At 71.2% G+C, this 55,763-nt stretch carries 50 protein-coding genes, 1 tRNA gene and 1 pseudogene (1 of these 52 running past the window's edge); 14 read left to right on the top strand and 38 right to left on the bottom strand.

Annotation, left to right across the window (positions count from 1 at the left end; all coding sequences use genetic code 11):
- From MKK64_RS10945 to recQ, 7 genes are all read right to left on the bottom strand, one after another.
- A protein-coding gene (locus MKK64_RS10945; protein ID WP_243934610.1) for an NAD(P)/FAD-dependent oxidoreductase crosses the window boundary here: on the bottom strand, positions 1-588 show its 5' portion. It extends 312 nt beyond the left edge of the window; only the first 588 of its 900 coding nucleotides appear in the window; its start codon is at positions 586-588; its stop codon lies off the left edge, out of view.
- A gap of 137 nt (positions 589-725) precedes the next feature.
- A complete protein-coding gene (gene grxD / locus MKK64_RS10940; RefSeq protein ID WP_243934608.1) occupies positions 726-1,064 on the bottom strand; it encodes a Grx4 family monothiol glutaredoxin in 339 nt (112 codons plus the stop codon).
- A gap of 30 nt (positions 1,065-1,094) precedes the next feature.
- The gene (locus tag MKK64_RS10935) at positions 1,095-1,595 is read right to left on the bottom strand and encodes a DUF29 family protein (RefSeq protein WP_243934606.1); all 501 of its coding nucleotides are present in this window, start codon (positions 1,593-1,595) and stop codon (positions 1,095-1,097) included.
- Between the two features lie 23 nt (positions 1,596-1,618).
- Positions 1,619-1,855, bottom strand: coding sequence for a BolA/IbaG family iron-sulfur metabolism protein (locus MKK64_RS10930; protein ID WP_147727612.1), 237 nt, complete (start codon positions 1,853-1,855; stop codon positions 1,619-1,621).
- 25 nt (positions 1,856-1,880) lie between these two features.
- A complete protein-coding gene (purL, locus tag MKK64_RS10925; RefSeq protein WP_243934604.1) occupies positions 1,881-4,100 on the bottom strand; it encodes a phosphoribosylformylglycinamidine synthase subunit PurL in 2,220 nt (739 codons plus the stop codon).
- A 154-nt stretch (positions 4,101-4,254) separates the two neighbouring features.
- Positions 4,255-5,448 carry a hydrolase gene (locus tag MKK64_RS10920; protein ID WP_243934602.1) on the bottom strand — a complete coding sequence of 398 codons (1,194 nt, stop codon included), beginning with the start codon at positions 5,446-5,448 and terminating at the stop codon, positions 4,255-4,257.
- A gap of 639 nt (positions 5,449-6,087) precedes the next feature.
- Positions 6,088-7,938: a DNA helicase RecQ gene (gene recQ / locus MKK64_RS10915; RefSeq protein WP_243934600.1), complete on the bottom strand. Its 1,851-nt coding sequence runs from the start codon at positions 7,936-7,938 to the stop codon at positions 6,088-6,090.
- Between the two features lie 78 nt (positions 7,939-8,016).
- Between recQ and MKK64_RS10910 the strand changes: the two genes are divergently transcribed.
- A complete protein-coding gene (locus MKK64_RS10910) occupies positions 8,017-8,253 on the top strand; it encodes a type II toxin-antitoxin system VapB family antitoxin (RefSeq protein ID WP_147729277.1) in 237 nt (78 codons plus the stop codon).
- Positions 8,253-8,657, top strand: coding sequence for a type II toxin-antitoxin system VapC family toxin (locus MKK64_RS10905; RefSeq protein ID WP_243934593.1), 405 nt, complete (start codon positions 8,253-8,255; stop codon positions 8,655-8,657). Before MKK64_RS10910 ends, MKK64_RS10905 begins: the two co-directional genes overlap by 1 nt.
- A 3-nt stretch (positions 8,658-8,660) precedes the next feature.
- Here the strand turns inward: MKK64_RS10905 and MKK64_RS28250 are convergent, their stop codons facing one another.
- The 6 genes and pseudogenes from MKK64_RS28250 to rpsT all read right to left on the bottom strand — a co-directional run bounded on the left by MKK64_RS28250 (position 8,661) and on the right by rpsT (position 14,510).
- Complete coding sequence (locus MKK64_RS28250) at positions 8,661-8,966, bottom strand: LysE family translocator (protein ID WP_279603504.1); 306 nt, start codon at positions 8,964-8,966, stop codon at positions 8,661-8,663.
- An 88-nt stretch (positions 8,967-9,054) separates the two neighbouring features.
- Positions 9,055-9,285: pseudogene (locus MKK64_RS28245) on the bottom strand (LysE family translocator); the annotation flags it as partial.
- Between the two features lie 20 nt (positions 9,286-9,305).
- Positions 9,306-10,418: a DNA replication/repair protein RecF gene (gene recF, locus MKK64_RS10895; protein ID WP_243934661.1), complete on the bottom strand. Its 1,113-nt coding sequence runs from the start codon at positions 10,416-10,418 to the stop codon at positions 9,306-9,308.
- Between the two features lie 74 nt (positions 10,419-10,492).
- A complete protein-coding gene (gene dnaN / locus MKK64_RS10890) occupies positions 10,493-11,611 on the bottom strand; it encodes a DNA polymerase III subunit beta (RefSeq protein ID WP_147844487.1) in 1,119 nt (372 codons plus the stop codon).
- 201 nt (positions 11,612-11,812) lie between these two features.
- Positions 11,813-13,300 (bottom strand): chromosomal replication initiator protein DnaA, encoded by a 1,488-nt coding sequence (gene dnaA, locus MKK64_RS10885; protein ID WP_147862941.1) that lies wholly within the window; start codon positions 13,298-13,300, stop codon positions 11,813-11,815.
- 937 nt (positions 13,301-14,237) lie between these two features.
- Complete coding sequence (gene rpsT / locus MKK64_RS10880) at positions 14,238-14,510, bottom strand: 30S ribosomal protein S20 (protein WP_147728871.1); 273 nt, start codon at positions 14,508-14,510, stop codon at positions 14,238-14,240.
- Positions 14,511-14,802: 292 nt separating this feature from the next.
- On the opposite strand from rpsT, the gene speB reads away from it, so the two are divergent.
- Complete coding sequence (speB, locus tag MKK64_RS10875; RefSeq protein WP_243934659.1) at positions 14,803-15,771, top strand: agmatinase; 969 nt, start codon at positions 14,803-14,805, stop codon at positions 15,769-15,771.
- Here the strand turns inward: speB and MKK64_RS10870 are convergent.
- From MKK64_RS10870 to MKK64_RS10860, 3 genes are all read right to left on the bottom strand, one after another.
- Positions 15,750-16,790: an aldose epimerase family protein gene (locus MKK64_RS10870; RefSeq protein ID WP_243934591.1), complete on the bottom strand. Its 1,041-nt coding sequence runs from the start codon at positions 16,788-16,790 to the stop codon at positions 15,750-15,752. The genes speB and MKK64_RS10870 overlap by 22 nt on opposite strands.
- Positions 16,791-16,841: 51 nt before the next feature.
- Positions 16,842-18,611, bottom strand: coding sequence for an ABC transporter ATP-binding protein (locus MKK64_RS10865; RefSeq protein WP_243934589.1), 1,770 nt, complete (start codon positions 18,609-18,611; stop codon positions 16,842-16,844).
- A gap of 107 nt (positions 18,612-18,718) precedes the next feature.
- A complete protein-coding gene (locus MKK64_RS10860; RefSeq protein ID WP_243934581.1) occupies positions 18,719-19,249 on the bottom strand; it encodes a Spy/CpxP family protein refolding chaperone in 531 nt (176 codons plus the stop codon).
- 196 nt (positions 19,250-19,445) lie between these two features.
- Between MKK64_RS10860 and MKK64_RS10855 the strand changes: the two genes are divergently transcribed.
- Positions 19,446-20,390, top strand: coding sequence for a metal ABC transporter substrate-binding protein (locus MKK64_RS10855; RefSeq protein ID WP_243934572.1), 945 nt, complete (start codon positions 19,446-19,448; stop codon positions 20,388-20,390).
- 3 nt (positions 20,391-20,393) lie between these two features.
- Here MKK64_RS10855 and MKK64_RS10850 read toward each other — a convergent pair whose 3' ends face one another.
- Both MKK64_RS10850 and MKK64_RS10845 read right to left on the bottom strand, forming a co-directional pair.
- A complete protein-coding gene (locus MKK64_RS10850; RefSeq protein WP_147726402.1) occupies positions 20,394-20,621 on the bottom strand; it encodes a hypothetical protein in 228 nt (75 codons plus the stop codon).
- A 295-nt stretch (positions 20,622-20,916) separates the two neighbouring features.
- On the bottom strand, positions 20,917-21,180 hold the full coding sequence (locus tag MKK64_RS10845; protein ID WP_147726410.1) for an amino acid transporter protein: 264 nt from the start codon (positions 21,178-21,180) through the stop codon (positions 20,917-20,919).
- Between the two features lie 168 nt (positions 21,181-21,348).
- On the opposite strand from MKK64_RS10845, the gene MKK64_RS10840 reads away from it, so the two are divergent.
- Both MKK64_RS10840 and purH read left to right on the top strand, forming a co-directional pair.
- The gene (locus MKK64_RS10840) at positions 21,349-23,094 is read left to right on the top strand and encodes a heparinase II/III family protein (protein WP_243934564.1); all 1,746 of its coding nucleotides are present in this window, start codon (positions 21,349-21,351) and stop codon (positions 23,092-23,094) included.
- 72 nt (positions 23,095-23,166) lie between these two features.
- Entirely contained in the window at positions 23,167-24,765 is a 1,599-nt protein-coding gene (purH, locus tag MKK64_RS10835; protein ID WP_243934537.1) for a bifunctional phosphoribosylaminoimidazolecarboxamide formyltransferase/IMP cyclohydrolase, read from the top strand.
- 96 nt (positions 24,766-24,861) lie between these two features.
- On the opposite strand, the gene MKK64_RS10830 is transcribed toward purH, so the two are convergent.
- From MKK64_RS10830 to MKK64_RS10810, 5 genes are all read right to left on the bottom strand, one after another.
- Entirely contained in the window at positions 24,862-26,568 is a 1,707-nt protein-coding gene (locus MKK64_RS10830; RefSeq protein WP_409567928.1) for an MFS transporter, read from the bottom strand.
- Between the two features lie 290 nt (positions 26,569-26,858).
- A complete protein-coding gene (locus tag MKK64_RS10825) occupies positions 26,859-28,538 on the bottom strand; it encodes a cation acetate symporter (protein WP_147726406.1) in 1,680 nt (559 codons plus the stop codon).
- A complete protein-coding gene (locus tag MKK64_RS10820; protein WP_147726407.1) occupies positions 28,535-28,909 on the bottom strand; it encodes a DUF485 domain-containing protein in 375 nt (124 codons plus the stop codon). The genes MKK64_RS10825 and MKK64_RS10820 overlap by 4 nt, the downstream gene beginning before the upstream one ends.
- A 145-nt stretch (positions 28,910-29,054) precedes the next feature.
- Entirely contained in the window at positions 29,055-31,004 is a 1,950-nt protein-coding gene (gene acs, locus MKK64_RS10815) for an acetate--CoA ligase (RefSeq protein WP_243934528.1), read from the bottom strand.
- 335 nt (positions 31,005-31,339) lie between these two features.
- The gene (locus MKK64_RS10810) at positions 31,340-34,102 is read right to left on the bottom strand and encodes a PAS domain-containing protein (RefSeq protein WP_243934526.1); all 2,763 of its coding nucleotides are present in this window, start codon (positions 34,100-34,102) and stop codon (positions 31,340-31,342) included.
- Between the two features lie 227 nt (positions 34,103-34,329).
- Here MKK64_RS10810 and MKK64_RS10805 point away from each other — a divergent pair, with 227 nt between their 5' ends.
- The gene (locus MKK64_RS10805) at positions 34,330-34,818 is read left to right on the top strand and encodes a phasin (protein WP_147726829.1); all 489 of its coding nucleotides are present in this window, start codon (positions 34,330-34,332) and stop codon (positions 34,816-34,818) included.
- A gap of 163 nt (positions 34,819-34,981) precedes the next feature.
- Entirely contained in the window at positions 34,982-35,314 is a 333-nt protein-coding gene (locus tag MKK64_RS10800; RefSeq protein WP_243934524.1) for a hypothetical protein, read from the top strand.
- Between the two features lie 212 nt (positions 35,315-35,526).
- On the opposite strand, the gene MKK64_RS10795 is transcribed toward MKK64_RS10800, so the two are convergent.
- From MKK64_RS10795 to MKK64_RS10775, 5 genes are all read right to left on the bottom strand, one after another.
- Positions 35,527-36,198, bottom strand: a complete 672-nt coding sequence (locus MKK64_RS10795; RefSeq protein ID WP_243934522.1) for a L,D-transpeptidase — start codon at positions 36,196-36,198, stop codon at positions 35,527-35,529.
- A 139-nt stretch (positions 36,199-36,337) separates the two neighbouring features.
- A complete protein-coding gene (locus MKK64_RS10790) occupies positions 36,338-37,156 on the bottom strand; it encodes a transglutaminase-like domain-containing protein (RefSeq protein ID WP_147726835.1) in 819 nt (272 codons plus the stop codon).
- A gap of 68 nt (positions 37,157-37,224) precedes the next feature.
- The gene (locus MKK64_RS10785; RefSeq protein WP_243934520.1) at positions 37,225-38,124 is read right to left on the bottom strand and encodes a transglutaminase family protein; all 900 of its coding nucleotides are present in this window, start codon (positions 38,122-38,124) and stop codon (positions 37,225-37,227) included.
- A gap of 161 nt (positions 38,125-38,285) precedes the next feature.
- Positions 38,286-38,819 carry a response regulator gene (locus tag MKK64_RS10780; RefSeq protein WP_147726851.1) on the bottom strand — a complete coding sequence of 178 codons (534 nt, stop codon included), beginning with the start codon at positions 38,817-38,819 and terminating at the stop codon, positions 38,286-38,288.
- Positions 38,820-39,065: 246 nt separating this feature from the next.
- Entirely contained in the window at positions 39,066-40,262 is a 1,197-nt protein-coding gene (locus MKK64_RS10775) for a transglycosylase SLT domain-containing protein (RefSeq protein WP_147843539.1), read from the bottom strand.
- Between the two features lie 278 nt (positions 40,263-40,540).
- Here MKK64_RS10775 and alaS point away from each other — a divergent pair, with 278 nt between their 5' ends.
- Complete coding sequence (gene alaS, locus MKK64_RS10770) at positions 40,541-43,219, top strand: alanine--tRNA ligase (RefSeq protein WP_243934518.1); 2,679 nt, start codon at positions 40,541-40,543, stop codon at positions 43,217-43,219.
- Positions 43,220-43,223: 4 nt separating this feature from the next.
- Here alaS and MKK64_RS10765 read toward each other — a convergent pair whose 3' ends face one another.
- The 3 genes from MKK64_RS10765 to aroQ form a co-directional block, all read right to left on the bottom strand.
- Positions 43,224-43,655, bottom strand: coding sequence for a DUF2147 domain-containing protein (locus MKK64_RS10765; RefSeq protein WP_147726843.1), 432 nt, complete (start codon positions 43,653-43,655; stop codon positions 43,224-43,226).
- A gap of 88 nt (positions 43,656-43,743) precedes the next feature.
- Entirely contained in the window at positions 43,744-44,298 is a 555-nt protein-coding gene (locus tag MKK64_RS10760; protein WP_147844050.1) for a hypothetical protein, read from the bottom strand.
- Positions 44,299-44,438: 140 nt separating this feature from the next.
- Positions 44,439-44,894 carry a type II 3-dehydroquinate dehydratase gene (gene aroQ, locus MKK64_RS10755; RefSeq protein WP_147844049.1) on the bottom strand — a complete coding sequence of 152 codons (456 nt, stop codon included), beginning with the start codon at positions 44,892-44,894 and terminating at the stop codon, positions 44,439-44,441.
- Between the two features lie 177 nt (positions 44,895-45,071).
- On the opposite strand from aroQ, the gene MKK64_RS10750 reads away from it, so the two are divergent.
- Entirely contained in the window at positions 45,072-45,917 is an 846-nt protein-coding gene (locus MKK64_RS10750; RefSeq protein ID WP_147844048.1) for a 3-keto-5-aminohexanoate cleavage protein, read from the top strand.
- 1 nt (position 45,918) lies between these two features.
- A complete protein-coding gene (pcaD, locus tag MKK64_RS10745) occupies positions 45,919-46,692 on the top strand; it encodes a 3-oxoadipate enol-lactonase (RefSeq protein ID WP_243934510.1) in 774 nt (257 codons plus the stop codon).
- Positions 46,693-46,710: 18 nt separating this feature from the next.
- Here pcaD and MKK64_RS10740 read toward each other — a convergent pair whose 3' ends face one another.
- On the bottom strand, positions 46,711-46,929 hold the full coding sequence (locus MKK64_RS10740; protein WP_243934508.1) for a hypothetical protein: 219 nt from the start codon (positions 46,927-46,929) through the stop codon (positions 46,711-46,713).
- Between the two features lie 372 nt (positions 46,930-47,301).
- A tRNA-Ala gene (locus MKK64_RS10735) sits at positions 47,302-47,377 on the bottom strand.
- Positions 47,378-47,719: 342 nt separating this feature from the next.
- Here MKK64_RS10735 and aroA point away from each other — a divergent pair.
- Together aroA and cmk are read left to right on the top strand one after the other, a co-directional pair.
- Entirely contained in the window at positions 47,720-49,069 is a 1,350-nt protein-coding gene (gene aroA, locus MKK64_RS10730) for a 3-phosphoshikimate 1-carboxyvinyltransferase (protein WP_243934506.1), read from the top strand.
- Between the two features lie 5 nt (positions 49,070-49,074).
- On the top strand, positions 49,075-49,722 hold the full coding sequence (gene cmk, locus MKK64_RS10725) for a (d)CMP kinase (RefSeq protein ID WP_243934499.1): 648 nt from the start codon (positions 49,075-49,077) through the stop codon (positions 49,720-49,722).
- Between the two features lie 40 nt (positions 49,723-49,762).
- On the opposite strand, the gene moaD is transcribed toward cmk, so the two are convergent.
- From moaD to MKK64_RS10705, 4 genes are all read right to left on the bottom strand, one after another.
- Complete coding sequence (gene moaD, locus MKK64_RS10720) at positions 49,763-50,014, bottom strand: molybdopterin converting factor subunit 1 (protein WP_243934490.1); 252 nt, start codon at positions 50,012-50,014, stop codon at positions 49,763-49,765.
- 84 nt (positions 50,015-50,098) lie between these two features.
- A complete protein-coding gene (pgsA, locus tag MKK64_RS10715; protein ID WP_147844136.1) occupies positions 50,099-50,698 on the bottom strand; it encodes a CDP-diacylglycerol--glycerol-3-phosphate 3-phosphatidyltransferase in 600 nt (199 codons plus the stop codon).
- Positions 50,699-50,770: 72 nt separating this feature from the next.
- Complete coding sequence (gene uvrC / locus MKK64_RS10710; protein ID WP_243934488.1) at positions 50,771-52,840, bottom strand: excinuclease ABC subunit UvrC; 2,070 nt, start codon at positions 52,838-52,840, stop codon at positions 50,771-50,773.
- A 75-nt stretch (positions 52,841-52,915) separates the two neighbouring features.
- Positions 52,916-53,644 carry a chemotaxis protein gene (locus MKK64_RS10705; protein ID WP_147844133.1) on the bottom strand — a complete coding sequence of 243 codons (729 nt, stop codon included), beginning with the start codon at positions 53,642-53,644 and terminating at the stop codon, positions 52,916-52,918.
- A 246-nt stretch (positions 53,645-53,890) separates the two neighbouring features.
- Between MKK64_RS10705 and MKK64_RS10700 the strand changes: the two genes are divergently transcribed.
- Positions 53,891-54,652, top strand: a complete 762-nt coding sequence (locus MKK64_RS10700) for a L,D-transpeptidase (RefSeq protein WP_243934481.1) — start codon at positions 53,891-53,893, stop codon at positions 54,650-54,652.
- Positions 54,653-54,757: 105 nt separating this feature from the next.
- Here the strand turns inward: MKK64_RS10700 and MKK64_RS10695 are convergent, their stop codons facing one another.
- Positions 54,758-55,504 (bottom strand): DUF2076 domain-containing protein, encoded by a 747-nt coding sequence (locus MKK64_RS10695; RefSeq protein ID WP_147728242.1) that lies wholly within the window; start codon positions 55,502-55,504, stop codon positions 54,758-54,760.
- Positions 55,505-55,763 lie beyond the last annotated feature (259 nt).

Raw genomic sequence — 55,763 nt, 5'->3', positions numbered from 1 at the left:
CGGCGCCTCGACCAGCCGCACGCCGTTTCGGGTGAGGCGCGCCCGATCGTCCTCGGAGAGGTCGGTCGGATGGCCGTCGGTGCAGAGCGTGACGTCGCCGCTCCAGGCCGTCAGCTCCAGGGCGAACCCCTTCGCGACGGGGCCGTGGGCGTAGGCCGCGATCGGCCGGTCGCGTGCCTCGTAGCCGTCGCAATACGGGCAGGAATGGACGCCGGTGCCCCAGTAGCGCGCGAAGCCCTGGATCGCGGGCAGGTCCTGGTGCAGGCCGGTGGCGAGGATCAGCCGGCGGGCGGTCTCCCGGGTGCCGTCCGCGAGCGTGATCGCGAAACCGCCGTCGATCGCGCGCGCTTCCACGACCTCGGCCTGGCGCAGCGCGACGGTGTCGTAGCGCTCGAGGTCGGCGCGGGCGAGGACGCGAAGCTCGGCCGGCGGCGTGCCGTCCCGGGTGTAGACGCCCCAGGTCAGGCGGGCCGCGGCGTTGCGCGGGGTGCCGTGGTCGAGGAGCAGGACGGTGCGCCGGCAGCGCCCGAGAATGAGCGCCGCGTTGAGCCCCGCCGGGCCGCCGCCCACGATGATCACGTCGTGCATGATGACGCCGCGCCCGAGGCGCGCCTCCGGTTGCCCCTCTCGGGCTCAAGCCGGATCCGTGCCGAACGTTTCTCGGATGCGGCCACGAAAAAGGGCGCCGCGGCGCCCTTCGTCGTCGTCCGTCCGCGAAGGCCGGCTCAGGCGGCGGCGGACTTCACCGGGATGCCCTTCTCGGCGAGGAAGGTCTGCAGCTCGCCCGACTGGAACATCTCGCGGGTGATGTCGCAGCCGCCGACGAACTCGCCCTTCACATAGATCTGCGGGATGGTCGGCCAATTGGAATAGGCCTTGATGCCGTCGCGGATGCCGGCGTCGGCCAGCACGTTCACGCCCTTGAACGGCACTTCGAGGTAGTTGAGGATCTGAACGACCTGCCCCGAGAAGCCGCATTGCGGCATGGTGGGCGTGCCCTTCATGAACACGACCACGTCCTGGGACTTGATCTCGTTCTCGATCGTTGCGTTGACGTCGCTCATGGGTTCCGATCCTCGTTCGTTTCAGCAGATCTAGTGATGGTCGGCAGGCATTTCCAATGCCGAGGCCAACCGCTCCAGCGCCCAATCCATATCGAAGCTCTTCGCCACGATCTCGTCCGGATCGAAAGGCATCGTCGCCGGCAGCCCAGGGACGAGGCTGTCGCCGTACATCTCGAGCGACACGGCGGCGTTCGCCTTCGCGGTGGTCCAGAGGTCTTCCCAGTCGATCCTCTGTCGCATGGAGCGCTTGTAGTTCCGGCGTGCCGTCGCCTGGTAGGCGACCACCTCGACCCGGCAGGATCGGGTCGATTGCGCGGACGGAGCCGAAAGGTACTTCGGGACAAGGACGAGGAGGATGGCACTCTCGACGCCTTGCGTCTGAGACCGTCCCAAGCCCTCGACCTCATCGGCGATGTTCTCCCAAGCGCGCGCATTCGAGAGGTCGGGCCGAGCCGCCAGGGCGCGCAGGCTCGCCGCCTGCTGCTCGGACCAGGTCACGATGTCGTCGTCGTAGAGGCTCGGCTGGTCCATCGGCACCACCGTGGAACGGAGGCCTAATCCTGCGGGACGCCCGTCGTCAGCGCAAGGGCGTGGAGCACGCCCCCCATCCGCCCCTGGAGCGCGCCGTAGACCATCTGGTGCTGGGCGACGCGGGTCTTGCCCTTGAACGCCGCCGACAGCACCGTGGCGGCGTAGTGGTCGCCGTCGCCGGCGAGATCCTTGATCTCTACCTTGGCGTCGGGCAGGGCCTCGACGATCATCCGCTCGATCTCGCGCGCGTCCATCGGCATCGGTCGGTTCCTCGGGTCGGGGGTGTCAGGCGGCCGCCGGAAGGCTCGCCATGTAGGCCGGCAGCCAGCCTTCGTGGGCGTCGCGGAGCTCGGCGACCGATATGGTCTGCCCGCCCGGCAGGGTCAAACCGTCGCCCTCGACCACGCCGACCACCGACGCGTCGATGCCCTGCGCCGAGGCGGCGTAGAGGATGTCGGTCGCGGCCTCGGCCGGCACGGCGACGAGGTAGCGCGCCTGGTCCTCGCCGAAGAGGTAGGCGTGCGCCGGCATGCCCTCCGGCGCCTCGGGCAGCGTCGCGCCGAAGCTGCCCGCCATCGCCATCTCGGCCAACGCCACCGCGAGGCCGCCGTCGGAGAGGTCGTGCACGGTGTCGACCTGGCCCGAGGCGATGAGCCCGCGGACGAAGTCGCCGTTGCGGCGCTCGAGCGACAGGTCGACGGGGGGCGGCGCCCCCTCCTCGCGGCCCTCGATCACCGACAGGTAGATCGACTGCCCGAGCCACCCCTCGGCGGCGCCCACCAGCACCAGCACGTCGCCCTCGCGCTTCAGGGCGATGGTGGCGTGGCGCGCGACGTCGTCGAGCACGCCGACGCCGCCGATGGTCGGCGTGGGCAGGATGCCGACGCCGTTGGTCTCGTTGTAGAGCGAGACGTTGCCGGACACGACGGGGAAGTCGAGCGCCTTGCAGGCCTCGCCGATGCCCTGGAGGCAGCCGACGAGCTGGCCCATCACCTCGGGCTTCTCGGGGTTGCCGAAGTTCAGGTTGTCGGTGATCGCCAGCGGCCGCCCGCCGACGGCGGTGATGTTGCGCCACGCCTCGGCCACCGCCTGCCGGCCGCCCTCGACCGGGTCGGCCTCGCAATAGCGCGGCGTCACGTCGGCGGTGAGCGCCAGCCCGCGGGGACCGTCCTCGACGCGGACGATCGCGGCGTCGCCGCCGGGCTTCTGCACGGTGTTGCCGCCGATGAAGTGGTCGTACTGCTCGTAGACCCAGCGCTTCGAGCACAGCTCGGGCGAGCCGACGAGCCGCTTCAGCGCCTCGGTCAGGGAGGCCGGCGCCGCGACGTCCGCGGCCTGGATCTCGGGCAGGTGCGTGTTGGCGATGTGCGGCCGGTCGTAGAGCGGCGCCTCGTCGCCGAGCTCCTTGATCGGCAGGTCGGCGACGACGTCGCCGTGCCACTTCACCACGAAGCGCAGGGTGTCGGTGGTCTTGCCGATCACCGCGAAGTCGAGGCCCCACTTCACGAAGATCGCCTCGGCCTCGGCCTCCATGCCGGGCTTCAGAACCATGAGCATGCGCTCCTGGCTCTCCGACAGCATCATCTCGTAAGGGGTCATGCCGGCCTCGCGGGCGGGCACCTTCTCGATGTCGAGCTCGACGCCCAGATCCCCCTTGGCGCCCATCTCGACGGCCGAGCAGGTCAGGCCGGCAGCCCCCATGTCCTGGATCGCGATGACCGCGCCCGAGCGCATCAGCTCGAGGCAGGCCTCGAGCAGGAGCTTCTCGGCGAAGGGGTCGCCGACCTGCACGGTCGGGCGCTTCGACTCGGTCTCGGCGTCGAACTCGGCCGACGCCATGGTGGCGCCGTGGATGCCGTCGCGCCCGGTCTTCGAGCCGAGGTAGACGATCGGGTTCCCGACGCCCGAGGCCGCCGCGTAGAAGATCGCGTCGGCCTTGGCGAGGCCGACCGCCATGGCGTTGACCAGGATGTTGCCGTCGTAGCGCGGGTGGAAGCCGACCGCGCCGCCGACCGTCGGCACCCCGAAGGAGTTGCCGTAGCCGCCGATGCCGGCGACCACGCCCGAGACGAGGTGGCGGGTGCGGGGGTGGTCGGGCGAGCCGAAGCGCAGGGCGTTCAGGGCCGCGATCGGGCGCGCCCCCATGGTGAAGACGTCGCGCAGGATGCCGCCGACGCCGGTCGCCGCGCCCTGGTAGGGCTCGATGAAGCTCGGGTGGTTGTGGCTCTCCATCTTGAAGACGCAGGCGAGGCCGTCGCCGATGTCGATGACGCCGGCGTTCTCGCCCGGCCCCTGGATCACCCACGGCCCCGTCGTCGGCAATCCGTGCAGGTGCTTGCGCGACGACTTGTACGAGCAGTGCTCGTTCCACATCGCCGAGACGATGCCGAGCTCGGTCAGCGTCGGATCGCGCCCGATCAACCCGCGGAACCGTTGGTACTCGTCCGGCGTCAGGCCGTGCTGGCGGACGAGCTCGAGCGTGATCGGGACATCGTTGCGGAACATGCGGCGGTCTCGACGAAAATCCGGTCCCGATCGGAGATGGCGCCGTCGGCAAGGTCGGCGCCGGCTCGGGAGTCGCCACGGCTCTAGAGGGTAAGCGCCCGCCCTGGCAACATTCGATCACACATCCGCCCGGCCCGTCCCGGGGTCGGAGCGCTCAGGCGCGGACCGGCACGGCCGTCGCGCCGCCTTCGGACGGGCTCGCCGGCCGCGCCCCGCACCGGCGGTCGATCGCCGCGTGCACCGGCTCCGGCCCAGAGACCAGGGCGATGTAGTCGAACCCATCCGTGTCCAGGCTCGACATCAAGAGCTGGAAGTGCATTTGGAACAGGTTGAACCGCCGGCCTCGGATGAGACGATGCTCGATCAGGTCCTCCAGCCGGACGTAGCGCGTGGCCGGGCGCCCGCGGTCGGGCGAAGGAACGTCGGAGGCGGTCAGCGGATCGCGCAGGTGGATCGACAGCCAGTCCCAGGGCGCGCGCACGTCGAGCCAGCGGATCTGGTCGGCGGCGGCGAAGCGCGCGAGCGCCGCCCGGAACTTCACCGCGGGGCGGTCGAGGGCGATCCAGGGGATCACGCTGCCCAGCGTCACGAACGAGACCGGCGTGCCGCGGGTGCCGAAGGCGGGATCGGCCGAGAGGATCCGGTCGAGCACCTCGACCCCGAGGAAGCTCGACGAGGAATGGCCGATCACCACGACCTCGTCGGCGGTGCCCTCGGCGGCGGCGATGCGCACGGCCATGGCGTCGAGGCGCTCGGGCATCCGTGCTTCGCGGCCGGCGGCGTGGTCGTGGGTGAAGGCAGTGTCGTCGACGAGGTGGGCGCAGTAGAACGGCTTGCCGCGGGTGATCGCCATGATCCCGGCCAAGATCGCGTAGGCCGCGACCGGTACCGCGAGCCACGACCACGGCCGCCAGTCGGCCGGCAGCGCCAGCGGCAGCAGCGCGGCGAGCCCGAGGCTCAACGCCACGAACACCAGGAACAGGTACTGGACGCCGAAGATCACCATGGCGAAGCTGCGCCCCTCGCGGCGCAGGCGCCGTTCGTAGCCCGAGCGCCTGAGCCGCCACAGCAGGGCCGGCACCGTGAGGAGGCGCCGCCAGTTGGGGCGCGGGAAGCGCGCACGCACGATGTCGTCCCAGCGCAGCAGGCCGTAGCGCGTGCGGGTGCCCCCCGATTCGACGGTCCAGTCGAGGCTGAGGCGGTCGGCGCTGCGCGACGGGTCGCTCACCGCGATGTCGAGCCCGCGGCGCGCGGCCGTCAGCCGGCTCTCGCGACGGAAGAGGCCCCAGTAGGTCTCGGGCTGGCGCGGATCGAAGCCGGGCAGGTAGAAGACCTGGCGCGTGACCACCTCTTGCGGATCGGCGGTGGGCGTGTCGCTGAATCGGGTGATGACGGAGCGTTCCGGCGCTGTTGCTGTCGAAGGATGCCGGCTCCCTACACGACGGCACGCCCCGGAGACGAGCGAAAAGACGCCGGCGTTATGATCCGCTGAGAAACTCGGGGGGCACCGCAAAGGGTGGCTTTCGGCCTGTCCGCTTCCGGGCGACGGATCGATCGAGGCGGACATCGCCACCCCGCCCGCTCACGGTTGAGAGCGGAGAAGGCCGAGCCGCAGCGCGCGGGCGGCAGATTGTCCGCCGCCCCGCCTGCCTTGGCGTCCATCCCAGACTGTACAAAAGTCGAATGGCACCCAAGCGGCCATACGTATCCGATGGGGGTTGGCCGGACCGAGGAAGTTGACCGGGCTTGGGTCGGTCCGCGAAAGCCGCTGCTTCAACCGCAAACACCCGGCAGTGGGCCACGGCGATGCCGTAGGACGCCTTCTCGCGGTCAAGGTTCGCTTCCCGCGCGGAATTGCGTTTGCTCGACCACCACGGATGGCTGCGTCGGAGGAGCGCCCACGACTCTCCGCACGTCTGGCGTGGGTCGCGAGAAGCTTGTCGAGCGAGCCTACAAGCTGAGACGTCGCCGATGCCGGCTCCGCCCGTCACGCCGCCGGGGGATGCGCCAGGAACTCGGCGATCGCGGCGACGAACCTTTCGCCGTAGGCCTCGCGCTTGCGCTCGCCGACGCCGTGGACGGTGCGCAGCGCGTAGAGATCCACCGGCTTGCCCTTGGCCATCTCGATCAGCGTCCGATCGGGAAACACCATGAAGGCGGCGATGTTGTCGGCGCGCGCGATGGTGGCGCGCAGGCCGCGCAGGTGCTGGAACAGGGCCTCGTCGGCCGGGCTCAGGTCGTCCGAGCCGGCGTCGCGCACGGCGCCCGCGCGGCGGCGCTCGCGCGGCTCGGCCGATTTCGGCTCCGGGTCGGGGCGGAGCTGCACCGGCTCGCGGCCGAACAGGATCGCCTCGCCCTTGTCGGTCATGGTGAGGCCGCCGTAGCCGTCGGTGTTCTCGGCCACCGCGCCGGCGGCGAAGAGCTGGCGCAGGATCGCGCGCCACGCGGCGACCGGCTTGTCGGCGCCGACGCCGAAGGTCTTGAGCTGCTCGTGGCCGTTGCGGCGGATCGGCTCGCTCACCTTGCCGTGGACGACGTCGCAGACATAGGCCGCGCCGTAGCGCTGCCCGGTGCGTACGATCGCCGAGAGGATCTTCTGGGCCGGGACCGTGCCATCGACGAGCGTGACGCCGCCGCGGCAGAGGTCGCACCGGCCGCAATGGCCGCTGGCCTCGTCGAAGTAGGCGAGCAGCGATTGCCGGCGGCAGGCCGCGCCTTCGCACAGCGCGATCATCGCCTCGAGCTTGCGCCGCTCGACGCGGCGGCGCTCGTCCGGCACCTCCTTCTCGTCGATCTGGCGGCGGCGCAGGGCCATGTCGTCGAGGCCGTAGAGGGTCAGCGTGTCGGCGGGCAGCCCGTCGCGGCCGGCGCGGCCGATCTCCTGGTAGTAGCCCTCGACGTTGCCCGGCATGTCGGCGTGGCAGACGAAGCGCACGTCGGGCTTGTTGATGCCCATGCCGAAGGCCACCGTCGCGGTCATCACGACGCCGTCCTCCTGCAGGAAGGTGTCCTGGTTGCGCATGCGCGTGCCCTGGTCGAGCCCGGCATGGTAGGGATGCGCGTTGAAGCCGTCCTTCTTCAGGCTCTCGGCCAGCTGCTCGGTGCGCTTGCGCGACGAGCAGTAGATGATCCCGCTCTCGGAGCGGCGGTGCTTGAGGAAGCGCTCGATCTGCCGGGTCGGGTTGTCCTTGGCGGCGAAGGTCAGGCCGATGTTCGGCCGGTCGAAGGAGTGGACGAAGGTCTTGAGGTCGCGCCCTTGGGGAAACAGGCGCTCGGCGATCTCGGCCCGCGTCGCCTTGTCGGCGGTCGCCGTCAGCGCCACGGTCTGGACGTCGCCGAGCGCCTCGCGGGCGCGGGACAGCGCGCGATATTCGGGGCGGAAGTCGTGGCCCCATTGCGAGACGCAATGCGCCTCGTCGACCGCGAGCCGGCGGACGCCCGCGCCGCGCAGCGCGTCCATGCAGCCGTCCATCAGCAGGCGCTCGGGCGAGACGAAGAGCAGCCGCAGCTCGTTCGCGCGGATCATCCGCCAGGTCTCGCGCGAGACAGATTCGGCCACCGACGAGTTCAGGGTCGCTGCCGCGACGCCGAAGCCGCGCATCTGCTGCACCTGGTCGTGCATCAGCGCGATCAGCGGCGAGACCACGACGGTGAGCGAATCCTCCACCAGCGCCGGCAGCTGGTAGGTCATCGACTTGCCCGAGCCCGTCGGCATCACCGCGAACACGTCCGCGCCCGAGAGCACCGCCTCGATCACCTCGTCCTGGCCGGGTCGGAAATCGTCGTAGCCGAAGGTGGTCTTGAGGGCGCGCCGCGCATCGTCGAGTCGTGAGGTCATGCCTGTCCCAGGTGAAACCACGGCTTGCCGCCGGGGTGCGTATACACTAACAGCAGATTGTCTACACGGAGGCGCGCGATGCCGCTGAACATCCGAAGCGAGGAGGTGAACCGCCTCGCCGACAAACTGGCGGCCCTCGCCCGGGTCAGCAAGACCGAGGCGGTGAAGATCGCGCTGGCCAACGAACTGGAGCGGCGGGATCGCGCCCTACCGCTGGCCGAACGGTTGCGGCCCCTGCTCGATGAGATCGCCGCCGTACCGCGAACGGGTCTGGAGGCCGACAAGGCCTTCTACGACGGCCTGAACGACGAGTGATGTTCGTCGATGCCTCCGCCATGGTCGCGATCATGAGCGCAGAGCCGCCAGCGGCGGCGTTGATCCGGTGCCTCGACCAAGCCGAAGCACCGATCACCTCGGCGCTTGCCGTCTTCGAGACCGTCATGGCCCTCTCGCGAAAGTTGAGTCAGGACGTCGCAAACTCCGAATCGCAGATCGAACGGTTCCTCCTGGCCGCCGGCATCCGATTGGTGCCGATCGCCGCGGCGGAAAGCCACGAAGCCCTCGCCGCGCATGCACGCTACGGCAAGGGACGCGGGCATCCGGCACAGCTCAATCTGGGCGACTGCTTCGCCTATGCCTGCGCCCAGGTCCACGACGTTCCCCTGCTCTTCGTCGGCGACGACTTTCCAAAAACCGACATTCGCTCGGCGATGGCTTGAGGGTCAGCGCGCGACGATGGCGACGGCGGCGCCGGCCATGACCGTTCCGGCTCCACGATTGATCGCGCGACGGGCGCGAGACGACGTGAAGACCCGGCGCGCGCGGGCCGCGGCGAGCACATAGGTTGCCAGCACCGCACTCAGCACGACGACGATCGTCGCCGCGATCTCCGCGATGCCCAGCGGCGTGAGATGATCGAGGTCGACGACAGTCGGCAGCAGGGCCAGGAAGAACAGGATCACCTTCGGGTTGCCCAAAGTGAGGGTCAGTCCGCCGAGAAACAGGCGAACGGCGCCGTGTCCGGCCATGGGCGCGGCTTCGACCGCGTCGGTGCGGGCGGTCCAGGCTCCCCAGGGCGAGATACGCGAGATAGATCGCGCCGGCGTATTTCAGGACGACGAATCCGATCGCGAAGGTCTGCGCCACCATGGCAAGGCCCGCCACCGTCAGCGAGAACCCGACGAGATCGCCCGCGACGAACCCCGCCGCGAAGCCGATGATCCCCGGCGTCCCCCGCGCCAGCACCCGCGCCAGCACCCGCGCCACGAGCGCGGCGATGCCCGGGCCGGGCGAGGCGACGGCGATGGCATAGACGGCGGCGAAGAAGGCGAGGCTGGACAGCGGCATCGTGGTCACGACGGTCGAGATCAGGGCCGCGCTATGCGCCCGTCGGCGATGCCGATCACGTCGGCCCGCCCGCCGAGCTCGGCGAACATCGCCGCGTCGGCCCCGGTCATGAACACCTGCCCCGGCAACGCGTCGAGGGCCGCGAACAGGCCGGCGCGGCGGCGGGGGTCGAGGTGGGCGGCGACCTCGTCGAGGAGGATCAGCGGCGCGATCCCGCTCATCGCCCGCACCAGCTTGGCATGGGCGAGCACGAGGCCGATCAGCAGCGCCTTCTGCTCGCCGGTCGAGGCGGTGGCGGCCGGCACGTCCTTCGGGCCGTGGCGGACCACGAGGTCGCTGGTCTGGGGGCCCGACAGCGTGCGCCCGGCGGCGCGGTCGCGCGGGCGGCCCCGGGCGAGGGCGAGGCGGAAGCGGTCCTCCGCCTCGAGCGCCGGCCAGACCGCGACGAGGTCGTCGAGGTCGCCCTCCAGGCGCAGGGCCGCCCAGGGAAACGGCTGCGCGTCGTCGCGGGTCTCGTGGATCAGGCGATCCAGCCGCTCGGTGGTCTCGCGGCGGGCGAGCGCGACGGCGACGCCGAGCTCGGCGACCTCGCGCTCGATCGCGTCGAGCCAGCGGCCGTCGTTCGGGCGCTCCTCCAGCAGGCGGTTGCGCGAGCGCAGCGCCCGCTCCATCGCCGAGACGCGTGCGCCGTGGCCGGAATCGACCGCGAGCACGAGCCGGTCGAGGAAGCGGCGGCGGTCGCCGCCCGGCCCGCGGAACAGCCCGTCGAGGTCCGGCGTCAGCCAGACCACGCGCAGGAACTCCGAGAAGGCGACCGGGGAGGGCGCGCCGGCCCCGTCGATCCGACAGAGCCGGCTGACGCGCCCGTCGAAGCCCGGCGGCTCGCATCCAGTCCCGAGGCGGTGCTCCGCCCCGTCGCGCGCCAGCGTCACCGAGACGGCGAACCCGCCGGGGCCGTCCTTGCGCGCCATCGCCGAGAACTCAGCCCGCCGCAGGCCGCGGCCGGGCGCGAACAGCGAGATCGCCTCTAGGATGTTGGTCTTGCCCGCCCCGTTCTCGCCGACGAGCGCGACGAAGCGGTCCGACAGCGGCAGGTCGAGATCGGCGTGGTTGCGGAAGTCGCGGGCGGTCAGGCGGGTGAGGCGCTGCGCATCCGCATCATCCGTCTCGTTCGATACCCCACCCGAGTGCGAAACCGGTGCCTCGCTCACACCCGCATCGGCATCAGCACGTACAGCGCCGAGGCGCCCTCGCGGTCCTGGATCAGGGTCGGGGAGCCCGGATCGGCGAGCTTGAACAGGGCGGTGTCGCCCTCGAGCTGGCCGGTGATGTCGAGGAGGTAGCGGGCGTTGAAGCCTATATCGAGGCCGGCGGCCTCGTAGTCGACGTCGAGCTCCTCCGTCGCGCTGCCCGAATCCGGGTTGTTGACCGAGAGCGAGAGGCGGCCCTCCTGCAGGCCGAGCTTCACCGCCCGGCCGCGCTCCGACGAGATCGTCGAGACCCGGTCCACCGCCCGCGCGAAGGATTCGCGCTCGACGGTGAGGCGCTTGTCGTTTCCGGCCGGGATGACGCGCTGGTAGTCGGGGAAGGTGCCGTCGATCAGCTTGGAGATCAGCGTCACGCCGGAGGCGAAGCGCAGGCGGATCTTGGCGGGCGAGAGGTCGATGGCGACGCTGTCGCCGCCGTCGTCGACGAGCTTCTGGATCTCGGCGACCGCCTTGCGCGGCACGATGATGCCCGGCATGCCGGCGCTGCCCTCCGGCGCGTCGATCTCGACGCGGGCGAGCCGGTGACCGTCGGTGGCGACCGCGCGCAGCTTCAGCCCCTCCGCCTCGATGGTGTGGAGATAGATGCCGTTGAGGTAGTAGCGCGTCTCCTCGGTCGAGATCGCGAACTGGGTCTTCTCGATCAGGCGCTTGAGGTCGGCGGCCGCGATGCCGAAGCTGTGCGGCAGCTCGCCCGCGGCGAGGTCCGGGAAGTCGCCTTCCGGCAGGGCGCCGAGCGCGAAGCGCGAGCGGCCGGAGCGGATCGTCATCTGGCCGGACTCGCCGCCGGTCTCGAGCGAGACCTGCGCGCCCTCGGGGAGCTTGCGTACGATGTCGTAGATCACGTGGGCCGGCACGGTGGTGGCACCCGGATCCGAGACGTCGGCTGGCACGGTCTCGGTCACCTCGATGTCGAGGTCGGTCGCCCGCAGCTGGAGGCCGCCGTCGGTGGCACGCAGCAGCACGTTCGACAGGATCGGGATCGTGTTGCGCCGCTCCACGACGCGGTGCACGTGGCCGAGCGACCGTAGGAGGGCCGCACGCTCGACAGTGACTCTCATCGCAGTACTCTGAATGCTCGAAGGACCGTGCTCGAACGCCGCCGCGGCCGGCGGGTTCGGAGTTTGGCCGTTCAGCTTGGCGAAGCGGCGCCGCGAAGGCAAGGGCGCGATTCGTCCCTCGCACAGGGCGATCGGGGGCGGGACGGGCCGACAACCCGCCCCGCGCGTCCCGCCCCGCGAGAGGGGAGGGACGGAGCAGGATCAATCCTGCAGCATGCGCTTCAGGAGCTCGACCTCGTCGCCGAGAACCGCGTCCTCGCCGATCAGCTTCTCGATCTTGCGCACGGCGTGGAGCACCGTGGTGTGGTCGCGCCCCCCGAAGCGGCGGCCGATCTCGGGCAGCGAGCGCAGGGTCAGCACCTTCGACAGGTACATCGCGATCTGGCGCGGCTTCACCACCGCGGCGGTGCGGCGCTCGCTGAGGATGTCGGAGCGCGAGACGTTGTAGCGCGAGGCGACGAGCTTCTGGATGTCCTCGATCTTGATCCGCTTCGGCTCGCGGTTCTTCACGAGGTCGCGGATCGCGGTCTCGGCCGTCTCCATGGTCACGGCGGTGCCGGTGAGCGTGGCATGGGCCAGCAGGCGGTTCACGGCGCCCTCGAGGTCGCGGCCGTTGGCCGTGATCGCGCGGGCCACGTAGGTCGCCACCGCCGGCGAGACCTCGAAGCTCGGATGCGCCACCCGCACGGCGGCGAGCCGCGCGGAAAGGATCGAGGCGCGCAGCTGCTCGTCCAGCATCCCGATCTCGACCACGAGGCCGCCGGCCAGGCGCGAGCGGACGCGCTCGTCGAGCGCCTCCAGCTCCGTCGGCGGCCGGTCGGAGGCGACGACGACCTGGCGGCCGGCATCGATCAGCGCGTTGATGGTGTGGCCGAACTCGGCCTGGATCGACTTGCCCTGGATGAACTGCACGTCGTCGAGGATCAGCAGGTCGATGCCGCGCAGGCGCTCCTTGAAGGCGAGCGCGTTCTGGGTCTTTAGGGCGTTGACGAAGCCGTACATGAAGCGGTCGGCCGTGAGGTAGATCACCCGGCGGCCGGCCTCGCGGGCGGCGTGGCCGATGCCGTGCAGCAGGTGGGTCTTTCCCAGGCCGACGCCGGCATGGAAGTAGAGCGGGTTGTAGAGCGCACCCTCGCCGTCGTGGCGGGCGACGCGGTCGGCGGCGGCATGCGCCAGGGAGTTCGAGCGGCCGAGCAGGAAGTTCGCGAAGGTGAGCCGCGCGTCGAGGGGCGCGCCGTTGAGCTCGCCGGCGATCTCGGCGCGCATGTCGGGCGCCGGGGTCGTCGGCATCGGGGCGGGCGTGCCGGCGGCGTGGAGGCGGGCGAGCGGGCCGCTGGTCGGGCCGGGCTTCGGGGCGCCGGGCGCCACCGGGCGGACGGGGGCGGTGGTGCCGCGCACGCCGACCTCGATGCGGCCGACCTCCTCGACCTCGGCCTTGAACGTGTTCAGCACCCGGTCGAGGTAGTGCGACTCGATCCAGCTCTTCAGGAACCGGGTCGGCACGGTGAGGCGGGCGGTGCCGCCGACGACGCAATCCAGCTCCAGGCGGGCGAACCAGCTCGCGAACACGTCCTCGCCGAGCTCGGCCCGCAGGCGGCGCTTCACCCGTCCCCAGGCTGCCGCGGCCTCCGTGGACCCGTTTCCTCCGCCGCTTCCGCCGCCGCCCGACACGCTCTCGTCGACATGCATCACTGACACTCTCCTCGCACCGAGGACGGGAGACCCGCCGACGGGGCGTACGCACGCACACTGGAACACCCCGTGAACACGGGCGGGGCGCAAAAATCAGAGGGAGTCAACCCGTCCGACGACGCTGCTGGTCGATTTGAAGAGCCTATCAACAATTGCCTACGGTAGTTTTAACAGTGGGACTTGCGGGGAAAGCCTTGACCGCCACTTCGGCGAGTCGAGCGGAGTCGAAGCGACACACGATACGGCTTTGATTCGACGCATGATTCGGCTTGGTGGCGGAGATGCTGTGGGTTTGCTGGGGCGTGGTGAGGTTTTGTTAAGCTACACCCGCCCCGAAGACTCCGCAACGAAATGGATTTTTGAAAATGGGTTAACGCTTCGTCACGCGCCAAGCGCGGACAAGGCGCGAACATCGACCGCGCCCTCAGGCGCTTCCGGAGCGCGTCTCGACGGCGGTGTCGCGGGCAACGATCGGTCCGCATCGCCCAGGCTGGCGCCCGGATCTCCGCGTTGCTCGACCCCGCGACGGCGACTGAACGACGGCGTCGTGCCGGCGCGGCGCCGGTGCCCTCTCCCGTTCGGCAGGGGGACAGGGTCAAGGGGACAGGGTCAAGGGGGCAGGGTGAGGGGACAGGGTGAGGGGACAGGTCCTTCCGGGCAGGTCTCACCCCGACCCCGACCCTCTCCCGGACGGGGGAGGGGGCCGTGCGGGCCTTCGAAGGCTCACCGGCTGCCATCATGCGCAAGATGCAGCAGCCCGCCTCAGGGGAGGGCGATCGCGGAGGGTACGCGCCTCACGTCGAGCGCGGTCGCCGTCCCGAAGAATGAGATCATGGCCGCGATGGCTCGGGCACACGAAAAAGCCCGGCGCGAAGGCCGGGCTTTTTCGTATCGGGACCTGATGGCGCGTCGGCGGTGCCGACGGCGGCCGCGCTCAGGCGGCGGCGGCCAGGGCCTTCACGCGGGCGGCGAGGCGCGAAACCTTGCGCGAGGCATTGTTCTTGTGAACGATGCCGCTCTGGGCGGCCCGCATGATCTCCGGCTCGGCGGCGCGGAGCGCGCTGAGGGCGTCGGACTGCACGCCAGCGGCGATGGCCTCCTCGACCTTGCGGACGAAGGTACGCATCCGGGAGCGGCGCGAGCGGTTGATCGCCGTGCGCTTGGCGATCTTGCGGGTCATTTTCTTGGCCGACACGGTGTTGGCCATGGGCATCCTCGTATCAAAGGGCGGGGACCTTCGAGCTCGGGGAGCCTCGGATCGGTCTGCGCTGGGTGTGGCGAATGGCGAAGCCGACGACGCGTGCAACCGCACGGGCCCTCGGCAGAGCCGGCTCTATAGCCACGGGACGCCGCGTCGTCAACGCGGATCGGCGCATCCGGCTTGATCGCGCCGGGCCGGCCCGGGATGATACCGGGCGATCCGGGGAGGGACCAGCGTGGTGCACAGGGTGAGCGAGGCGGATGCGGCTCGCATCGCGGCGTTCCGTCCGGCCTCCGGCATGGAGACGCCGCGCTTTGCCGGCGTGGCGAGCTTCATGCGGCTGCCCTGCCGCGATCCGCGAGGCGCCGAGGGCGTCGAGATCGGCCTCGTCGGCATCCCGTTCGACGGGGCGACCACGAACCGGCCGGGCACCCGCCTCGGCCCGCGCGGCGTGCGCGAGGCCTCGACCGGCACGCGGGCGATCAACCATGCCAGCGGGCTCGCGCCCTACGCGCTGGCGGCCTGCGCCGACCTCGGCGACGTGCCGGTGAACCCGATCGACGCCGGCGAGACCTGCCGGCGGATCGAGGCGTTCATGGGCGGCCTCAGAGCGGCCGGCATCGTGCCGCTCGGCGTCGGCGGCGACCACCTGATCAGCTATCCGATCCTCCGGGCGCTCGGGCGCGACCGGCCGCTCGGCCTCGTGCACATCGACGCCCACAGCGACACCGACGACGCGCAGTACGGCGGCACCCGGCTCACCCACGGAACCCCGTTCCGCCGCGCGGTGGAGGACGGCGTGCTCGATCCGCGGCGCTGCGTGCAGATCGGCATCCGCGGCAGCATGGATGCGGCGGACGAGCGCGACTGGGCCTGCGCCCGGGGCATCCGCGTCATCACCATGGAGGAGGCCGCCGGCCGCGGCATGCCGGAGGTCGCGGCCGAGGCCCGCGCCATCGCCGGCCGCGGCCCGACCTATCTCAGCTTCGACATCGACAGCCTCGACCCGGCCTACGCGCCCGGCACCGGCACGCCGGAGATCGGCGGGCTGACCACCCGGGAGGCGCTGGCCCTGCTGCGCAGCCTGCGCGGCCTCGACCTCGTCGGCGCCGACCTCGTGGAGGTGGCGCCGCCCCTCGACCCGTCGGGGCTCACCGCGCTCACCGGCGGCCAGCTCGCCTTCGAGATCCTGTGCCTGCTCGCCGACGCGGTCGCCGCACGCCGGGCGGGGCGGGCGGACGCCGATCAAGCGAGCGAGAACCGGTAGGTCGTCGCCGACGCGAAACGCTCGCCGGGCCGCAGCACCGCCGGCGGGAAGCCGGGGTGGTTCGGGGCGTCGGGGAAGGCCTGCGTCTCGAAGCAGACCGCGTCGCCCGAGCGGTAGATCCGGCCGCTCGGGCCGATCAGCGTCCCGTCGAGGTTGTTGCCGGTGTAGAGCTGCAGGCCCGGCAGCGTCGTCGCCACGTCGAGGCGGCGCCCGCTCCCCGGCTCGATGCAGGTCGCCGCCGGCCGCAGCCGTCCGTCCGCATCGCGGAGGACGAAGCAGTGGTCGTAGCCCTTGGCGAACGCGAGCTGCGGATCGCCGTCGCGGATGCGCCGGCCGAGCGCCATGCCGGTGCGGAAGTCGAACGCCGTGCCGGCCACCGGCCGCAGCGTGCCGGTGGGCACCTGCGTCGCGTCGGTCTCCAGCACCGCGTCGGCCGGGATCGTGACGACGTGACCCATCACGTCGCCGGCGCCTTCGCCCGCCAGGTTGAAGTAGCCGTGGTTCGTCAGGTTGAGCACGGTCGGGCGATCGGTATGCGCGCGGTAGTCGATCCGCAGCGTCCCGTCCTCGGGCAGGCCGTAGGTCACCGCGACGTCGAGGTTGCCCGGAAATCCCTCCTCGCCGTCGGGCGAGCGGCGCGCGAGCGTCAGGTGCGCGTCATCGACCGATTCGACGCGCCACATCCGCCGGTCGAAGCCGCGCGGCCCGCCATGCATCGCGTTCGGCGGCTCGTTGATCGGCAGGGCGTAGGCGTGGCCGTCGACCGTGAAGCGCCCCTTGGCGATGCGGTTGGCGAAGCGCCCGATCAGGCCGCCGAAATGCGGGCTCTTGGTCTCGTAGCCCGCCACCGTATCGAGGCCGAGCACGACGCTGCCGACGCGCCCCCCGCGATCCGGCGTCTCGATCGCGGTGACGATCCCGCCGTAATCGAGCACCTGCACGCGCAGCGGCCCGCGCACCAGGGTGAAGCGCGTCACCGTCTCCCCGTCCGCCGTCCGTCCGAAGGTCTCGCCCGTCATCGCCCGTTCCCGTCCCGTGACGCGGGGATTACGCGCGAGACCCGATTCGGCTCACGACACCGGCGCCAGTGCCGGGTCGTCCGAGAGCTGCATCCGGTGCAGGCGGGCATAGGCGCCGCCCTGGGCGATCAGGGCTTCGTGCCGCCCGGTCTCGACGACGCGGCCGGCCTCCATCACCACGATCAGGTCGGCCTCGCGCACGGTCGAGAGCCGGTGGGCGATGACCAGGGTGGTGCGGCCCTTCATCAGCCGGGTCAGCGCGTCCTGCACCAGGCGCTCGGATTCCGAGTCGAGGGCCGAGGTCGCCTCGTCGAGGAGCAGGATCGGCGCGTCCTTGAGGAAAGCGCGGGCGAGCGAGATGCGCTGGCGCTCGCCGCCCGAGAGCCGCCCGCCGGCGGGCCCGACGCGGAAGTCGTAGCCCTCGGGCAGCCGCGCGACGAAGCCGTGGGCGGCGGCGGCCTCCGCGGCGGCGACGATTTCGGGCATCGTGGCGCCGGGCCGGCCGAAGCCGATATTGGCGGCGATGGTGTCGTCGAACAGCACCACCTCCTGCGACACCACCGCGACGGCCGCGCGCAGCGACGCCAGCGTCACCCCGCGCACGTCCTGCCCGTCGATGGCCACCGTTCCGGCGGTGGCGTCGTAGAGGCGGGGCACGAGGTTCAGCAGCGAGGACTTGCCCGAGCCCGAGCGGCCGACCAGCGCCGTGGTCGAGCCGGCCGGCACGACGAGGTCGATGCCCTCCAGCGCCGGCGCGTCCGGCCGGTAGCGGAAGTGCAGGTTCCGGTAGGCGATCTCGCCCGGTCCCCGCCTCAGCGCGACGGCGGCGGGCGCCTCCCGGATCGTCGGCGCCTCGTCCATCAGCGCGAAGTAGCGGGTCAGCGCGGCGGCCGCCTCCTGCAGGATCGCGTTGAGGGTGCCGAGCGCGCGGGCCGGCTGGGCGGCGAGCAGGAGCGCGGCGACGTAGCCGGTGAAGTCGCCCACCGTGCGCTCGCCCGCCATCACCCGCTGGCCGACCAGCATCAGCACCGCCGCCACGGCGAACCCGCCGCCGACCTCGAGCAGCGGGTCGAGGCGCCCGCGGGCGTTGGCGGCCTTCATCTTCAGGCGCCGGACCGAGTCGAGCGCGTCGGCCGCGCGGCCCTTGAGGTAGCCCTCCATCGCGTAGGTTTTTGCGATGCGCACCCCCTGGAGGCTCTCGGAAATCAGGCTGGCGGTGGCACCCATCTGCTCCTGGGTGGTGGTGGAGACGCGCCTGAGCTTCTTGCCGATCCGCCCGATCGGCCCGGCGACGAAGGGCACGGTGACCGCGGCCACCAGCGTCAGCACCGGATCCATCCAGATCAGCGCCGCGACGAGGCCGATGAGCATGGCGACGTCGCGCAGCAGCACGGTCGAGATCCGGGTCAGCGCCTCCTTGATGAAGGCGAAGTCGGTGGTGAAGCGCTGTGTGAAGGCGGCTGGGCTCTCGCGCCCGAGCTGCGCCAGGTCGGCGTCGATCAGGTGCCCGTAGAGCGCGGCCTGCATGTCGGCCTCGACCCGGGTCACGACACGGTTGGTCAGCACCGTCTGGCCGAACAGCGCGAAACCGCGCACCGAGGTGACGACGATGACGATCAGCGGGCCGTAGGCCAGCGCGCCGGCATCCTTGCGGTCGAAGGCGTCGAAAGCGCCCTTGATCAGCGCCGGGTACAGGCCGGTCGAGGCGCCGACCAGGGCGATGAGCACCAGCACCACGGCCAGCGTGCCCCGGTGCGGCGACAGCCACTCGCGCCAGAGCCGGCGGAGCAGGGGGATCGTGTCGCCCTTCAGGCGCGCCATCGCGGGTTCCGAGATCGTCCGGGCGAAGGGCGCCGGCCCACCGTCGCCCGAGGCGGCGGTGGCGCGGGTGTGCCGCCCCGGCCGCCGCGGATCAAGCGCCGCCTGCGTCAGCGCCCGTCGCGGGGGCCTTGCTCGCCCTCGCCGCCGTCCTCGCCACGGCCGCCGTGGCGGTGCCGATGCCCGCCCATCGGCCCGGCCAGGATCATCGCCCGGCGCTTCTGGTCGGGGTCGAGGGTGGCGTAGAGCGGCCCCGAGGCGTCGGCGAGCTTGCCCAAAGCCGCGCCGCGGGCGGTGGCGGCATCCGCCATGGCGCGCAACGCCGCCGGCGCGTCCTCGTCCATGCGCTTGCGATCGCGCATCGCGGCCATGCGCTCGCGGCGCTGGCGGGCGAGGTCGCGCATCGCCGTCTCGACCGGCGGCCACAGCTTCTCCTGGTCGGCGTTGAGGCGCAGGCCCGCATGGAGCGCCGCGATGCGGGCGTCGGCGAAGGCCGCGCGGTCCTCGGGGGAGAGCCGGCTCCAATGGCCGCCCCAGCGGCGGGGCGGGCCGTCCTCGCCGTCGCGCGCCGCGACCGCGCCGGCCAGGGCAAGGCCGGCGAGGCCGGCGACGAGGGCACCCTTGATCACACGTCCGACCATCTCGGTCTCCATTCCTTCCGCGGCGAGCCCTGATCGGGTGCCGCCGGATCCGCAGCGCGGCCGAGCCGACCGGCCGGCCCGCTGCCGCACCGATCACACCGCATCCGTGTTTCGGCGGTATGTCGCCGCACGCGGCTTGGCGATGTAACACTATTACACTATCAGCACGCCGGACGGCTGCGAGGAGTGCTCGACGATGGCGACCCGGACCACGACGCGACTCGGCCTCCTCCGAGCGACGGCCCTGGCGCTGTGCCTGCACGCCGCATCGCTTCCGGCCTTCGCGGCGGACCGCGTGCGGGCGGTGGCGACCTTCTCGATCCTCGGCGACCTCGTGCGGCAGGTCGGCGGCGACGCCGTCGCGGTGACTACCCTCGTCGGGCCCGATGCGGATGCCCACGGCTACAGCCCGGCGCCCGGCGATTCGCGGACGCTGGCCGCCGCCGACATCGTGTTCGTCAACGGCCTGGGCTTCGAGGGCTGGCTCGACCGGCTGATCCGCGCCTCCGGCTCGAAGGCGCCCGTCGTCGTCGCCTCGGCCGGGGTCGCGACGATTCCCAGCCGGCACGACCATCACCACGGCGGCGCGGGCGGCCACGACGCGGCGTCGAGCCCCGACCCGCATGCCTGGCAGAGCATCCCGAACGCCAAGATCTACGTCGCCAACATCCGCGATGGCCTAGCGAGGGTCGATCCGGGCCATGCCGCCGACTACGCCCGCAACGCCGAGGCCTATCTCGCCCGGCTCGACGCGGTCGACGCCGAGATCCGCGCGACGCTCGCCAGGATTCCCCCCGAGCACCGCAAGGTCATCACCACGCACGACGCCTTCGGCTACTTCAGCGCCGCCTACGGCCTGACCTTCCTGGCGCCGCAGGGGGTCTCGACCGACAGCGAGGCGAGCCCGCAGGACGTCGCCCGGATCATCCGGCAGGTCCGCCAGGACAAGGTGCCGGCGGTGTTCATCGAGACCATCGCCGACCCGCGCCTGATGCAGCAGGTGTCGCGCGAGAGCGGCGCGCGGATCGGCGACAAGGTCTATTCCGACGCGCTGTCCGGGGCGGCCGGCCCGGCATCGACCTATCTCGACATGATGCGGAGCAACCTGCGCGCGTTCGGCGCGGCGCTGGGGCCGTCGTGACGCTCAGAGCAGGCCGAGCTGACCGCCGCCGTCACCGGAGTTGCGGCGCTTCGGGCCGCGCCCGACCAGCACGCCGGCGCCCGACACCATCGCCTTGAAGGCGGCGACGTCGGCATAGGCCTGGACCTGGGTCCGGAACCGGACGGGCGAGCACACCACCGGTCCGTTGCGGTCGTCGACCAGCGTCCACAGCCAAAGGCCGCTCGGATCCTCGGTGATATCGAACCGCATCGACGCTGCCCCCCGGCAGGTGCTGGATGCTTCTTCGATACATCGGAAAAAAGCTCGGCGGGTAAACGGCTTAGGGCGTTCAAGGCTTTGCCGGCAACGAACCGTCGAATCGGCCCGATCGTCCCCGCTTTCATCGGTTTCCACAGGGACGGCGGCCGGCGCCAAGCCGCGTCGTCCCGCGACCCGTCTCGTCGTGCAGTCTAGTCGTGCGCTCGCCGCGTCAGCCAAAACGCCCAGAGGCCGAGCATCAATCCGCAAATCGGAAAGGCGAACATCAACAGAACGTGCGGATCGCTCATCGGAGGGTCCTGAGAATTCTGCGTCCGAGCCAATGTAGGGCCGCACTCGTCATCGCGCAAAGAAGAAGGTTGGCGCCCAGGAGCGCAGCTCCGAAGTCGATGCCGGCGAGCCGCCCGGAGAAGACAGGGGCAAGGCCGCCCACGGCCAGGATCGCGATGGCGACGCCGTTCACGTAGGTCGCGGTGAGCTTGGCGCTCTCGTTGGCGACGAGCTTGGCACGATCGCCCGCGTCTTGCGGAGCCTTGGATTCAGAGACCATCAGGCAGCATGGCGGGCGACCCGGCACGGGGAAACGGTCGGCCGGCGCCGCGGCACCCGTCACCTCCAGCAATGACAGATCGTAAACCGATGGTTAAGACGCCCGCTCTAGCTTGATCGTGAGAGTGACCGGCGCCGATCTCCGCGCACCGGCCTTCAGGGGAACCGCGTGCGTTGGGGGGCTGATCGCTGGCGCTTGTATCGGCTGGTCGGACGCGAGGTCGCCCGGACCGCACGCGCCGCCTCGGCCCGCTTCACCGCGCCGCCGGACATCCTCGCCCGCGTCCGCGTCACCGGCCTCGTGATCGCGCCGCACGACCTGCGCACCTCCGACGCCACCTTCGCCGACGACATCTATGCCGGGCTCTTCGTCTTCGCCGGGCGCTCGCTCGCGGTGAGCGGCGGCTCGCCGTTCGACTACACGCCGCCCTCGCCGGAATGGGCCGACGTGCTCTACGGCTTCGGCTGGCTCAGGCACCTGCGCGCCGCCGACACGGCGCTCGCCCGCGCCAACGCCCGAGCCTTCGTGGCCGATTTCGTGGCCGGGCGCGGCGACCCGGCGCTGGCGCGCCAGACGCCGGTGGCCGCCCGCCGGCTGATCTCGTTCCTCAGCCAGTCGCCGCTGGTGCTGGAAGGGGCCGACCACGCCTTCTACCAGACCTTCCTCAGGGCACTGGCCCGCGGGGCGCAGCAGCTCGAGCGCGACCTGCGGCGCGGAGTGCCGCCGCAATGGCGGCTGAACGCGGCCGTCGCGCTCTGCTTCGCCGGGCTGTGCTGCGAGGGCATCCAGCCGATCCTGCGGCGCGCCACCCGCGTGCTGTCGCGCGAGCTCGACCGCCAGATCATGCCGGATGGCGGCCACCGCTCGCGCGATCCGCGCTTCGCGATGGAGCTGCTCCTCGACCTGCTGCCCCTGCGCCAGAGCTATCTCAGCCGCAGCGTCGAGCCGCCCGAGGCCCTGCTGCGCGCCATCGACCGGATGCTGCCGCTGCTGCGCCTGCTGCGCCACGCCGACGCCTCGCTGAGCCATTTCAACGGCATGGGCGCGACGGCCGCCGACCACCTCGCGACGCTGCTGATCTACGACGGCGCCCTGGCGCAGCCGATGATGCACGCGCCGAATTCCGGCTACGAGCGGCTGGAAGGCAGCCGCATCGTCGTCATCGCCGACGTCGGCGCCCCGCCGCCGCTGCCGTACTCGCTCAATGCCGGGGCCGGCTGCCTGTCGTTCGAGATGTCGAGCGGGCCGCAGCGGATCGTGATCAATTGCGGCCTGCCCGCAAGCGGCCCGGAGCTGCGCCGGCTCGCCCGCACCACGGCCGCCCACTCCACCGCTTGCGTCGCCGACGCATCGTCCTGCCGCTTCCTCGGGTCCGGCGGGTGGTGGGGCGAGCGCGTCGCGGCGCGGTGGCTCGAACGCCGCGTCGGCCCCGTGGTTTTGCGCGGGCCGGCGGCGGTGAAGGCCGAGCGCAGCGACGAGGGCGCCTCCACCGTGCTCGCCGCCCGGCACGACGGCTACGCCCGCGACCACGGCATCGTCCACGAGCGACGCTGGCAGCTCGCCGGCGCCGAGGGGCGGCTCGACGGGCAGGACGCGTTCCTGCGCGCGTCCGCGAGGAAGGGCCGGCCGCGGACGCAGGACGTGGCGATCCGCTTCCACCTGCACCCGGCGATCGCGGTGCGCCATCAGGAGGACGGGCTCGAGCTGTCCTCGCCGCTCGGCGAGGTCTGGACCTTCCATGCCACCGGCGCCGAGATCCGGCTGGAGGAGAGCGTCTACTTCGCCGGCCTCACCGGCGCGCGCCGCACCGACCAGATCGTGCTGCACGTGGCCGTCCACGACGACGTGCGCGTCGACTGGACGTTCCAGCGCCTCGCCTCGGCCCCCGGACGCACGCCGAGCGCGGCGGCCTGACCGGCCTTCTGGCCCGGCGGCGGCCATTCGTGCTACCGCGCCCGGAACACCCTCGAAACGACAAGACCCACGATGTCGCATGATCAGGTGCGGGTTGCCCGCGCGCTCCTTTCCGTCTCCGACAAGGCGGGGCTCGTCGACTTCGCCCGCGCCCTGAGCGCGCGCGGCATCGCCCTGGTCTCCACCGGCGGAACCCACAAGGCGCTGACCGAGGCCGGGCTGCCGGTCACCGAGGTCGCCGAGCTCACCGGCTTCCCCGAGATGATGGACGGCCGGGTGAAGACGCTTCATCCGGCGGTGCATGGCGGGTTGCTCGCCATCCGCGACAACCCCGAGCACCAGGCCGCGCTCGCCGCCCACGGCATCGGCGCGATCGACCTGCTGGTGGTCAACCTCTACCCGTTCGAGGCGACGATCGCAGCCGGACGCGACTACGACGACTGCGTCGAGAACATCGACATCGGCGGGCCGGCGATGATCCGCGCGGCGGCCAAGAACCATGCCGACGTCGCGGTGGTGACGGACGTCTCCGACTACGGCGCGGTTCTGGAGGCGCTGGCGCAGGGCGGCGGCACGCTCACCCGGCCCTTCTGCCGGCAGCTCGCCCAGAAGGCCTATGCCCGCACCGCGGCCTACGATGCGGCGATCGCCAACTGGATGTCCGCCCACGTGGAGGCCGCCGGCACGGCACCGTTCCGCAGCTTCGGCGGCCAGCTCGCGCAGGGCCTGCGCTACGGCGAGAACCCGCACCAGGCGGCCGCCTTCTACCGCGCGCCGGGGATCGCGCGGGCCGGGATCGCCACCGCACGGCAGGTGCAGGGCAAGGACCTGTCCTACAACAACCTCAACGACACCGACGCGGCCTACGAGTGCGTCGCCGAGTTCGATCCGGCCCGCGCGGTGGCGGTGGCGATCATCAAGCACGCCAATCCCTGCGGCGTCGCCGAGGGCGCGAGCCTGACCGAGGCCTATGCCCGTGCGCTCGCCTGCGACCCGACCTCGGCCTTCGGCGGCATCGTCGCCCTCAACAGGCCCCTCGACGCGGATGCCGCCCGCGAGATCGTCAAGATCTTCACCGAGGTCATCATCGCTCCCGAGGCGTCGGAGGAGGCGATCGCGATCGTCGCCGCCAAGAAGAACCTGCGCCTGCTGCTCGCCGGCGGCCTGCCGGACCCGCGGGCCGCGGGCGAGACCGTGCGCACGCTCGCCGGAGGCCTGCTGGTGCAGGGCCGCGACGCCATGGTCGTCGACGACATGGCGCTGAATGTGGTCACGCGGCGCGCGCCGACGGAAGCCGAGCTCGCCGACCTGCGCTTCGCCTACCGGGTCGCCAAGCACGTGAAGTCGAACGCCATCGTCTACGCCAAGGGCGGCGCCACCGTCGGCATCGGCGCCGGGCAGATGTCGCGGGTCGACTCCTCGCGCATCGCCGCCTGGAAGGCCGCCGAGGGTGCCCAGCGCCTCGGCCTCCCGGACAGCCTCGCGGTCGGCGCGGTGGTGGCCTCCGACGCGTTCTTCCCCTTCGCCGACGGCCTGATGGCGGCGGCCGAGGCCGGCGCCACCGCCGTGATCCAGCCCGGCGGCTCGATGCGGGACGACGACGTGATCCGCGCCGCCGACGCGGCCGGGCTGGCGATGGTGTTCACGGGGGTGCGCCACTTCCGGCACTGAGCGGCGTCGCAGCCCCCCCGAATAAGAGAAGACCCCGCCGACCGGCGGGGCCTTCTCGTTGTCGTGCCGATCCGTGCGCGGCGACGATCTCGTCGCTCAGCGGCGCGGGGCCGGGGCGTCCGCGTCGGCGTAGATGTCGCGGTCCTTGGTCTCGGGCACCAGGAACAGGCCGATGATCACCGTCGCGACGGCGATGACGATCGGGTACCAGAGGCCGTAATAGATATCGCCGGTCTGGGCGACCATCGCAAAGGCGGTGGCCGGGAGCAGGCCGCCGAACCAGCCGTTGCCGATGTGGTAGGGCAGGGACATCGAGGTGTAGCGGATCCGGGTCGGGAACAGCTCGACCAGCATCGCCGCGATCGGCCCGTAGACCATCGTCACGAACAGGACGAGGACGAACAGCAGCCCGATCACGCTCGCCACCTGCGGCCGGAAGATGTCGAACGGATTCGACATCTTCACGATGCCGGCGTCGTTCGCCTTCGGGTAGCCCGCCGCCTGCAGGGCTGCGGTGGCGGCCTTGTTGAAGTCCGCGGCCGGGCTGCCGGCGGGGAACGGCACGGCGGTGTCGTTGACCTTGACCACGGTCGGCTGGCCGGCGGGGCCGGCTTCGGTGGCGTACTTCACCGACGACTTCGAGAGGAAGTCGCGGGCGAGGTCGCACGGCGCCGAGAACACGCGGGTGCCCACCGGGTTGAACAGGTTCCCGCACTCCTTCGGGTCGGCCATCACCGTGACCTTCACCTGGTCGATCGCCCGCTCGAGCGCCGGGTTCGCCACCGAGGTGAGCCCGTGGAACAGTGGAAAGAAGCACGCAGCGGCGATCGCGCAGCCGGCCAGGATGATTGGCTTGCGGCCGATCTTGTCCGAGAGCCATCCGAAGAACACGAAGAAGCCGGTCCCGAGCAGGAGCGACCAGGCGATCAGCAGGTTCGCGGTGTAGCCGTCCACCTTCAGGATCGATTGCAGGAAGAACAGCGCGTAGAACTGGCCCGTGTACCAGACCACGCCCTGGCCCGCGACGAGGCCGAACAGGGCGATGAGCGCGATTCTGGCGTTCTTCCACTGGCCGAAGGCCTCCGTCAGCGGCGCCTTGGAGGTGGTGCCTTCCTCCTTCATCTTCTTGAAGGCCGGCGACTCGGAGAGCTGCAGGCGGATCCAGACCGAGATGCCGAGCAGCAGCACCGAGACCAGGAACGGGATGCGCCAGCCCCAAGCCTTGAACGCCTCCTCGCCGGTGAACGAGCGGGTCGCCAGGATCACCAGCAGCGACAGGAACAGGCCGAGCGTCGCGGTGGTCTGGATCCAGCTCGTGTAGAAGCCGCGCCGTCCGTTCGGGGCGTGTTCGGCGACGTAGGTCGCGGCACCGCCGTACTCGCCGCCGAGCGCGAGGCCCTGCGCGAGGCGCAGCACGATCAGGATGATCGGCGCCGCGATGCCGATGGTCTCGGCGTTGGGCAGGATGCCGACGATGAAGGTCGACAGGCCCATGATCAGGATGGTGACGAGGAAGGTGTACTTGCGGCCGACGAGGTCGCCGACGCGGCCGAACACCAGGGCGCCGAACGGGCGGACGATGAAGCCGGCGGCGAAGGCGAGCAACGCGAAGATGTCGCGCGTGGCCGGCGGGTAGGCCGAGAAGAACTGCGCCCCGATGATCGCAGCGAGCGAGCCGTAGAGGTAGAAGTCGTACCACTCGAACACGGTGCCGAGGGACGACGCGAAGATCACGCGCTTCTCGGCCGAGGTCATCGGCCGTGCCGCGTCTCCCGGCCGTGGGACTGCGGTTGCAGCAACCATCTTGAAATTCCTCCCGATCCGTCGTGTCCCGGTGCTCCTTTCGCGGAACCGGGCTTGGGACGACGCGCTCGCGTCATCCGGCCGTTCGGCAAGAACCGAACACGCGATTGTTACCCGAGGCCTCGATTCTGCCAACAGGTCGGACGGGCGGAACGGAAGGAATGCAGACGTTGTAACAGGTTTGCTTCGGCTCGTGCGCGAAGCGGGCCTGTCGCGGAGACGTGCCGCGACGAAGAAGGGGCGCGGCGGATGCCGCGCCCCCTCGAAAGGCGTCGCCGGTGTGGCGGGCCTCAGTGCGCGTGGGCGCCCTCCGCACCGATGCCGGTCTCCGAGCGCACGAACTGCGCTTCGAAGGCGGCGCGCTCGCGCTCGGCCCGCCGCGACTTGTCGAGCGTCGAGACGATCCAGATCGTCGCGAACGCCAGCGGCATCGAGAACAGCGCCGGGTTGTCGTAGGGGAAGATCGCCGCCGCATGGCCGAGCGTCGCGACCCACACGGCCTTCGACAGCACCACCATCGTCACCGCCGAGATCAGCCCGACGAGGCCGCCGAGCAACGCGCCCCAGGTCGTGGTGCCGCGCCACAGGATCGACATGGCCAGGACCGGGAAGTTGCAGCTCGCCGCGACCGAGAAGGCGAGGCCGACCATGAACGCCACGTTCTGGTTCTCGAACACGTAGCCGAGGTAGATCGCCACGATGCCGATCACCACCGCCGCGATCTTCGAGAGGTTGACCTCGTGCTTCTCGGTGGTGCGCCCGCGGGCGATCACCTGGGCGTAGAGGTCGTGGCTGACGGCGGACGCACCGGCCAGCGTCAACCCGGCGACGACCGCGAGGATGGTCGCGAAGGCCACCGCCGAGATGAAGCCGAGGAAGTACGGCCCGCCGACCGCGTTGGCGAGGTTGACGGCGACCATGTTGGTCCCGCCGAGCATGTCCTTCAGCTTGTCGAACGCGCCGGCTGGCCCGAGCTTGAAGTAGGACGGATCCGACATCAGCAGGGCGATGCCGCCGAAGCCGATGATGAAGGTGAGGATGTAGAAGTAGCCGATCAGGCCGGTGGCGTAGAACACCGACTTGCGGGCGGCCTGGGCATCCGAGACGGTGAAGAAGCGCATCAGGATGTGCGGCAGGCCGGCGGTGCCGAACATCAGGCCGACGCCGAGCGAGATCGCCTCGACCGGGTTCGACACGAGGCCGCCGGGCGCCATGATCGCGTCGCCCTTCGGATGCGTGGCGACGGCCGAGGCGAACAGCGCCTCCGGGTTGAAGCCGTACTTGAGCAGCACGGCCCCGGCCATGAAGGTGGCGCCGCCGAGCAGCAGGCAGGCCTTGATCACCTGCACCCAGGTGGTGGCCTTCATGCCGCCGAAGGCGACGTAGACGATCATCAGCACGCCGACGATCACCACCGCGTAGAGGTAGGGCAGGCCGAACAGCAGCTGGATCAGCTTCCCCGCGCCGACCATCTGGGCGATCAGGTAGAACGCCACCACGACCAGCGTTCCGGTCGCGGAGATGATGCGGATCGAGGTCTGGTCGAGGCGGAAGCTCGCCACGTCGGCGAAGGTGAACTTGCCGAGGTTGCGCAGGCGCTCGGCGATCAGGAACAGCACGATCGGCCAGCCGACGAGGAAGCCGGTGGAGTAGATCAGCCCGTCGAAGCCCGAGGTGTAGACGAGGCCGGAGATCCCGAGGAACGAGGCCGCCGACATGTAGTCGCCGGCGATCGCCAGCGAGTTCGTGCCGGCCGAGATGCCGCCGCCCGCGGCGTAGAAGTCGGCCGCGGACTTGGTGCCCTTGGCCGCCTTGTAGGTGATGCCCAGCGTGAACAGCACGAAGAACAGGAACATGCCGATGGCCGGCCAGTTCGTCGCCTGCTGCTGCACGGCGCCCATGTCGGGGCCGGCCGCGAGCGCGGGGCCGGCCAAAAGGGCGGCTCCCAGGAATGACAGGGTGCGGATCATCGTCCGAGGCTCCGCTTGAGTTCGGCGGCCAGGGCGTCGTAGCGGGTGTTGGCGCGCATGACGTAGAGGCCGGTGAGGAGGAAGGCGAAGAGGATCACGACGACCCCCATGAGAAGGCCGACCGACGCGGTGCCGCTGCCGAGCTTCACCGCGAGCAGGCTCTTGTCGAAGGCGATCAGGCCGATGAAGCCGAAATAGACGAGCAGCATCAGGCCGGTAAGGATCCAGCCGAAGCTCGTGCGTTCCTGGACGAGCTGGCGGAAGATCGGGCTCTTCGCGACTTCGTCGTAGGCGGGTCCGGACGCGGTGCTGCCGGGCCGCGGCACCGCTGGGGCGGGGCGGCCGTCGAGGCCGCTTGTGGTGATGGACATGTGTGCTCCCTCCGATGAAGGGGTACCCGCGATCGGGCCCGCCTTCCGGTCGACGTGACTGCATTTTTTGCATGTTGGAGGCGGACGCCCTGGGGCATCCGCCTCGGTGAGCGGGTCGAGGCCCGCCCGTCGTCGCAGACCGGCCCTAGACGGCGCGGTTCTGTCGATTCTCGATCAGGTCGTCGACCACCGCGGGCTCGGCGAGCGTCGAGGTGTCGCCGAGCGATGAGAAGTCGTCCTCGGCGATCTTGCGCAGGATGCGGCGCATGATCTTGCCCGAGCGGGTCTTGGGCAGGCCGGGAGCGAACTGGATCAGGTCCGGCGAGGCGATCGGCCCGATGTCCTTGCGGACCCAGGTGACGAGCTCCTTGCGCAGCGCGTCGTCGCCCTCCTCGCCCTCGTTGAGGGTGACGTAGGCGTAGATGCCCTGGCCCTTGAGGTTGTGCGGGTAGCCGACGACCGCCGCCTCGGCGACCTTCGCATGGGCGACCAGCGAGGACTCGACCTCGGCGGTGCCCATGCGGTGACCCGAGACGTTGATCACGTCGTCGACCCGGCCGGTGATCCAGTAATAGCCGTCCACGTCGCGGCGGGCGCCGTCGCCGGTGAAGTACTTGCCCGGATAGGTCGAGAAGTAGGTCTGCTCGAAGCGCTCGTGGTCGCCGTAGACGGTGCGCATCTGGCCGGGCCAGGATTCGGTGATGCAGAGGTTGCCCTCGCACGGCCCGTCCAAAACCTTGCCCTCGGCATCGACCATCGCCGGCTGCACGCCGAAGAACGGGCGCGTGGCCGAGCCGGGCTTCAGCCGGGTCGCGCCGGGCAGCGGGGTGATCAGGATGCCGCCGGTCTCGGTCTGCCACCAGGTGTCGACGATGGCGCAGCGCGAGTCGCCGACGACCTTGTAGTACCAGTCCCAGGCCTCCGGGTTGATCGGCTCGCCGACCGACCCGAGCACGCGCAGGCTGGCCCGCGAGGTCTTCTTCACCGGCCCTTCGCCGCCGCCCATCAGCGAGCGGATCGCGGTCGGGGCGGTGTAGAAGATGTTGACCTTGTGCTTGTCGACCACGTCCCAGAACCGGGAATTCGACGGGTAGGTCGGAATGCCCTCGAACATCAGCGTCGTCGCGCCGTTGGCGAGCGGCCCGTAGACGATGTAGCTGTGGCCGGTGACCCAGCCGACGTCGGCGGTGCACCAGTACACCTCGCCCTCGCGGTAATCGAAGACGTACTGGTGCGTCATCGACGCGTAGACGAGGTAACCGCCGGTGGTGTGGACCACACCCTTGGGCTGGCCGGTCGAGCCCGAGGTGTAGAGGATGAAGAGCGGGTGCTCGGCCTCCACGGCCTCGGCCGGGCACTCGTCGGTCACCTGCTCGGCGGCCTCGTGGTAGTACACGTCGCGGCCCGGCTCCATCGCCACGTCGCTGCCGGTGCGGCGCACCACGACGACGTGGTCGACGACGTCCTTGCCGAGGCGCGCGATCGCCGCGTCGACGTTCGCCTTCAGCGGCACCTTGCGCCCGCCGCGCAGGCCCTCGTCCGCGGTGATCACGATCTTCGAGGCGCAGCCCTCGATGCGCGAGGCCAGCGAATCGGGCGAGAAGCCGCCGAAGACGATGGAGTGCACGGCGCCGAGGCGCGCGCAGGCCAGCATGGCGTAGGCGGCCTCGGGGATCATCGGCATGTAGATCGTGACGCGATCACCCTTCTCGACCCCGCGGTTGCGCAGCACGTTCGCCATCCGGCAGACCTGCGCATGCAGCTCGCGGTAGGTGATGTGCTTCGACTCGTTCGGGTCGTCGCCTTCCCAGATGATCGCGGTCTGGTCGCCGCGGGTCTCGAGGTGCCGATCGACGCAATTGTAGGCGACGTTGGTCTTGCCGTCCTCGAACCACTTGATCGAGACCTTGCCCTGTTCGAAGCTGGCGTTCTTGACCTTGGAGAACGGCGTCATCCAGTCGATGCGCTTGCCGTGCTCGCCCCAGAACGCGTTCGGGTCGGCAACCGAGGCGGCGTACATCTCGCGATACTTGGCGTCGTCCACATGGGCGCCCTCGCGCCATGTGTCCCGAACCTCGACGACCTTCCCGTCCATCTCGCGTCTCCCTGATTGGTGCCCGATCGTATCGCAGTTGTCCGCGCAGCCGGGGCTTCCAAAGATTATCGTCGTCGTCGTCGTAACACCAATCGCCGCCCCCCGCCCGACCCGCATCCGGCCGAAGGCGACACAATTCCTGCTAGGGGCGCCCGGAGAGCGCTGTCAAGCCGGTTTTCCTGCACCAAGGTCGGGGCCCGTTCGAGCCCGACCCTAAGTCCCGCCGTCGTCCCTCGGTGGGATGGTCTGCACGGCCCCGCTTGAAGAGTCTAACGGTGACGACGAATTTCGAACCGGTCCTCTGACAAAGGCCGGGGATTGTCTCGGCGTGCCACTCACCCCGTTCGAAATTCCGTTCCTGGGAGAAGAATCTCCACCAGGGTGCCGTCGTTGCCCCGGGTCGAGATGCGCAGCGAACCTTGATTGGCCTCGACCAGGGCCTTGGTCAGCGGCAATCCGAGCCCGCCGACGTGCGACTCGCTGCCGCTGCGGGGGTCGTAGCCGTCCTCGGGCTCGGCGGAGCGTGCGCCCGGGCCGGTGCCGCGCACCTTCAGCGCGATGCCGCCGCGCTCGCCCGGCGTCGTCGAGACGATCACCTGGCCGCCGGCCGCGGTCGCGCGGATCGCCTCGCCGATCACCGTCAGCGCAGCCTGCCGCAGGGAAGGCTCGTCCGCCTCCAGCGGCGCGAGATCCGGCGAGAAGCTGGTGCGCAGGACGATGCGCCCGCGCGCCGCCTCGGGCTGCAGCAGCTCAACGCAGCCCGAGACCAGCTCGTTCAGGGGCAGCGGCCGGACGGACAGCGCGAGGCCGCCGGATTCGATGGTGGCGATGTCGATCAGGTCGGAGACGAGGCCGCGCACGTGGTCGCCCGCCGCTCGGATCGCGCGCAGCGTCGTGCGGTAGCGTTCGTCGACCGGCCCGTGCGGCTCCGCGAGGATGCCGTCGGCGAGGCCGACGATCCCCTCGACCGGCGTGCGGATCTCGCGATCGAGGCGGTCGAGGAAGGCCGCGCGATCGAAGTCCGGCCGCGCCCGCGCGGCATCGTCGGGCGCAGGCCGCAGCAGGGCGACGCGGGCCCCGTCCCGGCCGGACACGCGCAGCGTCAGCGGACGGCCACCGGCGGCGGCGATGCGCGTCTCGGTGCCGAGCCCGGCGATGCCGGCACGCACCGCGTCGCGCTGCGCGGCCTCGAACAGGGTGTCGAAGCCGGTGCCGACCACCTCGCGGGGATCGCATCCGAACAGGCCGGCGGCGGCCCGGTTCATCGCGACGATGCGGGAGGCCGGGTCGAGGGTGACGACGCCGTCGTCGAGGGCGTCGAGGGTCGCACGCGCGTCCGCGGCGTGGCCGTCGCGAAACGACTGGGCGAGGCGTTCGGCCGCCCGCTCGCGGGCCGGATCGGCCTCGTCGACCACGCGCAGGATCATGCAGGTCGCCGGCTCTCCTCTCCAGGTCGTCGGCCCGCGCTCGATGGCGACCGGACGGCTGCCGCCCTGCGCGGTCTCGACGATGCGCGGGCCGGCGGAGGCGCCGGTACCGGCGACGCGGTCGGCCGGGGCAAGCCCGGGGAACAGGCGATGGAGGCCCGCGGCCTGAAGGCTTGCGAGGTCGGCGTATCCGGTGAGGTCGAGGAGGCGGCGGTTGGCCGCCAGCACCGCGTCGCCGCGGTGGATCAGCATCGAAAGGGGGAGGTCGTCCAGGGGCGGAGCGACGTCGTCCGGCTGCACCGGCGTCTCGGGCTCCGCGACCCTGGGCGTCGGGAACGGCATCACCGCTCCGCCCGCGCCGCGCGCATCCGCGGCGTCGGCCGGGTCCCGGATCTCGTCGTCGCCGGCGTAGCGGGCACCGAGCGCGCGGGCGATCTCGCGGAAGGCCGCGTGCTCGGTCACCGACAGGGCGGCGTCGGCGCCCTCCTGCACCGCGACCGGGCTTTCGCTGGGCGGGCTCTGCTCGACGGGCGCCGGCTCGGAGTCCGGCAGGACCGCGATCGGCGCAGGGGCGGCGTTGATATCGGGCACCGGCGCCGGGCCGCGGGCACCGGACCAGGGATCGCGCGCGAATGGATCGCCGGCCCAATGGCTGCCGAAGCGGGCGGCGGTGATCGTCGCCGGCGGCCACGCGGCCTTGCGGATGTCGGGCAGCGTGCGATCGGCTCCCTCGGAGCCCGGGCCGCCCGCCTCCGCGTCGGGCGGGGAGACGGCGTCGGGCAGCTGGGGATCGGGAACGGGGACGACCGGATCCGGACCGGCTTGCGCCGCATCGGTCGGGGGTTCCAAGGCTGCCGACGGTGCAATCACCGCGCGCACCACGCCGTACCCGCCCAATCCCGAGAACGTGTCGCCGCTGCGGCCGAGGCAGGCGCCGGACAGGTCGAGGGCGAGCGCACCGATCGGGCCGGCGTCCAGCACGGCCGGCAGCGCCCGAAACGTGCGCCGGGATCCGACCGCGGCGAGGAACGCGTCTGCATCGCGCAAGCGGCCGGCCCCGGCGAGGTCGGCCCAGCTGTGCCCGACGAGGCGCGGCGCGAGCGGCCCGAACGATGCCCCGGAGATCGTCGCGAGGCGGTCCGCGGCATCGCTCCGCCAGACGAAGCGATCGCCGGCCATGGGCACGACCGCGTCGCCCGGATCGAGCGCGATCGGCGCCGCGGCCGCGACCGGAGCGGCCGGCATGACGTGATCGTCCGGCCGATCCGTGGTCGCGGGCGGAACCGGGCGCGGGCGGAAGGCGGGGAGGGGACCGACCGCGATCAGGAGCAGGGCGGGGGCGCCGTCGATCGTGCCGCCGGCGATCAGGCAGGCGGTCGGCGGCGCGATCCGCCGCGGATCGAGGCGCAGGCGCACCAGCCGCGGCCGCTCGGTGCCGCCGACGGCACGGATGTGGCCGGCGAGGGCCGGGTTCAGCGTCCCGGCTTCGTCCGAGACCGCGTCGCGGAACGGGACGGCCGCGGCGGAGGCGTGCAGGATCGCCGTCGCGGCCCCGTCGAGGACGAGGTAGGCCCGCGCCGAATCAGCCAGCGTCGCGGCGAGGACGGGATCGCCCGCCCAGGCCTCCAGAGCGGCCGTGAGGCCTGCACGCGTGCTGTCGCCAACGTTCAACGAAGTGTCCCCATCGGCCGCGTCCCGGCCCGTTCGGTTACGGAAATATGATTGTACCGTGCTTATTGTAGGCGGAGCGCCGAAGGGTGCTGGACCTTTCTCGCGCCCGTCACACGTTTACCTCGCATCAACGTTAATGCTGCCTCGCCGGGTGGCGTACGATGATACCTGTGTTATTGTGCAGCGCACAATGATGCATCAACCGGCAACGTGAGAGGAGACGAGCGATGAGCACCCCCCCGACCTACGAAGTCCCGACCGAGATGCGCGATTTCGCCGAAAAGAGCGTCGACCAGGCCCGCAAGGCCTTCGACAGCTTCATCGGCGCCGCACGCCGCACCGCGGAGACCGTGACCGGGTCCACCGAGGCGACCCGGACCAGCGTGAAGGACGTGTCCGCCCGCGGCTTCGAGTATGCCGAGCAGAACGTCAACGCCGCCTTCGACCTCGCCCAGAAGCTCGTCCGCTCGAAGGACGTGCAGGAGGCGATGCAGCATCAGGCCGAGTTCGTGCGCAGCCAGTTCGCCGCGATCCAGGCGCAGGCCAAGGATTTCGGCGGTCTCGCCCAGAGCGCGATGCAGCAGGGTGCCGAGCGCGCGAAGTCCGTGATGCAGGAAGGTGCCGACAACGCCCGCAAGGCGATGGAGCAGGGAACGGATGCCGCCAAGCAGGCGGCGCACGATGCGCAGGACGCCGCCAACAAGGCGACGCACTGAGCCCTGCAAACCATGCCCGCCCCTTCGGGGGGCGGGCCACGGGCAATCGCTCACCGGCCCGCCTCCGATCGTCGGGGGCGGGCCGTCTCGTTTTCGCCGGGTTTCCGCGAGCATGCCTGCATCGGCCCGAACAGGGTTCCTACGTTCCGCCGATAGGGATGCCATGCGACAGATCACACGCCTCGGCCTCGCCGCCCTGCTCACGACCTTGGCCTTGCAGGCCGCCGACGCCCAGTATTACGACGCGCCGCCCCGCGGGTACGACGAGCGCCCGGCCTACGACGAGCGCCCGACCTACCCGCGGCGGCGCGAGCGGCCGGCCCCGGCCCGCCCGGTCGGCCTGAACTGCGATGCGGTCCAGCAGGGCCTGACCGGCCCGCAACCCTATTCCTGCCCGCTTCCGGGCCCGCGGCCGCTGGGCGCGCGCTGCTTCTGCGACATGCCGATCGCCTCGTTCAGCCAGCCGCAGACGGCGGTCGGCCGCGTCGTTCCCTGACGCGCGACCGCCTTCGCACCGCGAGGTCGAGGCCTCGAATGCGCGCCCGACGCCTCCCGCGTCTCCGTATCGACGGCTGCGCGGATCGCCGGCGCGGGGCTCGAGCCCGCGGAGCCGAGCGGAGCGGCGCCGAGGTGTTCAGACGAGACGGGCCGCGCCACCCTCTCGGATGACGCGGCCCGCGTTGGTTTGCAGACGCGTGCGCTGTCGGATCAGTTCAGGACCACGACCTTGGCGCCGACCTTCACGCGCTCGTAGAGGTCGGTGACGTCGTCGTTGGTCATCCGGATGCAACCCGAGGACACGGCCTGGCCGATCGTGTCCGGCTCGTTCGAGCCGTGGATGCGGTATTCGGTGTTGCCGATGTACATGGCGCGGGCGCCGAGCGGGTTCTCGATGCCGCCGGCCATGTAGCGCGGCAGGTCGGGGCGGCGGGCGATCATCGCGGCCGGGGGCGTCCACGACGGCCACTCCTTCTTGGCGGTCACGGTCTTGGTGCCCGACCAGGTGAAGCCGGGACGGCCGACGCCGACGCCGTAGCGGATCGCCTCGCCGTTGGGCATCACGAAGTACAGGCGACGCTCGGTGGTCGAGACGACGACCGTGCCCGGAGCATAGTTGCCGTTGAACGCCACGATCTCGCGCTGGATCGGCTGGACCTGCGCCTGCGGCGCGGCCTGCACGCCCTGGCCGTAGCCCGGCTCGTAGACGGGACGCTGGCCGTAATAGTCACGGCTCTGCGTACCCTGGTAACCGTAGGACTGATCTTCCTCGTATCCGGCATCGGTGCCGAAGGGATCGTAGGTCGAGGCGGCCATGGCCGGCACGCTGGCAACAATCGAGAGTCCGAGGAGGGCGGCGAGAGCGGTGGCTGGGGTCTTCATGATGTGGCCTACCTGTGCAGTAACCTTTGCTATTACAAGCGTGAGCATAGGCAGAGGGTTCCACGGGCCGGCGAAGATTTCAGGAGCGTGGGAATACGTAAGCCGCGAAGACGTCGTCGCGCCGATCGAGGGCGCGCGATCACGCCACCTCGTCGGTGTGCACGTCGAAGCGGGCGAGGGGCGCGTAGCCGAAGTTGGTGGTGATCGCGACGTCGGTGGCGTCGCGCCCGCGCGCCATCACGATCCGCCCGATGCGCGGCGTGTTGTGGCGGGCGTCGAAGGTGTACCAGCACCCGCCCTGCGGCCCTTCGAGGTAGACCTCGAACCAGGCGGAGAAGTCCATCGGCGCCGGATCCTTCGGAACGCCGATGTCGCCGAGATAGCCGGTGCAGTAACGCGCCGGGATGTTCATGCAGCGGCAGAAGGTGACGGCCAGGTGCGCGAAGTCGCGGCACACGCCCTCGCGCTGCATGAAGCCGTCATGAGCGCTGCGGGTGGCGTCGGCGCGCATGTAGTCGAAGCGGATGCGCTCGTGGGTGTAGTCGACGATCGCCTGGACGCGCGCCCAACCTTCCGGCGTGCTGCCGAACAACGACCACGCGGTCTGCGAAAGCTTGTCGGTGTCGCAGTAGCGCGAGCCCAGCAGGTAGACGAGGACCTCGTCGGGCAGGTCCTGCACCGGGATCTGCCGCGCATCCGGCACGAACGCGTCGGGCTGCCCGGAATCCTGCACCGTGAAGTCGGCCGAGATCGTCAGCAGCCCGGGCGGCGCGACGATGCGATGGCAGATGTTGCCGAAGCCGTCCTCATACTGGTGGCAGGGGATCGGCGGATCGAAGGCGATCGCCTGCGGCGACAGCAGGTCCGGCAGCCGCGACGGGTGGACGCTGAGCATCAGGATCATCGGCATCGGCTGCGCCGAATCGAAGGCGATATCGAAACCGGTCCTGATCTTCATCGCGCCACCTGCCAACCTTCCTCAACGAAGCATACGTTCATGATGCCCGCACCGGCGTGTCGGTACCCCTATTGCGCGGGGGCGAGCTCCAGCGCCGGCTTCTCGGTCACGGCGACGTCGACGCGCATGCCGAGGTCGTCGCTCGCCAGACCGAAATACGACCCGTGCAACGGCACCGCCTGCCGCGGGTCGCGGGCGATGGCGACGCGGATCAGGTCGCGATTGCCGACGATGCCGTTGGTCGGGTCGAACTCGATCCAGCCGGCCCCCGGAAGATAGACGCCGACCCAGGCATGGGTCGAGCCGCCTCCGACGTGGCGGTCGCGGTCGTTGCGCGGATTGTAGAGGTAGCCGGAGACGAAGCGCGCCGCCATGCCGAGGGAGCGGACGCCCTCCATCATCAGCACCGCGAAGTCGCGGCACGATCCGCGCTTCAGGCGGAGCGTCGTCACCGGGTCCTGCACGCCCTTCTCGCTGCGGGCGAGGTAGGTGAAGTTGCGGCGGATGCCGCGGGTCATGTCGGCGAGCAGGTCCTGCGTCGGGATGCGGCCGTCGGCCGGGATGAAGCTGCGCGCCCAGGCGTCGACCACGTGGTGCGTGTCGGGCCATTGCCGCTCGATCGAGCGCGACAGGTCGGGCATGTCCTCGACGCCGTAGCCGAACGGGTAGTGGGTCGCGTGCGGCGCCAGCGGGAAGACCGGAGCGTGCTCGGGCGTATGGTCGAGGGTGATGCCGCAGGTGAAGCGCAGGGTGTCGCTGCGCGTGTCGAAGCTCGCGATCGCGACGCAGTTGCCGAACACGTCGAACATCCAGCGCACGCTGGCCGGCAGCGGGTCGATGTCGAGGGTCGCCTCGATCAGGCGCTGATCGTAGCTGTCCCGCGGGCGGAACATGATCCGGTGCTCGCCGAAGGTGACCGGGCGGCGGTAGCGGTACACGGTGAGGTGCCGGACGGACAGGATCGGCAAGGACGTAACACTCCGCGGATGCGCCGGTGCGACGTCCGTGCTGCAAATTTCACGCCCACATGCCCGTTTCGGTCCGGGACGGCGATCGAAGCGGCCGATGCCGCGTTCCATGCAGAGCCGGACGATGCCGTCGACGCGAAGGGTAGCGCGCAGGGCCGGCGTCAGAGGATCGGCGGTGCCGGCTCGCCGACGGCCCGTTCCGCCTCCACCAGCACGTCGAAGGCGCGCCACGGCTTCTGGATGAACACCGCCTCAGGCGGGATCTCGGGGCGGCCGACGCAGTGGCCCGACGTGATGACGAGCCGCGCCCGCGGCCACAGCGTCGCGACCGCATGGGCAAGCTGGAGGCCGTCCATCTCGCCGGCCAGACGCACGTCGGCGAAGACCAGGGCGACGTCGCCGCCCCGTGCCTGCAGCACCGCGAGCGCCGCTTCGGCGCTGTCGCAGCCGACGACCGAAAGCTCGGTCTCCTCGAGCAGCGCCTCCGCGAGGCCGCGAACCTGGGGATTGTCCTCGACGACGAGGGCGATCCGCTCGGCCCGCGGGGCAGGGGGCGCCGCAGGCTTCGCGACGTCGCCGTCGGATTCGGATTGCCGGACCTTGCGCACGAGCGCAGCCAGATGCTCCGGCACGCCCTCGGCGACGAGGCTGTCGTAGAACGACGCCAGCGTCTCCCCGATCCGGTCGAGGGGTATGTCGGGGCTCAGCGTGTCGATGGGCCGGTGTCGGAGCGGTTTGGTCAAGAACTTCCCCCGAAGTCTTCGCGTCGCGGGCCGCGGATGCGGAGTCGCTTGAAGAAAGAAGTCGGGAAAGCGCAGTCAGTTGCGCCGGCTTCACGATTCAGGCGGCCGTTTGATCCTTGCGGACGGCCGATCCCCGAGGCGCCCGATACCTGGAGCGCCAGATACCTGGAGCACCCGAGATACCTGGGGCGGCCGATCCTAGCGGGCGGCCGCGTCGGCGTCGGCGTAGGCCATCACGCCCGACACGGCGCGGACGTCGCGGTAGCGCGCGCCGCGGGCGCTCATCATCGCCTCGAACTTCTCGTGCACCTGCGCGACCGACAGGCTCGCGGCCTTGCGGCGGCGGTTGCGCTCGGAAGCGAAGAAGATCGAGCGGTTGGCCCGCGCCGGGCCCGGAAGCAGCTTGGCCGCGGCGGCGCCGGGCTTGTCGACGACCTGGGCGAGGAACGATTCGGCATCGTCCGGCCCGAGGAAGTGGGCGAGGTAGACCTCGCCCAGAGACAGCTCGCGCCCGATCCGCAGGGCGATGCGGGCGGCGTCGCGCTTCAGCATCTCGCCCGCCAGAAGCGCCGAGAGGTAGGGATCGCGGCGCAGCTCGAGGATCCGGGTGCGCTCGGCGGCGTCCGTCACCGTCGGCCGGTCGTTGGAATCGGCGACGATCAGCGCCGCCTCCTTCTCCATCCCGTACTTGGCGCCGAAGTCGCGCACGCAGCCGAGCCAGGTCCGCTCGATGAACTGGTACAGGCCGGTGGCCGAGGAGGTCTTGGCCTGCACGGCGGTGATGAAGCTCGACTCCTTGTCGGCCACCGCCATCAGCAGCACCGGGTCGGTCTGCACGGCCTGGGCGGCACGCACGATCGTCTGGACGATGTGGCGGCGGATCTTCATCGGCCCGAACTCGAGCACGTCGTTCGGGTCGCCGCCGGCGCTCTCCGAGAGCAGGAAATCGTAGGACACCCGGTCGACCGCGTTGGACCCGAGCTCGGTGTCGAGATCGTGGACCGCGGCGAAGGCCGAGGAGGCGCGCAGCACCACCGGCGGCTCGGCGACGACGGGCGGCAGCGCGCTCACCTGGATGCGGGGGCGCGGCATCGGGATCTCGGTGGCGGCCTGGGCCGAGGACACCGCATTCTCGAGGCCGATCTTGCCGAGCTCGACGCCCGAGCCGATCAGCAGCGCGCTCAGCGCGCCGGCGAACAGCGACATCGACAGGACGGAGCGGGCGAGCGCCGGGCGGCTGCCGTGGCCGCGGCCGACCGGGGCGGAAAGGGTGATGCAGTCGGTGGCGCCCGCCCCGAAGCGGCCCGTGGACGCCGATTTGGACGCGCCCTTGCCGACGGCGGCGGAGCCGGACGCGATGGCCTTGCGAGACGTTCCGACGGTGCGGCCCTGCATGTGCGTCCCAAAACCCGGTTTCGCGCCGATGGCGGCGCCACCCCCCGATCTGGCTTGACAGATGTGGCGACAACACGGCCGAGGCTGGACCATTCCGGTCGTGCCGGCGGTTTCCGGGGGCCGGCCGGCCATCACCCGTTCCTCCGGCGATGGTGGGGCGCGATGTGAGCCCGTGACTTGGCGCCCGTCCCTCCGTATGAGGGCGCATCCGCGACGAACGGCCCGGGACGGCCGGGCGTCGCCGCGCGAAAAAGCCCGGCCCAGCACAGAGTTATCCGATGAGCGGCGTCAACGAGATCCGGTCGGCCTTCCTCGACTACTTCGCGGGTGCGGGGCACACGATCGTGCCGTCGTCCTCGCTGGTGCCGAAGAACGACCCGACGCTGATGTTCACCAACGCCGGCATGGTGCAGTTCAAGAACGTCTTCACCGGCGTCGAGAAGCGGCCCTACGTGCGGGCGACGACGGCGCAGAAATGCGTCCGCGCCGGCGGCAAGCACAACGACCTCGACAACGTCGGCTACACCGCGCGCCACCACACCTTCTTCGAGATGCTCGGCAACTTCTCCTTCGGCGACTACTTCAAGCCGCAGGCGATCGAGCTGGCCTGGACCCTGATCACCAAGGAGTTCGGCCTCAAGCCGGACCGGCTCCTCGTCACGGTCTATGCCGACGACGACGAGGCGGCGACGCTCTGGAAGAAGATCGCCGGCTTTTCCGACGACAAGATCATCCGCATCGGCACCTCGGACAACTTCTGGCAGATGGGCGACACCGGCCCCTGCGGGCCGTGCTCGGAGATCTTCATCGACCAGGGCCCGGGGCTCGCCGGCGGCCCGCCCGGCTCGCCCGACGAGGACGGCGACCGCTTCCTCGAGTTCTGGAACCTCGTGTTCATGCAGTACGAGCAGGTCGAGCCGGGCAACCGGCTGGTCCTGCCGCGGCCGTCGATCGACACCGGCATGGGCCTGGAGCGCATGGCCGCGATCCTCCAGGGCGTGACCTCGAACTACGAGACCGACCTGTTCCGGTCGCTGATCGATGCCGTGTCGCACGCGGTCGGCCGCCCGCCCGAGCCCGCGAACGTCGCCTCTTACCGGGTGATCGCCGACCACCTGCGCGCCGGTTCCTTCCTGATCGCCGACGGCGTGCTGCCGGGCAACGAGGGCCGCGGCTACGTGCTGCGCCGCATCCTGCGCCGCGCCATGCGCCACCTCGAGCTGCTCGGCTCGCGCGAGCCGGCGATGTTCCGCCTCGTGCCGACGCTGGTGCGGGAGATGGGCCAGGCCTACCCCGAGCTGGTGCGGGCCGAGAGCCTGATCTCCGAGACCCTGCGCCTCGAGGAGACACGCTTCCGCCGCACCCTGGAGCGCGGCCTCGCGATCCTCGACGCCGAGACCCGCGACCTCGCCGCCGGCCAGAACCTCGCCGGCGAGACCGCCTTCACCCTCTACGACACCTACGGCTTCCCCCTCGACCTGACGCAGGACGCCCTGAAGGCCCGGGGCATCGGCGTCGACACGGAGGCGTTCGGACTCGCGATGCAGCGCCAGAAGCAGGCGGCGCGCGCGGCGTGGTCGGGCTCGGGCGAGGCCGCCACCGAGACGGTGTGGTTCTCGGTGCGCGACCGGACCGGCGCCACCGAGTTCCTGGGCTACGAGGCCGAGAGCGCCGAGGGCGTCGTGACGGCGCTGCTGCGCGACGGCGCCGAGGTCCAGGCCCTGCAGGCCGGTGAGAGCGGGCTGCTCATCGCCAACCAGACGCCGTTCTACGCCGAATCCGGCGGACAGGTCGGCGACACCGGCACGCTCGCCGCGCCGGGGCTGAAGGCTCGCGTGACCAACACCGAGAAGAAGCTCGGCGACCTGTTCGTCCATCACGTCACCGTGGAGGCGGGCACCCTGAGCCTCGGCCAGGCCGTCGAGCTGAAGGTCGACCACGCCCGCCGGGCCGCGATTCGCGCCAACCATTCCGCCACCCATCTGCTGCACGAGGCCCTGCGGCAGGTGCTCGGCGACCACGTCGCGCAGAAGGGCTCGCTGGTCTCCCCCGAGCGCCTGCGCTTCGACATCAGCCACCCGAAGCCGATCGAGGCGGCCGAGCTCGCCCGCGTCGAGGACATCGCCAACGCGGTGCTGCTGCAGAACGTGCCGGTGGTGACCAAGCTGATGGCGGTGGACGAGGCAATCGAGTCCGGGGCGCGCGCGCTGTTCGGCGAGAAGTACGGCGACGAGGTCCGCGTCGTCTCCATGGGCCGGCCGGTGGACGATGCCGGCACGGAGATCGAGGGCGGCCGCCTGCCGAACTTCTCGATCGAGCTTTGCGGCGGCACGCACGCTGCGCGCACCGGCGACATCGGCACCATCACGATCCTCGCCGAGAGCGCGGTCGGCGCCGGGGTGCGCCGCATCGAGGCGATGACCGCCGACGCCGCCCGCCGCCACCGCGGCGAGGAGAGCCGCACCCTCGGGGCGCTGGCCTCCCAGCTCAAGGCGCCGGTGGCGGAGGTGTCAGACCGGCTCTCCGGGCTGCTGGAGGATCGCCGCCGGCTGGAGCGCGAGGTCTCGGACCTGCGCAAGAAGCTGGCGATGGGCGGCAGCGCCGGAGGCGGCGACGAGGCGACCGAGGTGGCCGGCGTCAAGCTGATGGCGCGGGCGATCGAGGGCGTCGAGATGCGCGACCTCAAGAGCCTGGCCGATGCCGGCAAGCAGAAGCTCGGCTCCGGCATCGTCGCCATCGTCGGCGTCGGCGCCGACGGCAAGGCCGGCCTCGTGGTCGGCGTCACCCCGGACCTCACCGAGCGCTACGACGCCGTCGCCCTGGTGCGGGCCGGCGCAGGCCATCTCGGCGGCAAGGGCGGCGGCGGCCGCCGCGACATGGCCCAGGCCGGCGGCCCGGAGGGCGCCGGCGCGAAGGCCGCCCTCGACGCGATCACCGCGGCGGTGGCGGCGGGCTGACGGCTCAGCCCACCCGCTTCCAGGTCTGTCGCTTGCAGAAGACACTCATCACGCAGCCCGAGACCTCGATCGCGTTCGGGCCGGTCATCTTGAGCGAGCCGGAATAGGTCTTCCCGTCCTTCGGGTTGTAGAGGGTGCCGGAATAGCCGTCGCCCGACGGGCTCGTGGCGTTGACGATCTGGACGCCGACGACGCTGCGGGTGCGCAGGGCCGGGTCCGGGTTGTTGGCGTCGAGGCCCTTGCCCGCGGTGCTGACGATGGTGCCGCAGAAGCCGGCGCCGCACCGCGTCAGCCGCACCTTCGAGTCGCCGGTCTCGGTCAGCCAGATCCCGGCCGGGTCGGCGGCCTTCTGCGCCTGCGCGCCGCTGCCGACGAGGCAGGACGCGACGAGGCAGGCGGCGAAGAGGGTGGGAGCGAACACAGTTGCCGGTCTCATGCGGATCCTCCGAGCGTGCCGCCCGTCCGGGCGATCGGCCCGGCAATAGCCGTGCGCACCGAAGTCCCGCAAGACGCAGCGGCGGCTGCTAAGGTCCGCGCCCGAGCACGGCCCCGAGATAGGTCTCGGCGACCTCGCAGAACGGCAGGCCGGCCCCGGTCGCGAGCACCGCGTCGACCTCGAACAGCGGGTCGTCCGGACCCGGGGCGGGGGCGCCGGGATCGCGGAGCGGGCGGAGCGCGACGTTGCGGCGGGTCGGCGCGAGCGGGCGCACCACCCGGCCAAACGGCGCGTCGGTCTCGTCCAGGGCCGCGTTCATGGCGGGCGTCAGCCGGCCCGGCACGTACCAGTTGTCGGCCTCGGACAGGACGTGGACGCCGCAGGCGAGCCGGACGCGCCGGTAGCGGACCGGCTCGTCCGGCGCGAGGCCGAGACGCTTGCGTTGCGCCGCGTCGAGGGGCTTCTCGGCCCCCGGGACCCGACGGGCGACGAGGTGCGGCTCGGCCGACAGGCCGCGCTCGGCGCACCACGCCTCCAGCACCGCGGTCGCGCTGTGGCCGGACAGGATGCGGGCCTGGAGGGCCTCGATCAGTCCCGTCGTCGCCTCGGGCGGCGGAACCGGTTCGGCCGAGATGGGACGCATCGAACCGAACATCGCCATCGCAAGCAGGAGGAGCGCCCGGACCGACGGAGGCGGGCTCGCGCTACGCCATAGGCATCGGCGGCCGAACCGTCCATGCGCCGCGTGCGCGCTGCCCGCCCGGCCCACCGCCCCGTCCCGCATCAGCGCGCCGCCTCGGCTTGGCCGATCAACGTCGCGACGCGGCGCAGCGCCAGGCCGTAGCCTTCGGTGCCGAGCCCGGCGATCACGCCGTCGGCGCGCAGCGAGACGTAGGAGTGGTGCCGGAAGGCCTCGCGCTTGTGCACGTTCGAGATGTGAACCTCGATCACCGGGCCGTCGAAGGCGTTGAGCGCGTCGAGCAGCGCCACCGAGGTATGGGTGAAGGCGGCCGGGTTGATGACGATGCCGGCGGCCTCGTCCCGCGCCGCGTGGATCCAGTCGATCAGCGCGCCCTCGTGATTCGACTGCCGGAACTGCAGCGCGAGCCCGAGCTCGCCGGCGAGCGCCCGGCAGGCGGCCTCGACGTCGGCCAGGGTCTCGTGGCCGTAGATCTCCGGCTGGCGCCGGCCGAGGAGGTTCAGGTTCGGGCCGTTCAGCACGGTGACGAGACGGCTCATGACATCCTCCTTCGCGCGGCCCGCGCACGGACGCTCGACCCATGAACCGCCGCGGCCGCGGCATCAAGCGGGCCGACAGAGCGGCGGCGCTGTCTCCGCCCCGGGCTTTGCGCGCGGGCGCGGCGGTCTACATCCCGCGAGAATCGCGCGAGGACGCGGCCGAGCCACGGAGGGACCATGAGCCAGATCGAGACCAGCGCGCCCGTGGTGATCGCCGTGGCGATCACCGGCTCGGTGCCGCGCAAGGCGGACAACCCGGCGCTTCCCGTGACGGTGGCCGAGCAGATCGAGTCGACGCACCAGGCCTTCGAGGCGGGGGCGACGCTGGCCCACATCCACGTGCGCAACGACGACGAGACCCCGTCCTCCGATCCCGACCGCTTCGCCGCCGTGCAGGAGGGCCTACGCAAGCATTGCCCCGGCCTCGTGGTGCAGTTCTCCACCGGCGGGCGCGGGCGCGACCCGGCGAGCCGGGGTCTCTCGCTGCAGCACCGGCCGGACATGGCCTCGCTCTCGACCGGTTCGGTCAACTTCCCGACCATCGTCTACGAGAATCCGGCCGCCCTGGTCACCGACCTCGCCACGCAGATGACGCGCTTCGGCGTGCGGCCGGAGATCGAGATCTTCGACCTGTCGCACCTCCACGGCGCCCGCCGCCTCGTCGAGGCCGGCCTGATCGACGCGCGGCCGCACGTGCAGTTCGTGATGGGCGTCCAGAACGCGATGCCGGCCGACGAGCACCTGCTCGACATCCTGCTCGCCGAGACCCGGCGCATCCTGCCCGGGGCGACCTGGACGGCGGCCGGGATCGGCCGCAACCAGGCGGTGGTGATGGAGTGGGCGCTGGCGCGCGGCGCCGACGCGGTCCGCACCGGGCTCGAGGACAACATCCGCATCGCCAAGGACCAGCTCGCCGCGAGCAACGCCGAGCTCGTCGGGCTCGCCGCCGAGGCGGTGCGCCGCCACGGCCGCCGGCCGGCGACACCGGCCGAGGCCCGCGCCGCCCTCGGGCTGGCGGCCTGAGATGGCTCACCTGCCCCTGAACCACATCCTCACCGGCCCGGAGGACGCACCGGTGGTGGCGTTCTCCAACTCGCTCGGGACGACGCTCGCCATGTGGGACGCGGTGGTGCCGCACCTGGCCGACCGTTACCGCATCCTGCGCTACGACACCCGCGGCCATGGCGGCTCGGCGACGCGGGACGCGCCGGCCGAGATCGACGACCTCGCCGGCGACCTCCTGGCGCTGCTCGATGGGCTCGGCATCGGCCGCATCCACGCCGTCGGCCTGTCGCTCGGCGGCATGACGATGCAGGCGCTGGCGAGCGCCGCACCCGGCCGCGTGGCGAGCCTGACCCTGATGGCGACGGCCGCCCACATGCCGAGCGAAGCGAGCTGGAACGCGCGCGCCGCGACGGTGCGCGAGGCGGGACCGCAGGCGATCGTCGCGGCGACCCTCGGCCGCTGGTTCACGCCGGGCTTCTCAGAACGGCATCCGGAGGTGGTCGCGCCGATCCGCACAGCGTTCATGGCCTGCGATGCGGCCGGCTACGCGGTCTGCTGCGGCGCGATCGGGCGCATGGACCTGCGCCCACGCCTCTCGGCGATCACCGCCCCGACGCTGGTCGTCGCCGGCCGCGAGGATCCCGCGACGCCGCCTGCGATGGCCGAGGAGATCTGCCGGGGCATCCCCCAGGCGGAACTGGTGACGCTGCCGAACGCTGCCCACCTCCTCGCCGTCGAGCGGCCGGACGCGGCCGGCGCCTACCTCGCGCAGTTCCTCGACCGGCACCGGTAGGCGAGAGCGGATGCGGCGTCAGCGGACGATGGTGACGGGCCGCGCCATCGCAGGTCTCCGGCCGATCCGGTTCGGCGGTCGCCGATCGCGCGCCGCGGCGAGGCCGAGCGCGGCGGCCATGCCCGCGGTGCTCCCGCCGAGGGGGATCGCCAGCAGCGCCATGAGGAGGCCGAACTTGGCCAAGAGCAGGATCGACAGCCCCGCGCCGAAGACCGCCGCCATCACGATCGCAACCATCACAGCCTCACACAACCAGTGATTGAGTTTGTAAGGTCGCGATCGGCGGTTCGGTTCCGGCCTCCCTCGCACGACGACCGTCGACGCGAGCCGTGAGGGTCGATGCGATCGGTCGACAATGGGCGCGCGACGTCATCCGCGCGTGATGCAGTCACCAGCGTCGGCGAACCCGACGGCAGCCCGTAACGGCAGATTCTTCTGAAAACCGCGCCGTTCGACGGCAGATAGAAACCGTACCTGGTCTCGGTCGCAGACGTGGCGGCGGCCTGCCTATCGTACGGGATGTCGGTACAAGATCGTATGGGGCAGCGATGGAACATCGTCCATGCCGAACCCCTCTCGGACAACCGTATCCGCGTCTGAGAGGGAGAGTGGTGGAGCCTAACGGGATCGAACCGATGACCTCTTCCATGCCATGGAAGCGCTCTCCCAGCTGAGCTAAGGCCCCACTCTCGTCCACCGCGGCTCTGGAGGTCCGCGCTGGTGTCTCGCTGGCCCGGCGATGCCGTCCGGCGAGGGCGGTTCTATAGGCGGGCCTCGGATCGGACTCAACCCCCTTTTTGCGGAAAAGCGATCGGCGATCGTTCGCCGGCGACATTCGATGCGTCCAGGGCGGCGGCGGACCGTCGGATCGGCGCCGCAGCTCGGATGACGGATCGCGGCGCGCGTGATAACCGACCGCCCCATGTTCCCGCGCGGCGCCACGCGTCGCACCGGCTTTTCGGCGCCTCAGCGCCTCCTCCGGCGATCCCGCGGCCCCGGCCCGGATCCCTCGCGAAGTTGACCGCCCGTGTCGCACGATTCCGAGCCGACCCCGCTTTCCGCCGCGCCCGGCGCACCCCTGCGCGGACGGCTGCGGCCGCCGGGCGACAAGTCGATCTCGCACCGCGCGATGATCCTCGGCCTGCTCTCCATCGGCGAGACGCGGGTGGAGGGCCTGCTGGAGGGCGACGACGTGCTGCGCACCGCGGCCGCGGCCCGCGCGCTCGGCGCCTCCATGGAGCGCCTGGGGGAGGGACGCTGGGTGGTGCGCGGCGTCGGCATCGGCGGCCTGTCCGATCCGGCCGAGACCCTCGACTTCGGCAATGCCGGCACCGGCTCGCGGCTGATGATGGGCGTCGTCGGCGGCCAGCCGGTCACGGCGACCTTCGACGGCGACGCTTCCCTGCGCAGCCGGCCGATGCGCCGCATCCTCGATCCGCTCCGGCTGATGGGCACCCAGGTGCTCGCGGAGGCCGAGGGCGGCCGCGTGCCGCTGACGCTGCGCGGCCCGCGCGAGGCGATCCCGATCCGCTACGAGACGCCGGCCGCCTCGGCGCAGATCAAGTCCGCGGTGCTCCTCGCCGGCCTCAACGCCCCGGGCACCACCACGGTGATCGAGGCCGCGGCCACCCGCGACCACACCGAGCGGATGCTGCGCCTGTTCGGCGCCGAGGTCTCCGTCACCCCGCACGGGCCGGACGGCCACGGCCGCGCGGTCGCGCTCACCGGCCAGCCGACGCTGCGCGGCACCGAGGTGGTGGTGCCGGCCGACCCGTCGTCGGCCGCCTTCCCGCTGGTGGCGGCGCTGATCGTGCCGGGCTCCGAGATCACGATCGAGGGCGTGATGATGAATCCGCTGCGCACCGGGCTGATCACGACGCTGATCGAGATGGGCGCCGACATCGAGCGCCTGCGCGAGCGCGAGGAGGGCGGCGAGACCGTCGCCGATCTGCGCGTGCGCGCGAGCCGCCTCAAGGGCGTCGACGTGCCGGCCGAGCGGGCGCCGGCGATGATCGACGAGTACCCGGTGCTCGCGGTCGCCGCCGCCTTCGCCCAGGGCACCACGCGGATGAACGGCCTGCACGAGTTGCGGGTCAAGGAATCGGATCGCCTCGCCGCGGTCGCCGCCGGGCTCAAGGCCAACGGCGTCGCCCACCTGATCGAGGGCGACGACCTCCTCGTCCACGGCGACGGCACCGCGCCGCCCGGGGGCGGCACGGTCGCGACCCATCTCGACCACCGCATTGCCATGGCGTTCCTCGTGATGGGGCTGGCCACCGCCGAGCCGGTCACCGTCGACGACGGCGCGATGATCGCCACGAGCTTCCCGAGCTTCCTGCCGACGATGCAGGCGCTCGGCGCCGGGATCGGGGAATAGGCCCGATGCCCGACAATTCGACAGCCATGGTCATCGCCATCGACGGCCCAGCCGCCTCCGGCAAGGGCACGCTCGCCCAGCGCCTTGCCCGGCACTACGGCCTGCCCCACCTCGACACCGGCCTGCTCTATCGCGGCGTCGCGCTGACCCTGCTCGACGCCGGCGCTTCCCTCGACGACGAGGCCGCCGCGGCGCGGGCGGCCGAGGGCCTGATCGCCGACCGCCTCGCCGACCCGCGCCTGCGCGACCGGGCGATGGGGGAGGCGGCCTCGCGCATCTCGGCGGTGCCGGCGGTGCGCGCGGCCCTGCTCGCGTGGCAGCAGCGCTTCGCCGGCACCAGCGCCGGCGCGGTGCTCGACGGGCGCGACATCGGCACGGTGGTGTGCCCGGACGCGCGCGTGAAGCTGTTCATCACCGCCGACGCCGCCGAACGCGCCCGCCGCCGCCACCGCGAGCTCGAGAGCCGCGGCGAGACGACGACGCTGGCCGCCATCCTCGCCGACATCGAGGCGCGGGACGCCCGGGACGCGGCGCGGAGCACGGCGCCGCTCAGGGCGGCCGACGACGCGGTACGGCTCGACACCACCCATCTCGACGCCGACGAGGCCTTCGCCGCCGCCCGCGCGGTGGTCGACCGCGCCCGCGCGCAGTGACGATGACCGGGGCGGTGGTGGCGCTCGCCCTGCGTCGGTCCTAGCCGCCGGTCATCGGTGGGAAGAACGCGATCTCCCGCGCGCCCGCGATCGGTGCGTCGGGCTTGGCGTGGACCTTGTCGATCGCGGCGCGGACCACGCCGTCCTGCTCGAAGGCGTGGGCGTACTCCTCGCCCCGCCCCTTGAGCCAGCTGATCAGGTCGCCCACCGTCGCGACCTCCGCCGGCGGCGTCACGGTCTCCTCGGGGCGTCCGACGCGCTCGCGCACCCAGGCGAAATAGACGAGCTTCATGGTTCGGTTTCCTCGGGTCGCACCCGATGCACGAGGTCGCTTCTCCCTCTGCCGCAGCGGGCGAGGAAGCCTGGCGGGATCACCCTATCGCGGATCGTCGATCACGTGCTTGATGCCGGCGCGCATGTAGTCCCAGCCGGTCCACAGCGTCAGGGCGGCGGCGAGCCAGAGCAGGACGAGGCCGATCCGCTCGGTGCCGGGCAGGATCGTCTCGCCGGCCGGCCCCGCGACGAGGAAGCCCAGCGCCACGAGCTGCACCGTGGTCTTCCACTTGGCGACCTTGCTCACGGGCACGCCGACCTTCAGCTCGGCGAGGTACTCGCGCAGGCCCGAGACCAGCACCTCGCGGCACAGGATCACGATCGCCGCCCAGACGGAGGCGCCGACGATGGTGCGGTCGGCCACCAGCATCAGCAGGCAGGCGGCGACCAGCAGCTTGTCGGCGATCGGATCGAGCATCCGGCCGAGCGCCGAACTCTGCGCGTAGGTGCGGGCGACGTAGCCGTCGAGGTAGTCGGTGATCGCGGCGAGCACGAACACCGCCAGCGCCGTGAAGCGCATGGTGATCGCGTCGGGCCAGAACAGCAGCGCGACCATCACCGGGACGGCGACGAGGCGGCCGTAGGTCAGGCAGTTCGCGAGCGTCCAGGCCTGCGACCGGCGTCGGGGGAGGACGGCGTTCATCGGGCCGGTGAAATCATGCGCCTGCCTGAGCGTCAACCGTTCCGATGCGTCGCCGATGCCGTCGCTCATGCGTCAGCCGCCCGCATGGAAGAAGTCGTAGACGGCGCGCGCGGTGGCGGCGTTCACGCCGGGCGTCTTGGCAAGGTCCTCGTAGGCCGCCCGCTCGATCGCCTTCACGGTGCCGAACTGGTGCAGGAGCGCGCGCTTGCGGCTCGGGCCGATGCCGGCGATCTCGTCGAGCGGGTTGCGCACCAGCTCGCGCTTGCGCTTGGCCCGGTGGGTGCCGATGGCGAAGCGGTGCGCCTCGTCGCGCAGGCGCTGCACGAAGTAGAGCGTGGGATCGCGCGGCGGCAGCTTGAACGCCGGCCGGCCGGGGATGAAGAAGGTCTCGCGGCCGGCGTCCCGGTCGCGCCCCTTGGCGATGCCGACCAGCGCCACGTCGGCGACGCCGATCTCCTCCAGCGCCTTGCGCGCGGCGTCGAGCTGGCCCTTGCCGCCGTCGATGAGCACGAGGTCGGGCCAGGCGGGGAACGCGTCGGCATCCTCGGGCGCCTCGGCCACCGGCTCCGCCGGACCGCCCTCGGTCGCGGCGAAGGCGGCTTCGGCGACGGTGCGCGGCGCCTCCTTGACCAGGCGCTTGAAGCGGCGCTGCAGCACCTCGCGCATCATCCCGTAATCGTCGCCGGGCGTCAGTTCCTCCGACTTGATGTTGAAGGTGCGGTAGTGCGTCTTCATGAAGCCGGACGGGCCGGCGACGACCATGCCGCCGACCGCGTTGGTGCCCATGATGTGGGAGTTGTCGTAGACCTCGATCCGCCGCGGCGTCTTCTCGAGGGCGAAGGCCTGGCCCAGCGCCACCAGCAGCTTGCCCTGCGACGCGGTGTCGGCGAGCCGGCGGCCGAGCGCCTCCTTGGCGTTGCGCTGGGCGTAGTCGACGAGCGCCTTGCGCTCGCCGCGCTGGGGCTGGTGCAGCTCGACCCGGTAGGCGACCTGGCTGGAGAGCGCGGCGGCGACCAGCTCCGCATCCTCGACCGCGTGGCTCGTCAGCACGAGGCGCGGCGCCGGCATCGTGTCGTAGAACTGGCCGATGAACGAGCCCAGCACCTCGTCCGGGGTCATCGAGCGGTCGGCCTTGGGGAAGTAGGCGCGGTTGCCCCAGTTCTGGAAGTTGCGGAAGAAGAACACCTCGATGCAGAACTGCCCGGCCTGCTCGTCGAGGGCGAACACGTCGGCCTCCTCGACCCCTTGCGTGTTGACGCCCTGCACGCCCTGGATCGCCGAGAGCGCGCTGATCCGGTCGCGGAAGCGGGCCGCACGCTCGAACTCCATCGCGTCGGAGGCCGCCTGCATCTCGGTGCGCATCCGGTCCTTCACCGCATTGGACTTCCCGGCGAGGAAGTTCTTGGCCGAGTCGGCCATGCCGGCGTAATCCTCCAGCGCGATCTCGCCGGTGCAGGGGCCGGAGCAGCGCTTGATCTGGAACAACAGGCAGGGCCGGGTGCGGTTCTCGTAGTAGCTGTCGGTGCAGGTGCGCAGCAGGAAGGCGCGCTGCAGGGCGTTCACGGTGCGGTTCACCGCCCAGACGCTGGCGAAGGGGCCGTAATAGCTGCCCTTGCGGCGGCGGGCGCCGCGATGCTTGATGATCTGCGGTGCCGGGCCGTCGGCGGTGACGAGGATGTAGGGGAACGACTTGTCGTCCCGCATCAGCACGTTGAAGCGCGGCTTCAGCTGCTTGATCAGGTTCGCCTCGAGCAGCAGCGCCTCGGTCTCAGTGGCGGTGGTGACGAACTCCATCGCCGCCGTCTGCGAGATCATCCGCGCGATGCGGTTGGAATGCGCCTGCCCGCGGGCGTAGGAGCCGACCCGGGCCTTCAGGTTCTTCGCCTTGCCGACGTAGAGCACGTCGCCCTTGGCATCGAACATCCGGTAGACGCCGGGCCCGGAGGGCAGCGTCGTCCAGAACCGGCGGATCACCTCCGTGCCGGCCTCGACGGCGCCGGGCTCGAAATCGAAGTCGATCTCGGGCGCCTCGTCGGCCTGCGCCGGCTCGGCCTCGTCCCGCTCCTCGTCGAAAGCCTCGTCGTCGAAGGCCTCCTGGGGCAGATCCTCGGTGGCGCGACCTGACGGGACTCTCCGGCTCATCGCCGTGATCTAAGCCCGCGAAACTGGCGAGGGAAGGGGCGCGATGCGCAAAGGCGTGCCGGCGGACCTCGGCCCTCAGCCGAACAGCGCGTCGATGTCGGACTGGTCGACGTGGCCCGGATCCTCGTCGAGCTTCGGGCCGTTCAGGAGCGAGCGCTCGTCGTCCGGATCGACGACGGCGGCGGGGCCGGCGGAGAACACGTCGCGGAACCCGTCGAGGCCGCTCCAGGCGGCGATCATGCGGTCGAGGTGGGATTCGACGAAGCTCAGGACGTTGACGATCTTGCTGATGCGCTGGCCGGTCAGGTCCTGGAAATTGCAGGCCTCGTAGGCGACGATGACGCGGTCGAGGATGACGTCGACCTTGTCCTGGCCGCCCTTGCCGAGGTTGCCGGCCCGCAGGATGTTGGCGCTCGCCTCGATCTCCTCCAGCGCGGTGAGCAGCGTCGACGTCGCGCGCTCGGTCGACCCGACCACGGCGCCCAGCTCGTCGGCGGCGCGGCGCATGCCCTTGCCGTTGGACTCGGAGTGATACAGAGCCGCGATCTCGTCGCGGGTGTTGGTGATCGCCGCCTTCATCACGTCGAGCTCGGAGCGCATCGCCAAGGCTTCGGACAGCTCGCGGCGGCACGCCTCGATGGTCTCGCCGGCGCTCGACTGGGTGATGCGGCGCAGGTCCTGGATCGCCGAGAGGATCTCGTCGAGGCGCGCCCCGCCCTCCACGGGCCCGGCACTGGACATCGTCGTCCCCGCCGCGGGCGGGAGGCCGAGGCTGTCCTCGATGCGGTAGCGCTTGTGAGTCATCGGTTCGAACCGGCCGTCTTGGAAACCCGGATCCGATCTAGGACCGGGAACGGTTGCAGTTTGCTGAAGATCGAAAGCATTCGGTCGGATTTACAGTCGATTCACGTTGCTTCGTGACGACCGGGGCAGCGAAGCCCGTCCGCGACCGATTCACCACGTTCCTTCATCGAATATCGCGCGTCCCGGTCCGACCCTCTCAACCATGACGGCCGGCATCGAGCCCGGCCGTGGTGCGGGAGTGCGGCGATGCGGACGAGTTGGTGCGTGGGGGCGGCGCTTGCCGCATCCGTCTGGTCGGGGGCGGTCCAGGCGCAGGCGCGCTATGCTGAGCCCGACGGATACGGCGGCGGCCTGATCGAATACCTTGTCACCGGCGGCGTCGCCCCGCGCGGCGGTGCCCGCCCCGTTGCGGTGGCCCGGCCGGGTTACGCAGGCGCGTCGGCACAATCCGGCGATCCGATCGAACCCTATGGCGGCGCATCGCGAGCCTACGCGGCGCTGCCTCAGGGCCTGCCCGCCCAGGCCGACCCACCTGCCGAGAGCGACCGCATCGCCCGCGCGCCGGATTCGCGCTACGCCCGGCAGGAGGTCGCGTTCTCCGGTCCCCAGCGCCCGGGCACGATCGTGATCGATACGCCGTCGAAGTATCTCTACCTCGTCCAACCCGGCGGCCGGGCGATGCGCTACGGCATCGGCGTCGGGCGGCCGGGCTTCGCCTGGTCGGGCCTCAAGACCGTCAGCCGCAAGGCCGAGTGGCCGGGCTGGACGCCGCCGCCGGAGATGCTGGCGCGCCGGCCGGACCTGCCGCGCCACATGGAAGGCGGCCCCGGCAATCCGCTCGGTGCGCGGGCACTCTATCTCGGCTCGTCGCTCTATCGCATCCACGGCACCAACGAGCCGCACACGATCGGCCAGAACGTGTCGTCCGGCTGCATCCGGATGATGAACGACGACGTGGTCGACCTCTACGAACGCGTGCCGGTGGGGACACGCGTCGAGGTGATGTGACCGCGGGATCGAACGCAGGAAGGCTCGGATCGCCGAGAGGAGCGACCCGAGCCTTCGACGTCGTCGGACGCATGTCATCCAGCCCGATCCAAGCGGGCCGCGCGATCAGGCCCAGTCGCTGTCGTCGCCGCCACCCAGATCGCCGGCGAAGTCGTCGTTGCCGCCGTCGAAGGCGGTGTCGCTCCCGCCGCCGAGGGGCGCACCGAAATCCTGGGTGCCGCCGGCGTCCGAGCCGAAGTAGTTGTTCTCGACCGTCGTGCCGCCGCCGAGGCCGGCCGCCGCCGCGCTGCCGAGGCTCGAATGGCCGCCGGCGAAGGCGTTCGAGAGGGCGCTGCCGAGCAGCATGCCGCCGGCCGCGCCGGCCGCCATCGGCAAGGCCGTGGCCATGAAGCCGCCGCCGCGAGCCGGCGCCTGCTGCTGGCCGCCCCACGGGCCGCCCTGCTGCGGACCGCCCTGCGGATACCCCTGTTGCGGGTAGCCCTGCTGCGGATACCCTTGCTGCGGGTAACCCTGCGGCGCGCCGCCCTGGTTGCCCCAGGCGCCGCCCGCCCGCTGCTGCGGCTGCGGATCCTGGCGCTGCGAACCGCCGCCGAAGATGCTCGACAGGAACCCGCCGCCACCCGAGGATTGCGGCTGCGCCTGTTGCTGGCGGGCCTGCTCGAGCTGCTGGTTGAGGCTCTTGATCGCCTCTTCCTGCACGTAGATCAGCTGCGCCATCGCGTAGGGCGCATAGGGCTGGGCCCTGAGCTTGTCGGCAATGAAGCGCTCGGCATCCGCGTCGCGGGGCTGGCTGGACGCCTGCTCGAGCCGCTGGAAGATGCCGGAGATGACGTCGCGTTCTTCGCTGTTCATGGAGTCGTCCTCCTCGAATCGAACCCGCGGCATCGTGCGCCGCATGGACCGGTTCCAAGATGGGGAGCACGCCCGAGGTTTGTCAGGGGCGGCGAAGAAATCTTCGCCCTAGGACGATGCGATCCGACGACGAAAAAAGCCCGGCCTTTCGGCCGGGCTTCTCGGGTCGGGTCGAACCGCGGCTCTGGGCGAGCCGCGGCGGATCCGGCAGGTCCTAGTACGAGCCGAACTTGTAGTTCAGGCCGGCGCGCACGACAGC

The sequence above is a fragment of the Methylobacterium sp. E-025 genome, assembly GCF_022829705.1.
GTDB lineage: Bacteria > Pseudomonadota > Alphaproteobacteria > Rhizobiales > Beijerinckiaceae > Methylobacterium.
Note: the sequence above shows the minus strand (reverse complement) of the source record. Positions and strands in the feature narration are given on the sequence as shown.

Bases quoted from the DNA above. Each gene is read 5' to 3' on its own strand.
- MKK64_RS10750 (WP_147844048.1), top strand. From the start codon at position 45,072: ATGAGCCAGATCGAGACCAGCGCGCCCGTGGTGATCGCCGTGGCGATC.
- MKK64_RS10740 (WP_243934508.1), bottom strand. From the start codon at position 46,929: ATGGTTGCGATCGTGATGGCGGCGGTCTTCGGCGCGGGGCTGTCGATC.
- grxD (WP_243934608.1), bottom strand. From the start codon at position 1,064: ATGAGCGACGTCAACGCAACGATCGAGAACGAGATCAAGTCCCAGGAC.
- aroQ (WP_147844049.1), bottom strand. From the start codon at position 44,894: ATGAGCCGTCTCGTCACCGTGCTGAACGGCCCGAACCTGAACCTCCTC.
- MKK64_RS10705 (WP_147844133.1), bottom strand. From the start codon at position 53,644: ATGACTCACAAGCGCTACCGCATCGAGGACAGCCTCGGCCTCCCGCCC.
- MKK64_RS10865 (WP_243934589.1), bottom strand. From the start codon at position 18,611: ATGGCGCGCCTGAAGGGCGACACGATCCCCCTGCTCCGCCGGCTCTGG.
- MKK64_RS10870 (WP_243934591.1), bottom strand. From the start codon at position 16,790: ATGACGGGCGAGACCTTCGGACGGACGGCGGACGGGGAGACGGTGACG.
- MKK64_RS10760 (WP_147844050.1), bottom strand. From the start codon at position 44,298: ATGCGTCCCATCTCGGCCGAACCGGTTCCGCCGCCCGAGGCGACGACG.
- purL (WP_243934604.1), bottom strand. From the start codon at position 4,100: ATGTTCCGCAACGATGTCCCGATCACGCTCGAGCTCGTCCGCCAGCAC.
- MKK64_RS10855 (WP_243934572.1), top strand. From the start codon at position 19,446: ATGGCGACCCGGACCACGACGCGACTCGGCCTCCTCCGAGCGACGGCC.
- MKK64_RS10700 (WP_243934481.1), top strand. From the start codon at position 53,891: ATGCGGACGAGTTGGTGCGTGGGGGCGGCGCTTGCCGCATCCGTCTGG.
- MKK64_RS10790 (WP_147726835.1), bottom strand. From the start codon at position 37,156: ATGAAGATCAGGACCGGTTTCGATATCGCCTTCGATTCGGCGCAGCCG.
- MKK64_RS10935 (WP_243934606.1), bottom strand. From the start codon at position 1,595: ATGGACCAGCCGAGCCTCTACGACGACGACATCGTGACCTGGTCCGAG.
- dnaA (WP_147862941.1), bottom strand. From the start codon at position 13,300: ATGCATGTCGACGAGAGCGTGTCGGGCGGCGGCGGAAGCGGCGGAGGA.
- pgsA (WP_147844136.1), bottom strand. From the start codon at position 50,698: ATGAACGCCGTCCTCCCCCGACGCCGGTCGCAGGCCTGGACGCTCGCG.
- MKK64_RS10825 (WP_147726406.1), bottom strand. From the start codon at position 28,538: ATGATCCGCACCCTGTCATTCCTGGGAGCCGCCCTTTTGGCCGGCCCC.
- MKK64_RS10845 (WP_147726410.1), bottom strand. From the start codon at position 21,180: ATGGTCTCTGAATCCAAGGCTCCGCAAGACGCGGGCGATCGTGCCAAG.
- MKK64_RS10860 (WP_243934581.1), bottom strand. From the start codon at position 19,249: ATGGTCGGACGTGTGATCAAGGGTGCCCTCGTCGCCGGCCTCGCCGGC.
- uvrC (WP_243934488.1), bottom strand. From the start codon at position 52,840: ATGAGCCGGAGAGTCCCGTCAGGTCGCGCCACCGAGGATCTGCCCCAG.
- MKK64_RS10695 (WP_147728242.1), bottom strand. From the start codon at position 55,504: ATGAACAGCGAAGAACGCGACGTCATCTCCGGCATCTTCCAGCGGCTC.
- MKK64_RS10830 (WP_409567928.1), bottom strand. From the start codon at position 26,568: ATGGTTGCTGCAACCGCAGTCCCACGGCCGGGAGACGCGGCACGGCCG.
- MKK64_RS10775 (WP_147843539.1), bottom strand. From the start codon at position 40,262: ATGCAGGGCCGCACCGTCGGAACGTCTCGCAAGGCCATCGCGTCCGGC.
- acs (WP_243934528.1), bottom strand. From the start codon at position 31,004: ATGGACGGGAAGGTCGTCGAGGTTCGGGACACATGGCGCGAGGGCGCC.
- cmk (WP_243934499.1), top strand. From the start codon at position 49,075: ATGCCCGACAATTCGACAGCCATGGTCATCGCCATCGACGGCCCAGCC.
- purH (WP_243934537.1), top strand. From the start codon at position 23,167: ATGTCGCATGATCAGGTGCGGGTTGCCCGCGCGCTCCTTTCCGTCTCC.
- MKK64_RS28250 (WP_279603504.1), bottom strand. From the start codon at position 8,966: ATGGCCGGACACGGCGCCGTTCGCCTGTTTCTCGGCGGACTGACCCTC.
- MKK64_RS10795 (WP_243934522.1), bottom strand. From the start codon at position 36,198: ATGAAGACCCCAGCCACCGCTCTCGCCGCCCTCCTCGGACTCTCGATT.
- dnaN (WP_147844487.1), bottom strand. From the start codon at position 11,611: ATGAGAGTCACTGTCGAGCGTGCGGCCCTCCTACGGTCGCTCGGCCAC.
- pcaD (WP_243934510.1), top strand. From the start codon at position 45,919: ATGGCTCACCTGCCCCTGAACCACATCCTCACCGGCCCGGAGGACGCA.
- MKK64_RS10800 (WP_243934524.1), top strand. From the start codon at position 34,982: ATGCGACAGATCACACGCCTCGGCCTCGCCGCCCTGCTCACGACCTTG.
- MKK64_RS10765 (WP_147726843.1), bottom strand. From the start codon at position 43,655: ATGAGACCGGCAACTGTGTTCGCTCCCACCCTCTTCGCCGCCTGCCTC.
- moaD (WP_243934490.1), bottom strand. From the start codon at position 50,014: ATGAAGCTCGTCTATTTCGCCTGGGTGCGCGAGCGCGTCGGACGCCCC.
- MKK64_RS10930 (WP_147727612.1), bottom strand. From the start codon at position 1,855: ATGCCGATGGACGCGCGCGAGATCGAGCGGATGATCGTCGAGGCCCTG.
- speB (WP_243934659.1), top strand. From the start codon at position 14,803: ATGGAGACGCCGCGCTTTGCCGGCGTGGCGAGCTTCATGCGGCTGCCC.
- MKK64_RS10820 (WP_147726407.1), bottom strand. From the start codon at position 28,909: ATGTCCATCACCACAAGCGGCCTCGACGGCCGCCCCGCCCCAGCGGTG.
- MKK64_RS10905 (WP_243934593.1), top strand. From the start codon at position 8,253: ATGTTCGTCGATGCCTCCGCCATGGTCGCGATCATGAGCGCAGAGCCG.
- MKK64_RS10805 (WP_147726829.1), top strand. From the start codon at position 34,330: ATGAGCACCCCCCCGACCTACGAAGTCCCGACCGAGATGCGCGATTTC.
- alaS (WP_243934518.1), top strand. From the start codon at position 40,541: ATGAGCGGCGTCAACGAGATCCGGTCGGCCTTCCTCGACTACTTCGCG.
- MKK64_RS10910 (WP_147729277.1), top strand. From the start codon at position 8,017: ATGCCGCTGAACATCCGAAGCGAGGAGGTGAACCGCCTCGCCGACAAA.
- MKK64_RS10850 (WP_147726402.1), bottom strand. From the start codon at position 20,621: ATGCGGTTCGATATCACCGAGGATCCGAGCGGCCTTTGGCTGTGGACG.
- rpsT (WP_147728871.1), bottom strand. From the start codon at position 14,510: ATGGCCAACACCGTGTCGGCCAAGAAAATGACCCGCAAGATCGCCAAG.
- recQ (WP_243934600.1), bottom strand. From the start codon at position 7,938: ATGACCTCACGACTCGACGATGCGCGGCGCGCCCTCAAGACCACCTTC.